This window comes from Kitasatospora sp. NPDC001261 (assembly GCF_042896795.1).
GTDB lineage: Bacteria > Actinomycetota > Actinomycetes > Streptomycetales > Streptomycetaceae > Kitasatospora.
Genome location: NZ_JBIAXP010000005.1, coordinates 173,015 through 230,685 on the forward strand (window position 1 = coordinate 173,015; position 57,671 = coordinate 230,685).

10 protein-coding genes (2 of these 10 running past the window's edge) are annotated in these 57,671 nt (G+C 76.8%); 6 read left to right on the forward strand and 4 right to left on the reverse strand.

Annotation, left to right across the window (positions count from 1 at the left end; genetic code table 11):
* The 4 genes from ACFY4B_RS09045 to ACFY4B_RS09060 all read right to left on the reverse strand — a co-directional run.
* Window positions 1-4,320, reverse strand: partial view of an SDR family NAD(P)-dependent oxidoreductase gene (locus ACFY4B_RS09045; protein WP_387966998.1) — the 5' end (the start) only. It extends 9,621 nt beyond the left edge of the window; 4,320 of the gene's 13,941 nt are visible here — the first part of the coding sequence; its start codon is at window positions 4,318-4,320; the stop codon falls past the left edge of the window.
* 352 nt (window positions 4,321-4,672) lie between these two features.
* On the reverse strand, window positions 4,673-4,948 hold the full coding sequence (locus tag ACFY4B_RS09050; RefSeq protein WP_198959456.1) for a hypothetical protein: 276 nt from the start codon (window positions 4,946-4,948) through the stop codon (window positions 4,673-4,675).
* A gap of 190 nt (window positions 4,949-5,138) precedes the next feature.
* Window positions 5,139-5,678, reverse strand: coding sequence for a hypothetical protein (locus ACFY4B_RS09055; protein ID WP_143204652.1), 540 nt, complete (start codon window positions 5,676-5,678; stop codon window positions 5,139-5,141).
* Between the two features lie 885 nt (window positions 5,679-6,563).
* Complete coding sequence (locus ACFY4B_RS09060; protein ID WP_387966999.1) at window positions 6,564-7,322, reverse strand: thioesterase II family protein; 759 nt, start codon at window positions 7,320-7,322, stop codon at window positions 6,564-6,566.
* A gap of 286 nt (window positions 7,323-7,608) precedes the next feature.
* Between ACFY4B_RS09060 and ACFY4B_RS09065 the strand changes: the two genes are divergently transcribed.
* From ACFY4B_RS09065 to ACFY4B_RS09090, 6 genes are all read left to right on the forward strand, one after another.
* Window positions 7,609-24,642, forward strand: coding sequence for an SDR family NAD(P)-dependent oxidoreductase (locus ACFY4B_RS09065; protein WP_387967000.1), 17,034 nt, complete (start codon window positions 7,609-7,611; stop codon window positions 24,640-24,642).
* A gap of 85 nt (window positions 24,643-24,727) precedes the next feature.
* Entirely contained in the window at window positions 24,728-34,171 is a 9,444-nt protein-coding gene (locus ACFY4B_RS09070) for a type I polyketide synthase (RefSeq protein ID WP_387967001.1), read from the forward strand.
* Window positions 34,172-34,200: 29 nt separating this feature from the next.
* Window positions 34,201-45,717, forward strand: coding sequence for an SDR family NAD(P)-dependent oxidoreductase (locus tag ACFY4B_RS09075; RefSeq protein ID WP_387967002.1), 11,517 nt, complete (start codon window positions 34,201-34,203; stop codon window positions 45,715-45,717).
* Between the two features lie 143 nt (window positions 45,718-45,860).
* Window positions 45,861-51,284 carry a type I polyketide synthase gene (locus ACFY4B_RS09080; RefSeq protein ID WP_387967003.1) on the forward strand — a complete coding sequence of 1,808 codons (5,424 nt, stop codon included), beginning with the start codon at window positions 45,861-45,863 and terminating at the stop codon, window positions 51,282-51,284.
* A gap of 13 nt (window positions 51,285-51,297) precedes the next feature.
* Entirely contained in the window at window positions 51,298-56,595 is a 5,298-nt protein-coding gene (locus ACFY4B_RS09085; RefSeq protein ID WP_387967004.1) for an SDR family NAD(P)-dependent oxidoreductase, read from the forward strand.
* A 46-nt stretch (window positions 56,596-56,641) separates the two neighbouring features.
* A protein-coding gene (locus ACFY4B_RS09090) for an FAD-dependent oxidoreductase (protein ID WP_387967005.1) crosses the window boundary here: on the forward strand, window positions 56,642-57,671 show its 5' portion. It continues 176 nt past the right edge of the window; 1,030 of the gene's 1,206 nt are visible here — the first part of the coding sequence; its start codon is at window positions 56,642-56,644; its stop codon lies beyond the right edge, outside the window.

Here is a 57,671-nt window from a genome sequence, read left to right on the forward strand (position 1 = left end):
GAAGTCGTTCCCGCTGGTGTCCGCGCCGTCGGCGGCGGCCGTGGGCGCCCCGGTGGCGGCCGCGCCGCCGTCGAGGGCCCGGCGGGCGGCGGGGATGCGGTCCAGCAGGGCGCTGCGGCGGGCCGCGGTGAACACCGGCGCGAAGTCGTCCCAGGCCATGTCGGCGAGGGCGAGGTAGGGGCCGGTGGCGCCGGCTCCGTCGGCGAGGACGCGGCCGAGCACGTCCAGCGCGCGGTCCGGGTCCAGGAACCGGGTGCCCTGGCGGCGCAGCACGTCGCCGGTGATGGTGGCGGGCCCGTGCGGGCCGAAGGCGTCCGGCGCGGTCCAGTCGCGGGTGTCCCACACGCCCCAGCCGAGCGAGAGCGCGCCGGCGCCGCGTGCCGCGCGCCGTTCGGCGAGCGCGTCGAGGTGGGCGTTGGCGGCGGCGTAGGCGCCGTGCTCGGCGCTGCCCCAGGCGGCGGCGATCGACGAGAAGAGGACGAACTCGTCGGCGTCGGCGACCAGTTCGTCGAGGTGGTCGGCGCCGGCCGCCTTGCCGGCCAGGGAGGCGGCCAGGCCCTCGGGGTCGGTGTCGTCGAGGCGGGTGAGGTGGAAGGCGTTGGCCGCGTGCAGCACGGTGGACAGCCGCGGGCCGGTGGCGGCGACGCGGTCGAGCAGGGCGGCGAGCGCGGAGCGGTCGGCGAGGTCGCAGGCGAGCACGTCGACGGCGGTGCCGGCCTCGGCGAGGGCGGCGGCGTGGGCCGCGAGCCGCGGGCCCGGCCCGGAGCGGGTGGGCAGCACGAGGCGCGCGGCGCCGCGGCCGGCCAGCCAGGCGGTCAGGTGCGGGCCGATGGAGCCGGTGGCGCCGGTGACGAGCACCGTGCCGCGCGGGGACCAGCCGCCGTCCGGCCCGACCGGGCCGGGGGCGGTGCGGGGCGCGTGGACCAGCCGCCGGGCGAAGGCCCCGGCGCAGCGCAGCGCCACCTGGTCCTCGGCGCCGTCGGCGAGCACGGCGGCCAGCCGGGCGGCGGCCCGCTCGTCCCACTGCTCGGGCAGGTCGACCAGTCCGCCCCAGCGGTCGGGGTGCTCCAGCGCGGCGACCCGGCCGAGCCCCCAGACCTGGGCCTGGACGGGGGCGGGCGGGGCGTCGTCGGCGGCGACCCGGACGGCGCCGCGGGTGAGCGCCCAGAGCGGGGCGTCGACCGCGGCGTCGCCGAGGGCCTGCACCAGGGCCAGGGTCGCGGCGGTGCCGTGCGGGACGGCGGCGGTTGCGGGCGGGGCAGTGGGTGCGCCGGGCAGCGGCCGGGGGTCCAGCGCGAGCAGCGACAGCACGCCGGCCGGCTTCGCGGGCGCCCCGGGGAGGGCGGCGAGCGCGGCCGTGAGCTCGGCGGCGAGCGCCTCGCGCAGCACCGCGTCGGTGCGCAGCACGACGGCCTCGGCGCCGTGCGCGGTCAGGGCCTCGACGTGCCGGGCCGGGTCGCCGTCCTCGCGGGCGACGACCAGCCAGGTCCCGCTCAGGGCGGGGGCGGTGGGGCCGAGCGGCTCCCAGGCCGTGCGGTAGCGCCAGCCGTCCTCGGCGGCGGTGACCGCCGCCTGCGGCGCGGCCTCGACCCGGCGGGGCCAGTAGCGGCCGCGCTGGAAGGCGTAGGTGGGCAGGTCGGCCCGCTCGGCGCGGGGCAGGACGGCGGTCCAGTCCACGGGCGCGCCGTGGGCGTACGCCTCGCCGAGGGAGGCGAGCAGCCGCGCGGCGCCGCCGTCGTCGCGGCGCAGCGTGCCGACGACCACGGGGTCGCGGTCCGCCAGTTCCTCGCCGACGGCCATGGCCAGCACGGGGTGCGGGGACACCTCGACGAAGGTGTCGTAGCCGTCGTCGCCGAGCGTGCGCACGGCGCGGGCGAACTCGACGGTCTCGCGCAGGCTGGCGTACCAGTAGGCGGGGTCGAGCTCCGGCCCGGCGAGCCGGCGGCCGTCCATCGCGGAGACCATCGGGATCCGGGCCGTACGGGGCTCGATCCCCTCCAGGGCGGCGGTGACGTCCTCGCGCAGCTCCTCGACGTGGGCGCTGTGCGAGGCGTAGTCCACCGGCAGGACGCGGGTGCGCACGTCGGGGTGGAGCGCGGCCAGCTCGTGCAGCGCGTCCGGGTCCCCGGCGACCACCGTGGCGGACGGGCCGTTGACGGCCGCGACCGACAGGCGCTCCCCGAACGGCTCCAGCCAGCCGCGGACGGTGTCGGCCGCGCCGTCGACGGCCATCATCCCGCCGCGCCCGGCGAGGGCGGTCAGGGTCCGGCTGCGCAGGGCGACGACCTTGGCGGCGTCCGCCAGGGACAGGCTCCCGGCGACGACGGCGGCGGCGATCTCGCCCTGGGAGTGGCCCACCACCGCGTCGGGGACGACGCCGGCCGCCTCCCAGACCGCGGCCAGCGAGACCATCACGGCCCACAGCGCGGGCTGCACGACGTCAGCGGCCTCGAAGCCGTGAAGGCCCGCCAGCACATCGTCCAACTGCCAGTCCACGTACGGCGCGAGGGCCTCGGCGCACTCGGCCAACCGGGACGCGAACACCGGCGAGGCCCCGGCCAGCTCGCGGCCCATGCCGACCCACTGGCTGCCCTGGCCCGGCAGGACGAAGACCGTCCGGCCGGTGCCCTCGGCGCGGGTCTGCCCGGTCACGACGTCCGCGGCGGGCTCCCCGGCGGCGAGCGCGGCCAGGCCCCCGGCCGACTCCGGGTCCAGCAGCACGGCGCGGTGCTCGAAGGCGGTCCGGGTGGTGGCGAGCGACCAGGCCACCTCGGCGGCCCGCGCCCCGGGGCGGGTGGCGAGGTGGGCGGAGAGCTTGCGGGCCTGCGCGGCCAGCGCCCGCGGGGTGCGCCCGGACAGCACCCAGGCGCTCGACCCGGGCAGGACGGCCGGGGCGGCGGCCCGCACCGGCTCCACGGCCGGGGCCTGCGGCTCGGGCGCGTCCTCCAGCACCAGGTGGGCGTTGGTGCCGCTGATGCCGAACGCCGAGACGGCCGCGCGCCGGGGGGTGTCGTCCGCGGGCCGGGGCCAGTCCACCGGCCGCTGCAGCAGCCGCATCCGGCCGGCCGTCCAGTCGACGTACTCCGAGGGCCGCTCGGAGTGCAGGGTGCGGGGCAGCACGCCGTGCCGCAGCGCCATCACCATCTTGATCACACCGGCGACACCGGCCGCGGCCTGGGTGTGGCCGATGTTGGACTTCACCGAGCCCAGCCACAACGGCCGGTCGTCGGCGCGGCCCGCCGCCTGCCCGTAGGTCTCCAGCAGGGCCTGGGCCTCGATCGGGTCGCCGAGCCGGGTGCCCGTCCCGTGCGCCTCCACGGCGTCCACGTCGGCCGCCGTCAGCTGGGCGTTGTCCAGGGCGGCCCGGATGACGACGCGCTGCGAGCTGCCGTTGGGCGCGGTCAGCCCGTTGGAGGCGCCGTCCTGGTTGACCGCGCTGCCGCTGATCACCGCCAGGACGGGGTGCCCGTTGCGGCGCGCGTCCGACAGCCGCTCCAGGACGACCATGCCGGCGCCCTCGCCCCAGCCCGTGCCGTCGGCGTCCGCCGAGAAGGGCTTGCAGCGGCCGTCGGCGGCCAGGCCCTGCTGGCGGGAGAACTCGCGGAACAGCACCGGCGAGGACATCAGGGTCGCGCCGCCCGCCAGGGCCAGGTCGCACTCCTCGGCGCGCAGCGCCTGCACCGCCAGGTGCAGGGCGACCAGGGAGGAGGAGCAGGCGGTGTCCACCGTCACGGCGGGGCCGACCAGGCCGAGGGTGAAGGAGATCCGGCCGGAGAGCACGCTGTTGGCGGTGCCGGTCAGCAGGTGGCCGGTGGCCTCCGCGAAGTCCAGTCCGGCGTCGCTCCCGTAGGCCGCGGCGGAGGAGTAGACGCCCGCGAACACGCCGGTGCGGGAGCCGTGCAGGGTGGCCGGATCGATGCCGGCGCGCTCGACGGCCTCCCAGGAGGTCTCCAGCAGCAGCCGCTGCTGCGGGTCCATGGCGAGGGCCTCGCGCGGGCTGATCCCGAAGAAGGCGGCGTCGAACTCGGCCGCCTCGTACAGGAAGGCGCCCTCACGGGTGGTGGAGCCCGGCAGGTCGGGCGAGTCGTAGAGCCCCGCGGTGTCCCAGCCCCGGTCGGCGGGGAAGCCGGCGACGGCGTCGGCGCCGTCCGCGACCAGCCGCCACAGCGCCTCGGGGCTGTCGACGCCGCCGGCGTAGCGGCAGCCCATGCCGACGACGGCGATGGGCTCGTGCCTGAGCCGGTCCAGTTCCGTCCGGGTGCTGCGCAGTTTGGCCGTCACGACCTTGAGGTAGTCGCGAAGCTGCTGTTCGTCGGCCATGGCGGCCCTGCTCCCCCCGTAGTGAACTGCGAGTCGACGTGCTGACCGCGCGCGTGCACGACGAGCGCGGCCCTGCCACTGGAGTACGTGTTCTTCACGGTGCTGCCACCGCACCGCTCCCGCCGGGCGGGCGGGCACGCGGAAGACCGCGGCCGACCGCTCCTCGCGGTGGCCGCGCTCCTCCCCCGGTGCCCGGCGGTACTGCGGCGCGGATCCCGCGCGCCTGCCGCGGGATCACTGTCCGGCTCCCGCGCGGTTGCCGCGGGAACGGCGCCCGGCTCCCGCGCGGTTGCTGCTCGGCGCCCGCGCAGGAGTCGGCCTCAGTCCCCGCGGGGCGGGGACGTGCGTGCCGTCAGGAGACGGCCTCGGCCGCCTCGTTGACGGCCTCCTCGCCGCCCTCGGCCGCGGCCGGCTGGGCGGGCACGCTCAGGCCCGGGACGGACAGGTCCGGGACGGCCTTGACGGCCTCGAAGCCGGCCTCGATGGCCTCGGCGAGCGTGGCCGTGACCCCGTCCTCGAATTCGATCCGGGTGACCGGGACGTCGGCGTTCGTCGGGAGGGTGTCGTCGACGAACGCGATGTCGGCGCGGCTCGCCTCCTTCAGGGTGACCTTCTCCTGATCGTTCACTTCTCGGTTCAGGACAAGCGAGAATCGGTGCGTCATGATTGGCCGCTCCTCTGGTGGATGCGAGATTATATTTCAGGCAAGGCGCAGGAATACTGCAGGCCGACTTCGACTTTATCGGCGGTCCGACAAAGGCACAAGATCCGACCGGAATTACGGCGGGGATTAGAAATCGATTAACGCCGACGGGAAATCAGCCGGTCCGGCCGAAACCCCCCGCGAAGCCATTCCCCCCGGCCGGCGCGGCACCCTTCGGGGAAACCCCCGGCGCAATGGCGGCCCGCTTCACCGGGACGGGCTCCTCACCGCGCTCCAGCCGCCGCCGCACATCGAGCGCCGTCGCGGGCGACACCCCGGCCGTCCTGGCCAACTGGCGCAGCGAGGCCTTCGGGTTCTCCCCGAGAAGCTCCGCCACGCGCAGCCGCCCGGCCGCGCCGTTCAACGGGCGGGACTTGCCGTCCCGGCCGATCCGGAATCCGGATTCCGCCACGGATTCCGACAGGCGCCGCAGCTCGGCAACGGTTCGCGCGCCAAGGCCGGTCGACTCCGCGACCGCCCGGTCGGACAGCGAGGGATGGGCCTGGAGGATCCGCAACGCCGCCTCGGCGCGCGCGGCCCGCTCCGCCGGCCGGCCGCCCCCGGAGGCCGTTTCGGATGCTCCGACCGGACCTCCCGGACCCCGGCCGCCATCCGCACCGACCGGAGTCGGAGCGGTGCGCAGGCGCTCCCCCATGCTGAACTCCCCCTTCAGAACACGCCGACCCAAGTCCCCATCGCGCCGGTACGACACCACCCGCGGAATCACCGGCAAATTGATTGCTTCATTCGCGGAACCCGGAAGCGGGATTCAGAGCCCAATCCTTCCGCCCCTACTCCCGCCCACCCCTCCGCGACCGACCGGTGTTCAACTGCGACGCGACATCAGTTGAACACCCGACTGGCCCCCGCTGTCCAAACACCCCCCCGGGGTTCGATCAATATCGAAGCTTTCCGTTGATCATAGGCGCGGCTGTCACGGAAACGCAACACTTTCCTGACCCACCAATTCACGCCATTCCCTGTACCCACATCCATCACAACAGTCACGTCAGTCACATGAGTCACAGAAGCGGAATGCAACATGTCGGATTCCGTTTTCGTACGGTTCGGCCGGATGGTGCCGCCGGGCGCTTCTCCGCAGCTGGGGAGGTGTGGGACGGGCGCCGCGGGCCCGGGGGCCTGGAAACGCGCGCTGCCTCCCGCGCACGACGGGAGGCAGGCGGAAGGCGACGGGGCGGCAGGCGAGGGCAGGCAGGCGGTGACGGGGTGTGACGGGCAGGGCCGCCGGGGAAGGGCGGCCGTAGGCAAAGGCATTACCCGACGGCGGCCGGGCAACGGCCGATCGGCACACGTGGGGAGAGCGCCCGCTCGGCGGCGGGCCCGGTCGGGGGCGCGCAGGCCGAACCGGGCCGCGGGGGAAGGGCGGCCGGAGCTTCCACGGCCACCCCTCCGGCGGGGTGGCCGTGGGCGGGGGCTCTGCTCGACGGCGGCCGTGCGGCGGCCGACCGGTCAGGCCGCGAGCGGAGGCCGGTCGGCGGCGCGGCCCGGCCGGGGCCGGGCGCGCCGCGGCCCGCCGGGTTCAGGAGACCGGCGGCAGCAGGCGGTCGGTGACGATGCGGACGATCTCGCCCTGGTGGTGGGCCAGGTAGAAGTGGCCGCCGGGGAAGACGTGCAGGGCGGAGCCGCCGGTGGTGTGGTCGCGCCAGGACCCGGCCTCGTCGACGGTCGCCTTCTCGTCGCTGTCGCCGACCAGGGCGTCGACCGGGCAGGAGAGCGGCGGCCCCGGCCGGTAGCGGTAGGTCTCGACGGCCTTGTAGTCGGCGCGGACCGCGGGGAGGATCATCCGCAGCAGCTCCGGGTCCTGCAGGGCCCGCGGGTCGGTGCCGTCCAGCTTGCGGAGTTCCGCGACGATGCCGTCGACGCCGCGGAGGTGGACGTCCTCGTCCCGGTGCCGGGAGGGTGCGCGGCGGCCGGAGGCGAACAGGGCGACCGGCGGGGCGCCGAGGTCCTCCAGGCGCCGGGCGACCTCGAAGCCGACGACCGCGCCCATGCTGTGGCCGAACAGGGCGAGCGGCAGGTCGCGGTGGGGCAGCAGCGCCTCGGTGACCCGCTCGGCCAGCGCCTCGACGGTCTCGACGCAGGGTTCGTGGCGCCGGTCCTGCCGCCCCGGGTACTGGACCGCGAGGACCTCGATCCCGGCCGCCGTGGCGGCGGACATCGGGTACCAGTAGCTCGCCGACCCTCCCGCGTGGGGCAGGCAGACCAGGCGGACGCGGGCGTCCGGGGCCGGGTGGAAGCGGCGGATCCAGCTGTCGGCCGCGCCGTCGGTGAGCGTCATGGTGTTCCGGTGGTCCCTTCTGGACGGGGTCCTCGCCCCGCCGGCGGGTCCTCCCCACTCCGAGCCTGGTGCAGGCCGGACGGCCGGACAACCCCTCACCACCACCCCCCTTCTCCCGCGGCGGAGCCGGCCGGGACAAGGGCCCGTAGGGGAACCGTAGGGGTGCGGCCCCCGCGGACGGCTGGACGAGACTGCCACGGGATACCGAATGATGCGTCACCCCTCTCTGTTCTCCGGGAGTCCCCAGCCTCCCGTGCTGTTTCCGCGTGCCCAAGGAGCCGTTGACATGCCGCGTACCGAGCTGATCAGGCCGCTGCCCGAACTGCTGCGCTCCCAGGCCGCGTCGCTGCGCGACAAGCCGGCCTTCCGGGACGGCCGCCGGTCCGTGGGCTACGCCGAGCTGGAGCTCCGGACCGGACGGCTGGCCGGCCACCTGGCGGCCCTGGGCCTGGGCCGCGGCGGGCGGGTGGCGATCCACCTGGACGCCGGTGTCGAGGTGGTGGAGGCCTACCTGGCCGCCGTCCGGGCCGCCGGTGTCGCCGTCCCGGTCAACCCGCACTCCAGCGACGAGGAGCTGGCCCACATCCTGGACGACAGCGGCGCCGCCGTGGTCGTCACCGACACCCGCCACCTGGACCAGGTGCTGCGGCTGCGGGCCGACCGGCCCGGGCTGCTGGTGGTCGTCTCCGGTCCGACGGCGCAGGCGCCGCAGGGGCCGCAGGCGGCGCGGGACCTGCCGTCGTTCGAGGCGCTGGCCACCGTCGAGCCCGCCGTGCCGCCGCGCGACGACCTCGGCCTGGACGAGACCGCCTTCATGCTCTACACCTCGGGCTCCACCGGCGCCCCCAAGGGCGTGCTGTCGACCCAGCGCAGCTGCCTGTGGTCGGTGGCGTCCTGCTACGCGCCGCTGCTCGGGCTCTCCCGCGACGACCTGGTGCTCTGGCCGCTGCCGCTGTTCCACAGCCTGGCGCACATCGTCTGCGTGGTCGGCGTCACCGCGACCGGCGCGACCGCGCACATCATGCCGGGCTTCTCCGCGGACGAGGTGCTGGCCGAGCTGCGCGGCGACGCGTACACCTTCCTCGCCGGGGTGCCCGCCCTCTACCACCACCTGCTGCGGGAGGCCGACGCCGGGCGGCTGGACATGCCGCGGCTGCGGGTCTGCCTGTCGACCGGCGCGGTCACCTCGGCCTCGCTGGCCCGGGACTTCGAGGACGCGTTCGGCGTCCCGCTGCTCAACAGCTACGGCTCCACCGAGACCTGCGGCGCGATCGCGACCGAGGCGCCGGGCGCCGAGCGGGTCTCCGGCTCGTGCGGCCTGCCGGTCCCCGGCCTGGAGGTGCGGGTGGTCGACCCGGAGACCGGGATCGACACCGCCCCCGGGACGGAGGGCGAGGTGTGGGTGCGCGGGCCGAGCCTGATGCAGGGCTACCACAACCGGCCGGAGGCCACCGCCGAGGCGCTGCGGGACGGCTGGTACCGGACCGGCGACCTGGCGGTCCGGGCGGCCGGCGGCCAGCTGACGATCAGCGGGCGGCGAAAGGAGCTGATCATCCGGGGCGGGGAGAACATCCACCCGGGCGAGATCGAGGACGTCGTCCGCACGGTGCCCGGCGTGCTGGACGTCGCCGTGGCGGGCCGGCCGGACGAGGTGCTCGGCGAGGTGCCGGTCGCGTTCGTGGTCGCCGCGCCGGAGGGCGTCGACGCCGAGCTGGTCTTCGCCGCCTGCGCCGAGCAGCTGTCCTGGTTCAAGGTGCCGCAGGAGGTCCGGGCGATCGCCGCCGTGCCGCGCACCGCCTCGGGCAAGGTCACCCGGCACCGGCTGTTCGACCAGCCCGGCACCCTGCTCGGCGCCCGGGGCGTCCGGCAGGAGTCGCTGTACCGGATGGACTGGGTGCCGCTGCCCGCCGGGCCCGTGGAGCCGGTGCGCGCCGCGCTGCTGGGGAGCCCGTCGGACGGAGCCGCCCGGCTGAACGGACTGGACGGCCTGAACGGACCGGACGGACTGGACGGCCCGGACGGACTGGACGGCCTGGGCGGACCGGACGGACTGGACGGACTGGACGGCCTGGGCGGACCGGACGGCCTGGCGGTCGACCGCTACGCCGACCTGGCGGAGCTCACCGCGGCCGGTGCGCCCGAGGTCGTCTACCTGCCCTGGCCCGCCGCCGGCGCGGAGCCGGTCGCGGACGCGGCCCGGCGGACCGCCCGCGAGGCCGCCGAACTGCTGACCCGCTGGCTCGCCGACGACCGGCTGCGGGAGACCCGCCTGGTGGTGCTGACCCGGGGCGCGCTGGCCGTGCACCCGGGCGAGGAGGTCCCGGGGCTGGCGCAGGCTCCGCTCTGGGGGCTGCTGCGCGCCGCGCAGACCGCGCACCCCGGCCGCTTCACCGTGGCCGACCTGGACGGCGAGTCCGCCTCCGCGGCCGCCCTGCCGGCCGGTCTGGCCACCGGCGAGCCGCAGTTCGCCGTCCGCGGCGGGGTGCTGCGGGCGCCCCGCCTGGTGCCGGTCACCGCCGCCGCGTCCGGCCGCCGCCTCGACGGCACCGTGCTGGTCACCGGCGCCGGCGGGACGGCCGCGGCCGCGATCGCCCGGCGGCTGGTCGCCGAGCACGGCGTCCGGCACCTGGTGCTGGCCTCCACCACCCCCGACTCGGCCGCGCTGGCCGTGGAGTTGAGCGAGTCCGGCGCGGAGGTCACCCTGGCCGCCTGCGACGCCGCCGACCGCGCCTCCGTCGCCGAGCTGCTCGCGGGCGTCCCGGCCGAGCACCCGCTCACCGCGGTGGTGCACGCGGCCGGCTCCCCCGGGCCGGCCGCCGGCGGGCAGGCCGACCGCTGGGTGCGCACCGGCGTCGACGGCGCGGTGGCCCTGCACGAGCTCACCGCCGGGCTCGACCTGACGGCCTTCCTGCTGGTCTCCTCCACCGGTGCCCTGCGGGGCGCGGACGACGGCGACCACGGCGGCTGCGCCGCGTTCCTGGACGCGCTGGCCCAGCACCGCCGCGCCACCGGCTGGCACGCCGTGTCGCTGGCCTGGGACACCACCGACCCGGGCGCCGTGTCCGACGCCGAGCTGGGTGCGCTGCTGGACTCCGCGCTGGGCGGCGCCGACACCCCCGTGGTCGCCACCCGGGACACCACCGGCGCCCTCTTCCGCGACCCGGCCGCCGCCGACGGCGCGGCGGACACCGTGTTCGCCGCCCGGCTGCGCGCGCTGCCCCGGGCGGAGGCCCGGCAGACGCTGCTCGGCCTGGTGCGGGCCGAGGCGGCCGGGGTGCTCGGCCGGGGCCTGCCGCGGACGATCGCGCCCGAGCGGGCCTTCAAGGACCTCGGAGTGGACTCCGCCTCGGCCGTCCGGCTGCGCAACCGGCTGCGGACCGCGCTCGGCCTGCGCCTCCCGGCGACCGTGGTCTTCGACCACCCCACCCCGGCCCGGCTGGCCGGCTTCCTGCTCGCCGGACTCCTCGACGAGGCACCGGCCCAGGCCGCCCCCGCCCGTCCGGCGGTGGCGGCGGACGAGGACCCGATCGCGATCGTCGCGATGAGCTGCCGCTACCCGGGCGGGGCGATCACCCCCGAGGCCCTGTGGCAGCTGGTCGCCGAGGGCCGGGACGCCGTCTCGGAGTTCCCGACGGACCGTGGCTGGGACACCGACGCCCTGTTCGGCGGCGCCCCCGGCTCGGTCGGCAGCTCCTCGGTCCGGGAGGGCGGCTTCCTCTACGACAGCGCCGACTTCGACCCGGACTTCTTCGGCATCAGCCCGCGCGAGGCCCTCGCCATGGACCCGCAGCAGCGGCTGCTGCTGGAGACCTCCTGGGAGGCCGTGGAACGGGCCGGGATCGACCCGGAGGCCCTGCGCGGCAGCCGGACCGGCGTGTTCACCGGCGTGATGTTCCACGACTACGCCAGCCGGCTGCCCCGGGTGCCCGAGGAGGTGGAGGGGTACCTCGGCACCGGCACTGCGGGCAGCGTCGCCTCCGGCCGGGTGTCGTACACCTTCGGCTTCGAGGGCCCGGCGATCACCGTGGACACCGCCTGCTCCTCCTCCCTGGTGGCCCTGCACCTGGCGGTCGCGGCCCTGCGGCGCGGGGAGTGCGACCTCGCCCTGGCGGGCGGCGTGGCGCTGATGGCGACGCCCGAGGTGTTCGTCGAGTTCAGCCGCCAGCGCGGCCTCGCCGAGGACGGGCGCTGCAAGTCCTTCGCCGCCTCCGCCGACGGCACCGGCTGGGCCGAGGGTGCGGGTGTGCTGCTGGTCGAGCGGCTGTCGGACGCCCGCCGCAACGGGCACCCGGTGCTGGCCCTGGTCCGCGGCACGGCGGTGAACCAGGACGGCGCGTCCAACGGGCTGACCGCCCCGAGCGGCCCGGCGCAGGAGCGGGTGATCCGCGAGGCGCTGGCCGCCGCGGGCCTGGCCCCGGCCGAGGTCGACGCGGTGGAGGCGCACGGCACCGGCACGAAGCTCGGCGACCCGATCGAGGCCAACGCGCTCCTCGCCACCTACGGCCAGGGCCGTGAACTTCCGCTGCTGCTCGGCTCGTTGAAGTCGAACATCGGGCACGCCCAGGCGGCCGCCGGGGTCGGCGGCATCATCAAGATGGTGCTGGCGATGCGGCACGGGGTGCTGCCGCGCACCCTGCACGTGGACGCGCCGACGCCGCACGTCGACTGGTCGGCGGGCGCGGTGGAGCTGCTGACCGAGGACCGGGAGTGGCCGGAGACCGGCCGTCCGCGCCGGGCCGGCGTCTCCTCCTTCGGCGTCAGCGGCACCAACGCCCACGTCATCCTCGAACAGCCCGTCGTGGAGGAAGGCCCCACCGGCGAGCCCGCCGCGCACGGCGTCCTGCCGCTGCTGCTGTCCGCGAAGTCGGCGGACGCCCTGCGCGCCCAGGCCACGCTGCTCCAGGACTCCGAGGCCGCCCCGCTCGACCTCGCCCACTCGCTGGCGACGACCCGCTCACTGTTCAACCACCGTGCGGTGGTGCTCGGTTCGGACCGCACCGAGCTGACCGAAGGCCTCCGGGCGCTCACCGAGGGCACCGAGAGCGCCACCGTGCTGACCGGTACGGCGGACGCCACCGGCGGGACCGTCTTCGTGTTCCCCGGGCAGGGCTCCCAGTGGGCCGGCATGGCCGTCGAACTCCTCGACACCGAGCCGGTGTTCGCCGCACGGATCGCCGAATGCGCCGACGCCCTGGCCGAGTTCACCGACTGGAAGCTCCTCGACGTCCTGCGCGGCGCCGAGGGCGCACCCGGCTACGACCGGGTGGACGTCGTCCAGCCCGCCCTGTGGGCCGTCATGGTCTCCCTCGCCGCCCTCTGGCAGGCCCACGGCGTCCAGCCCGACGCCGTCATCGGCCACTCCCAGGGCGAGATCGCCGCCGCCACCGTCGCCGGCGCGCTCTCCCTCCAGGACGGCGCCCGGGTCGTGGCCCTGCGCTCCCAGGCCATCACCGCCATCGCCGGAAACGGCGGCATGGTGTCGCTCTCCCAGTCCGCCGAGGACGCGCTCGCCACCATCGCGCCGTGGGCCGACCGCGTCTCCGTCGCGGCCGTCAACGGCCCCTCCTCCGCCGTCGTCGCCGGGGACGCCGACGCCCTGGACGAGCTGCTGCGGCGGTGCGCCGACGACGGCACCCAGGCCCGCCGGATCAACGTCGACTACGCCTCGCACTCGGCCCATGTCGAGGCCCTGCAAGCCGAGTTGCTCGACCTGCTCGCCCCCGTCACCCCGCGCGGCACCGACATCCCGTTCTGGTCCACCGCCGACAGCCGCTGGCTGGACACCACGACGATGGACGCCGCCTACTGGTACCGCAACCTCCGCCAGACCGTCCGACTCGCCGACGCCACCCGGCAGTTGGCCGACCAGGGCCACGACCTCTTCATCGAGGTCAGCCCCCACCCCGTCCTCACCGGCGCCATCCAGGACACCCTCCACCACACCACCGCCCACACCCTCGGCACCCTGCGCCGCGACCACGGCGGCACCCGCCGCTTCCTCACCTCCCTCGCCGAAGCCCACGTCCACGGCGCCCCCGCCGACTTCACCCCGCTCCTCACCGCCGGCCACCGCACCGACCTCCCCACCTACCCCTTCCAGCGCAACCGCTACTGGCTGGAGGCGGCCCCCGGCGCCTCGGACGTGACCGCCGTCGGCCTGGCCGCGGCCGACCACCCGATGCTCGGCGCGGCCGTCCCGCTCGCCGACGGCCACGGCCACCTGCTGACCGGCCTGATCTCGCGCACCACCCACCCGTGGCTGGCCGACCACACCGTCATGGGCACCACCCTGCTGCCCGGGACCGCCATGGTGGACCTGGCCGTCCGGGCCGGTGACGAGGTCGGCTGCGGCCGCCTCGACGAACTCACCCTGGAAGCCCCGCTGGTGCTGCCCGAGCAGGGCGCCGTCCAGGTCCAGGTGGTGGTCGGCGAGGCCGACGCCACCGGCGCCCGGCCGGTCGGCCTGCACTCGCGGCCGCAGGACGCCGCGGCCTCCCGGCCGTGGACCCGGCACGCCGCGGGCACCCTCTCGCCCGCCGCGCCCGCCGCCCCCGCGGACCTCACCCAGTGGCCGCCGGCCGGCGCCGAACCGCTGCCGGTCGAGGACCTGTACGAGCGGCTGCCCGCCGGGTACGGACCGGCGTTCCAGGGGGTCCGCGCGGCCTGGCGGCGCGGCGAGGAGGTGTTCAGCGAGGTCGTGCTGAGCGAGGAGGTCGCCGACCGGTCGGCCCGCTACGGGCTGCACCCCACGCTGCTGGACGCCGCCCTGCACGCCATGGACCTCGGCGCCGTCCGGCACCGCGAGGAGTCCGCCGAGGGCCACCTGGCGTTCGCCTGGAGCGGGGTCTCGCTGCACGCCGCCGGCGCGACCGCCCTGCGGGTCCGGCTCTCCCCGGCCGGTCTGGACTCGGTCGCCCTGGAGGCCTCGGACGAGCACGGCGTGCCGGTGGTCTCGGTGGAGGGCCTGGCCGTCCGGCCGGTCTCCTCCGAGCAGCTGCGCGCGGTCCACGCCGGGCCCGACGGCGACTCGCTGTTCCGCGTCGACTGGACGGACCTGCCCGGGGCCGCCCCGGTCACCGGCCGCTACGCCCTGGTCGGCGAGGACGCCCTCGGCCTGGCCGCCGGGCTCACCGCGGCGGGCAGCACGGTGGACGCGTACCCCGACCTGGCCGCCCTCGCCGCCGACGACGGCGCCGCCCCCGACACCGTCCTGCTGCCCCTCGCACCTTGCGCCGCATCCGAGTTGGTCCCCGCCGTGCGGGCGGCCACCCACGCGCTGCTGGGCCTGCTCCAGCAGTGGCTCGCCGAGGAACGCTTCGCCGAGAGCCGCCTGGTCGTGCTGACCCGGGGCGCGGTGGCCGGGGACGGCCCGGGCGACGGCCTGCCGGACCTGGTGACCGCCCCACTCTGGGGCCTGGTCCGCTCGGCGCAGTCCGAGCACCCGGACCGGATCGTCCTGGTCGACCTGGACGAGCAGGACGCCTCCTACCGCGCCCTGCCCGCCGCCCTGGCCGGCGACGAGCCGCAACTGCTGCTGCACGACGGCTCGGTACGGGCCGCGCGGCTCACCCGGGTCCGGCCCGCCGAGCAGGGCGCCCCGGCGCTCGACCCGAACGGGACGGCCCTGGTCACCGGGGCCACCGGCGGCCTCGGCGTGCTCGCCGCCCGCCACCTGGTCGCCGCCCACGGCGTCCGGCACCTGCTGCTGACCAGCCGCCGCGGCGAGGCCGCCGAGGGCGCCGCCGAACTCCTCGCCGAGCTGCGCGCGACGGGCGCCGAGGTCACCCTGGCCGCCTGCGACGTCGCCGACCGCCGGCAGCTCGCCGAGCTGCTCGCCGGCATCCCCGCCGAGCACCCGCTCACCGCCGTGGTGCACACCGCCGGCATCGTCGACGACGGCGTGATCGAGACGCTCACCGACGGGCAGTTCGACCGGGTGCTCGCGCCCAAGCTCTCCGGCGCGCTCAACCTGGCCGAGCTCACCCGCGACGCGGACCTGGCCGCCTTCGTGCTGTACTCCTCCGCCGCCGCCGTGTTCGGCGCCGGCGGGCAGGCCAACTACGCCGCCGCCAACGCCTTCCTCGACGCCTACGCCCGGCACCTGCGAGCCGAGGGCCGCCCGGCCGTCTCGCTGGCCTGGGGCCTGTGGGCGGAGCGCAACGGCATGGGCGGCCGGCTCACCGGCACCGACCTGCGCCGGATGGCCGGCGTCGGCACCGCGGCGCTCTCCGCCGAGGAGGGCCTCGCCCTGCTGGACGCCGCCCGCGCGGCCGGCGAAGCGGCGCTGATGCCGATCCGGCTCGACCTGGCCGCCGTGCGCGCCCAGTCCGACGCCGTCCACCCGCTGCTGCGCGGCCTGGTCCGCACCCGCTCGGGCCGTCGGCGGCCGACCGACCGGGCCGGCGGCTCGGCCCTCGCCCAGCGACTGGCCGGGCTGACCGGGCCCGAGTGCGACCGGGAGCTGCTGGACCTCGTCCGCGCCACCGCCGGCACCGTGCTCGGGTACCCGGCCGGCACGGCGGTGGACCCCGAACGAACCTTCAAGGAACTGGGCTTCGACTCGCTCACCGCGGTCGAGCTCCGCAACCGCCTGCACGGCTCGACGGGCCTGCGCCTGCCCGCCACGCTGATCTTCAACTACCCGACCCCGAAGGCCCTGGCCGGCCACCTGCGCGAGCAGGTGCTCGGCGACCGGCTCCCCGCCGCCGCACCGGCCGCTGCCACCACCGCGGCGGCCCGGGACGACGACCCGATCGCGATCGTTGGCATGGGCTGCCGCTTCCCGGGCGGGGTGCGCACCCCGGAGGACCTGTGGGAGCTGGTCCTCGCCGGGCGCGACGCGGTCGGCGCCCTGCCGACCGACCGCGGCTGGGACCTCGACGGGCTCTACGACCCCGACCCCGACCGGGTCGGCACCTCGTACACCCGCGAGGGCGGATTCCTGTACGACGTCGCCGAGTTCGACGCGGCGTTCTTCGGGATCAGTCCGCGCGAGGCGCACGCCATGGACCCCCAGCAGCGGCTGCTACTGGAGACCTCCTGGGAGGCCTTCGAGCGGGCCGGCGTCGACCCGGTGTCCGTCCGGGGCGGGCAGGTCGGCGTGTTCGTCGGCACCCACGGCCAGGACTACGGCACCCTGCTGGCCGCCGCCCCGCCCGGCAACGAGGGCTACCTGGTCACCGGCAACGCGGCCAGCGTGGTCTCCGGCCGGATCTCCTACGCGCTCGGCCTGGAAGGGCCGGCCGTGACCATCGACACCGCCTGCTCCTCCTCCCTGGTGGCGCTCCACCTCGCCGTCCAGGCGCTGCGCGCCGGCGAGTGCTCGATGGCGCTCGCGGCCGGTGCCGCGGTGATGGCCACCCCCGAGGGGCTGGTGGCGTTCAGCCGCCAGCGCGGCCTCGCCGAGGACGGGCGCTGCAAGGCCTTCGCGGCGGCCGCCGACGGCTTCGGCATGGCCGAGGGCGTGGGCGTGCTGCTGGTCGAGCGACTGTCGGACGCCCGCCGCAACGGGCACCCGGTGCTGGCGGTCGTCCGGGCCACCGCGATCAACCAGGACGGCGCCTCCAACGGGCTCACCGCCCCCAACGGCCCCGCCCAGGAACGCGTCATCCGCCAGGCCCTGGCCACCGCCGGTCTCACCGCCGCCGACGTGGACGCCGTGGAGGCGCACGGCACCGGCACCCGGCTCGGCGACCCGATCGAGGCCAACGCCCTGCTCGCCACCTACGGCCAGGACCGCGAACTGCCGCTCCAGCTCGGCTCGGTGAAGTCCAACCTCGGCCACACCCAGAGCGCGGCGGGCGCGGCGGGCATCATCAAGATGGTGCTGGCGATGCGCCACGGGGTGCTGCCCCGGACCCTGCACGTGGACGCGCCCACCCCGCACGTCGACTGGACGGCGGGCGCGGTGGAGCTGCTCACCGAGGAGCGGGAGTGGCCGGAGACCGGCCGCCCGCGCCGGGCCGGCGTCTCCTCCTTCGGCGTCAGCGGCACCAACGCCCACGTCATCCTCGAACAGCCCTCCCCGGAGGCCCCGGCGGGCGAACCGACGGCGCACGGCGTGCTGCCGCTGCTGCTGTCCACGAAGTCGGCGGACGCCCTGCGTGCCCAGGCCGCGCTGCTCCAGGACTCCGAGGCCGCCCCGATCGACCTCGCCCACTCGCTGGCGACGACCCGCTCGCTGTTCAACCACCGTGCGGTGGTGCTGGGTTCGGACCGCACCGAGCTGACCGAAGGCCTCCGGGCACTCGCCGAGGGCACCGAGAGCGCCGCCGTGGTCGAGGGCACCGTCTCCACCACCGGACGCACGGTGTTCGTGTTCCCCGGGCAGGGCTCCCAGTGGGTCGGGATGGCCGTCGAACTCCTCGACACCGAGCCGGTGTTCGCCGAGCGGATCACCGAATGCGCCGACGCCCTCGCCGAGTTCACCGACTGGAACCTGATCGACGTCCTGCGCGGCGCCGAGGGCGCCCCCGGCTACGACCGGGTGGACGTCGTCCAGCCCGCCCTCTGGGCCGTCATGGTCTCCCTCGCCGCCCTCTGGCAGGCGTACGGAATCCACCCCGACGCCGTCATCGGCCATTCCCAGGGCGAGATCGCCGCCGCCACCGTCGCCGGCGCGCTCTCCCTCCAGGACGGCGCCCGGGTCGTCGCCCTGCGCTCCCAGGCCATCACCGCCATCGCCGGAAACGGCGGCATGGTCTCCGTCGCCCTCCCGGCCGAGGACATCGACCTCACCCCCTGGCAGAACCGGATCTCCGTCGCCGCCGTCAACGGCCCCTCCTCGGCGGTCGTCGCCGGGGACGCCGACGCCCTCGACGAACTCGTCGAGCGCTTCACGGCGGACGGCATCCGTGCCCGCCGGGTCACCGTGGACTACGCCTCGCACTCGGCCCATGTCGAGGCCCTGCAGACCGAGTTGCTCGACCTGCTCGCCCCCGTCACCCCGCGCGGCGCCGACATCCCGTTCTGGTCCACCGTCGACAGCCGCTGGCTGGACACCACGACGATGGACGCCGCCTACTGGTACCGCAACCTCCGCCAGACCGTCCGACTCTCCGACGCCACCCGCCAGTTGGCCGAACAGGGCCACGACCTCTTCATCGAGGTCAGCCCCCACCCCGTCCTCACCGGCGCCATCCAGGACACCCTCCACCACACCACCGCCCACACCCTCGGCACCCTGCGCCGCGACCACGGCGGCACCCGCCGCTTCCTCACCTCCCTCGCCGAAGCCCACGTCCACGGCGCCCCCGCCGACTTCACCCCGCTCCTCACCGCCGGCCACCGCACCGACCTCCCCACCTACCCCTTCCAGCGCAACCGCTACTGGCTGGACACCGTGGCCGGTGCGGCCGCCGTCACCACGGCGGGCCTCACCGCCCCCGAGCACCCCCTGCTCGGCGCGGCCGTGCCGCTCGCGGACGGCCACGGCCACCTGCTGACCGGGCTGCTCTCCCGGCACAGCACGCCGTGGCTGGCCGACCACACCGTGATGGGCGCGACCCTGCTGCCCGGAACGGCGTTCCTGGAGCTGGCCGTCCGGGCCGGCGACGAGGTCGGCTGCGGCCGCCTCGACGAACTCACCCTGGAAGCCCCGCTGGTCCTGCCCGAGCGCGGCGGGGTCCGGCTCCAGGTCCTGGTCGGCGCGGAGCAGGACGGCCTCCGTCCGCTGCGGATCGACTCCCGCCCGGCCGACGCCGCCGAGGACGAGCCGTGGACCCGGCACGCCTCGGGCACGCTCTCCGCGGCCACCGACGCGGCCCTCGACGCCGCCACCGACGAACCCACTGCGGACCTCACCGCCTGGCCGCCGGCCGGCGCGACCCCGCTGGACGTCACCGACGCCTACCAGCGGCTCGCCGACGCCGGGGTGGACTACGGCCCGGCCTTCCAGGGCCTGCGGGCCGCCTGGCAGCACGGCGACCAGGTCTACGCCGAGGTCGCCCTGCCCGCCACCGAGCAGGCCGCGGCCGCCCGCTACGGGCTGCACCCGGCGCTGCTGGACGCCGCCCTGCACGCGATGGGCCTGGTGCCGGACGCCGAACAGGGCAGGCTCGCCTTCTCCTGGGGCGGGATCCGGCTGCACGCGAGCGGCGCGACCGCGCTGCGCGTCCGGCTGGCCCGGACGGCTCCGGAGACCCTGTCGCTGACCGTCGCGGACCTCGGCGGCGCGCCCGTCGCCTCGGTGGACTCGCTGCTGCTGCGGCCCGTCTCCGCCGAGCGGCTGCGCACCGCCGACCGGGCCGTGCGCGAGTCGCTGCTGCGGGTCGAGTGGCTGCCGGTACCGGCCGGCGGCCCGGCCGCCCGCTCCTGGACGCTCCTCGGCACCGACCGCACCGACCGCACCGACCGCACCGACAGCGCCGACGGCACGGACGGCGCCAGCAGCACGGACGGCGCCAGCAGCACGGACTGCCTGGCCGCCCTGGCCGAGCTGGGCTCGGCGGTGGACGCCGGCGCGGCCGTGCCCGACGTGGTCGCGGTGGAACTCGCCCCGTACCAGGGGTCCGAGGCGACGGACGAGCTGGCCGCCGCGGTCGGCGCGACGACCGTACGGGTGCTGCGACTCGTCCAGGAGTGGCTGGTGGACCCGCGGTTCGCCGAGGCCCGGCTGGCCGTGCTGACCCGCGGCGCGGTCGCCACCGGGGAGGGTGCGCCCGATCCGGTCCTGGCCGCCGTGTGGGGCCTGGTCCGCTCCGCGCAGTCGGAGAACCCGGACCGGCTGGTCCTGGTCGACCACGACGGAGGTGAACTGCCGCTGGCCGCACTGCCGGTGGACACCGAGCCGCAGCTGGCCGTCCGGCGGGGCGCCCTGCTCGCCCCGCGCCTGGCCAAGGCGCCGACCGCCACCGGGAAGGCGGGTGCTGGTGCGCAGGTCCCGCTGGACGTCTCCGGGACCGTCCTGGTCACCGGCGCGATCGGCGGCCTGGGCGAGCTGACCGCCCGCCACCTGGTCGCCGCCCACGGCGCCCGGCACCTGCTGCTGACCAGCCGGCGCGGCCCGGCGGCCGAGGGCGCCGCCGAACTCCTCGCCGAGCTGCGCGCGACGGGCGCCGAGGTCACCCTGGCCGCCTGCGACGTCGCCGACCGCCGGCAGCTCGCCGAGCTGCTCGCCGCCGTCCCCGCCGAGCGCCCGCTCACCGCCGTGGTGCACACCGCGGGCGTGGTGGACGACGGAACCGTCCTCTCCCTCTCCCCCGAGCAGTTCGACCGGGTGCTCGCACCCAAGGTCACCGGCGCGCTCAACCTGCACGAACTCGCGGGCGACGTCGGCGGGTTCGTCCTCTTCTCGGCCGCGGCCGGTGTGCTCGGCAACCCCGGGCAGGCCAACTACGCCGCCGCCAACTGCTTCCTGGACGCGCTGGCGCAGCGCCGCCGCGCCCAGGGCCGGCCCGCCGTCTCGATGGCCTGGGGCCTGTGGCAGGAGCGGTCCGGCATGGCCGGGCGCCTCGTCGACGCCGACCTGGAGCGGATCGTGCGCGGCGGCGCGGTGCCGATGAGCGCCGAGACCGGACTGGCCCTGTTCGACGCGGCCGTGGCCTCGGGCGAGGCGGTGCTGGTGCCGATCCAGCTGGACCGGGCCCACCTGCGCGGCCGGGCGGCCACCGTCCCCGCGCTGCTGCGCGGCCTGGCCTCCGGTGGCCCGGGCCGCCGCACGGCCGGTGCCCCGGACGCCGCTCCGGCGGGCGGTCTGGCCGGGCGCCTGGCCGGGCTCTCCGGCGAGGACCGCCGGCGGACCGTGCTGGACCTGGTCCGCGGCCACGTCGCCGCGGTGCTCGGGCACGACTCGGGCGACGCCGTGGAGGAGGAGAAGGCGCTCAAGGAGCTGGGCTTCGACTCGCTGACCGCGGTGGAGCTGCGCAACCGGCTCAACTCCGCGACCGGGCTGCGCCTTCCGGCGACCCTGGTGTTCAACCACCCGACGCCGCGCGCGCTCGCCGCGCACCTGGTCGAGGAGCTGCTCGGCGCGGACGCGGACGACTCCGCCCCGGCCCCGGCCCCGGCCGCGGTGGCGGTCACGGCCGACCCCGACGAGCCGATCGCGATCGTCGCGATGAGCTGCCGCTTCCCCGGGGGGATCGCCACCCCGGAGGCGCTGTGGGAGGTGCTCGCCGAGGGCGGTTCGGTGCTCTCGGAGTTCCCGGCCGACCGCGGCTGGGACCTGGAGGGCATCTACCACCCCGAGCCGGGCACCCCGGGCCGCACCTACACCCGGACCGGCGGCTTCCTGACCGACGTGGCCGGGTTCGACCCGGCGTTCTTCGGGATCAACCGCCGTGAGGCGCTGGCGATGGACCCGCAGCAGCGGCTGCTGCTGGAGACCTCCTGGGAGGCCTTCGAGCGGGCCGGGATCGACCCGCTCGGCCTGCGCGGCAGCCGGACCGGCGTGTACGCGGGCATGGTCTACCACGACTACGCGACATGGGTTCAGGACGTGCCCGAGGAGGTCGACGGCTACCTCGGCAACGGCAGCGCGGCCAGCGTGGCCACCGGCCGGGTGGCGTACGCGCTGGGCCTGGAGGGCCCGGCCGTCACCGTGGACACCGCCTGCTCCTCCTCGCTGGTGGCGCTGCACTTCGCGGCGGCCGCCCTGCGGCGCGGCGAGTGCGACCTGGCGCTGGCCGGCGGCGTGACCGTGATGTCCACGCCGAAGCTGCTGATCGAGTTCGCCCGCCAGCGCGGCCTCGCCGAGGACGGCCGCTGCAAGGCCTTCGCGGCCGGCGCCGACGGCACCGGGTTCTCCGAGGGCATCGGCATGCTGCTGGTCGAGCGGCTGTCGGACGCCCGCCGCAACGGGCACCCCGTGCTGGCGGTGCTGCGCGGCAGCGCCGTCAACCAGGACGGCGCCTCCAACGGGCTCACCGCCCCGAACGGCACCGCGCAGGAGCGGGTGATCCGCCAGGCGCTGGCCGCCGCCGGTCTCGCCGCGGGCGAGGTCGACGTGGTGGAGGCGCACGGCACGGGCACCAAGCTGGGCGACCCGATCGAGGCCCAGGCGCTGCTGGCCACCTACGGCCAGGACCGCGAACTGCCGTTGCTGCTCGGCTCGGTGAAGTCCAACCTCGGCCACACCCAGGCCGCGGCGGGCGTCGCCGGGGTGATCAAGACGGTGCTCGCGATGCGCAACGGCGTCCTGCCGGGCACCCTGCACGTCGACGAGCCCTCGCCGCACGTGGACTGGACGGCCGGAGCGGTCGAGCTGGCCACCGCGACGCGGGACTGGCCGGAGACCGGCCGCCCGCGCCGGGCCGGCGTCTCCTCCTTCGGCATCAGCGGCACCAACGCCCACCTCGTCCTGGAGCAGGGCGACCCGGCGCCGACGGCCCCCGAGCGGACCCACGAGGGCCCGGCCGTACGGCCGTTGGTGCTCTCCGGCCGGTCCGAGGAGGCGCTGCGCGGCCAGGCCGGGCGACTGCTGGAGCTGGTCGAGGAGCGGCCGGAGCTGCACCCGGCCGACCTCGGGCTCTCCCTGGCCACCACGCGCTCGCAGTTCCCGCACCGGGGTGCCGTGGTCGCCGCGGACCGGGACGGCCTGCTGGCCGGGCTGCGGGCCCTGGCCGCCGGGACGCCGCAGGCGCCCGGGGTGCTGAGGGCGGTGGCGACCTCCGGCCGGACGGCCTTCCTGTTCACCGGCCAGGGCGCCCAACGGACGGGCATGGGGCACGAGTTGTACGCGGCGTACCCCGCGTTCGCGGCGGCGTTCGACGAGGTCTGTGCCGAGCTGGACCGGCACCTGGAGCGGCCACTGCGCGAGGTGATCGCCGAGGGCGGCGAACTCCTGGACCGTACGGGCTGGACCCAGCCCGCCCTGTTCGCCGTCGAGGTGGCGCTCTACCGCCTGGTCGAATCCTGGGGCGTGCGCCCGCACTTCCTGGCCGGCCACTCGATCGGCGAGGTCGCGGCCTTCCACGCGGCCGGGGTGCTGTCCCTCCCGGACGCCGCCCGCCTCATCACCGCCCGTGCCCGTCTGATGGACCACCTCCCCATCGGCGGCGCCATGGTGGCGCTCCGGGCCGGCGAGGAGGAGGTCCTGCCCCTGCTCACCGAGCGGGTCTCGATCGCCGCCGTCAACGGCCCCCGCTCCCTGGTCATCGCCGGTGACGCCACCGAAGTCCGGGCCGTCGCCGCACGGTTCGACAAGGCCCGCGAACTGCGCGTCAGCCACGCCTTCCACTCCCCGCTCATGGAACCGATGCTCGACGAGTTCCGCGACGTCCTCGCCCAACTCACCTACCACGCACCCGCCATCCCGATCGTCTCCACCCTCACCGGCGAACCCGCCACCACCGAGCAACTCACCGACCCCGACTACTGGATCCGCCACGCCCGCCACACCGTCCGCTTCCACGACGCCGTGGAGACGCTGCTGGCGGAGGGCGTCACCACCTTCCTGGAGCTCGGCCCCGACGGTGTGCTCACCGCCATGGGCCAGGAGTTCCTGGACGGCACGGCGGCCGGCGGCCGGGCGGCCCTGGTCGCCGCGCAACGCCGGGACCGCTCCGAGGAGTTCGCCCTGGCGTCCGCGCTGGCCGCGCTGCACCTGCGCGGCGTGCCGGTGGACTGGACGGCGTTCCACGCGGACGGCCGGCGGGTCGACCTGCCGACCTACGCCTTCCAGCGCGGGCGGTACTGGCTGGACGTCGTCCAGCCGAAGGCCGGCGCCGGGGCGGCCGACCCGCTGGACGCCTCCTTCTGGGCGGCCGTCGAGCAGCAGGACGAGGCTTCGCTGGCCGCCGTCCTACGCCTGGAGGGCGACAGCGGGGACCTCCCGTCCGAACTGCGGGCCGCGCTGCCGCTGCTCGCCGCCTGGCGGCGCGCCGCCAGGGCGGACGCCCCCGCGCCGCGGCCGGCCGACGCGCAGGACGCCGACGCGCCGGGCGCCGGTGAGCGGCCGGACCGGTCCGCCGGGCTGCGGGAGCGGCTCGCCGGACTCACCGAGCCGGAGCGCGACGAGCTGCTGCTGGAGCTGGTCGAGGAGTGCGTCGCCGGCGTGCTCGGCGAGGCCCCGGACAGCGGCCTCGACCCCGAGTGCGGCTTCCTGGAGCAGGGCTTCGACTCCCTGACCGCGGTCGAGCTGCGCAAGCTGCTCACCGACGCCACCGGTCTGCGCCTGAGCAGCACGCTGATCTTCGACTACCCGACCCCCGCCGCCCTCGCCAAGCAGCTGCGCACGGCGCTGGACCCCGAGCTGCCGGGCGTCGGCCCGGCCGCGGGCGACGGCGCCGGGGCGACCGGCACCGCCGAGGCGGTCGGCGACGAGCTGATCGACGACATGGATCTGGCCGAGCTGCTCCGCCTGGCCCGCGACAACTCCTAGGCGGCCCCGGTGATCCGCGCCGAGTACCCGGCGCGGATCACCGCCCCCCTAGCCCCGACCTGAGCTTGATGTACGGAGATTTGTGATGAACGCAGCACCCCAGGAAGTCGTCGCGGCACTCCGGGATTCCCTCAAGGAGATCCAGCGGCTGCGCCGGGAGAACCGGCAGCTGGTGGACGCCGGCCGCGAGCCGATCGCGATCGTCGGCATGGCCTGCCGCTACCCGGGCGAGGTGACCTCGCCCGAGGAGCTCTGGCAGCTGGTCGACGGGGGTGTGGACGCGATCTCCGGCTTCCCGGTCAACCGGGGCTGGGACGTCGAGGCGCTGTACGACCCCGACCCGCAGACGCCGGGCACCAGCTACGTCCGCGAGGGCGGCTTCCTGCACCGGGCCGACGAGTTCGACCCGGCGTTCTTCGGGATCAGCCCGCGCGAGGCGCTGGCCATGGACCCGCAGCAGCGGCTGCTGCTGGAGACCTCCTGGGAGGCCTTCGAGCGGGCCGGGATCGCGCCGACCTCGGTGCGCGGCAGCCGGGTCGGGGTGTTCGCCGGTATCGCCACCGCCGACTACGCGGCCCGCTTCCAGTCCGTTCCCGAGGAAGTGGAGGGCTACCTGGGCAACGGCAGCGCCGGCAGCGTGGCCTCCGGCCGGGTGGCGTACGCGCTGGGCCTGGAGGGCCCGGCCGTCACCGTGGACACCGCCTGCTCCTCCTCGCTGGTGGCGCTGCACCTGGCGAGCCAGGCCCTGCGTTCGGGCGAGTGCTCGCTGGCCCTGGCCGGCGGCGTCACGGTGCTCTCGACCCCGGCCGGGTTCGTGGAGTTCAGCCGCCAGCGCGGGCTGGCGCCGGACGGCCGCTGCAAGTCCTTCGCCGCCGCCGCGGACGGCACGGCCTGGGGCGAGGGCGTCGGCATGCTGCTGCTGGAGCGGCTCTCCGACGCCCGGCGCAACGGGCACCCGGTGCTGGCGCTGGTCCGCGGCTCGGGCATCAACCAGGACGGTGCGAGCAGCGGGCTGACCGCGCCGAACGGTCCCGCCCAGCAGCGGGTGATCCGGCAGGCGCTGGAGAGCGCCGGGCTGGCGGCCGACGAGGTGGACGTGGTGGAGGCGCACGGCACCGGCACCACCCTCGGCGACCCGATCGAGGCCCAGGCGCTGCTGGCCGCCTACGGCCAGGACCGCGAACGGCCGCTGCTGCTGGGCTCGTTGAAGTCCAACATCGGCCACACCCAGGCCGCCGCCGGGGTCGGCGGCATCATCAAGATGGTCGAGGCGATGCGCCGGGGCACCGTCCCGCGCACCCTGCACGTGGACGAGCCGACGCCCGAGGTGGACTGGACGGCCGGGTCGGTCGAGCTGGTCACCGAGGCCCGGGACTGGCCGGACACCGGCCGCCCGCGCCGGGCCGGGGTCTCCTCCTTCGGCGTCAGCGGCACCAACGCCCACGTCATCGTCGAGCAGGCGCCGGAGGCCCCGGCCGACCCGGAGGCCGAGGCGCCGGCCGGGACGGCGCCCGCGCCCGCCCCGCACCTGCTGTCGGCGAAGACCGTCCCCGCGCTGCGGGAGCAGGCCGCCCGGCTGCGCGCCCTGCTGGACGCGGACCCCGGGCTGGACCTCACCGACCTGGCCTACTCGCTGGCCACCGGCCGTGCGCAGTTCGCCCACCGGGCCGCCGTGGTCGCCGCGGACCGCGCCGAACTCGCCGCCGGACTGGCCGCGGTGGCCGAGGGCGACGGGATCACCGCGACGACGACCGGCAAGACCGCGTTCCTGTTCACCGGCCAGGGCGCCCAACGCACCGCGATGGGAAGCGAGTTGTACGCGGCGTTCCCGGTGTTCGCGGCGGCGTTCGACGAGGTCTGCGCCGCGCTGGACCGGCACCTGGAGCGCCCGCTGCGCGAGGTGATCGCCGAGGGCGGCGAGCTCCTGGACCGTACGGGCTGGACCCAGCCCGCCCTGTTCGCCGTCGAGGTCGCCCTCTACCGCCTGGTCGAATCCTGGGGCGTCCGGCCGCACTTCCTGGCCGGGCACTCGATCGGCGAGGTCGCGGCCTTCCACGTGGCCGGGGTGCTCTCCCTCCCGGACGCCGCCCGCCTCATCACCGCCCGCGCCCGTCTGATGGAGCACCTCCCCACCGGCGGCACCATGGTGGCGCTCCGGGCCGGCGAGGACGAGGTCCTGCCCCTGCTCACCGAGCGGGTCTCGATCGCCGCCGTCAACGGCCCCCGCTCCCTGGTCATCGCCGGTGACGCCACCGAAGTCCGGGCCGTCGCCGCACAGTTCGACAAGGCCCGCGAACTGCGCGTCAGCCACGCCTTCCACTCCCCGCTCATGGAACCGATGCTCGACGAGTTCCGCGACGTCCTCACCGAGCTGACCTACCACGCCCCCGCCATCCCGATCGTCTCCACCCTCACCGGCGAACCCGCCACCACCGACCAGCTCACCGACCCCGACTACTGGATCCGCCACGCCCGCCACACCGTCCGCTTCCACGACGCCGTGGAGACGCTCCGGGCGAAGGGCGTCACCACCTTCCTGGAGCTCGGCCCCGACGCCGTGCTCACCGCCATGGGCCGGGACCATGGCGACGACGCCGACGAGGCCTTCGTGCCGGTGCTGCGGCGCGACCGGGCCGAGGTGCGGACCGCCGTGTCCACCATGGCGGCGCTGCACGGGCGCGGGGTGCGGGCCGACTGGGCGGCGTTCTTCGCCGGTTCCGGCGCGCGCCGGGTCGACCTGCCCACCTACGCCTTCCAGCGCCGCCGCTTCTGGCTGGACGCCGCGCCCGTCGCGGGCGCCGCCGACCCGGCGGACGCCTCCTTCTGGGCCGCCGTCGAGCAGCAGGACCTGGCCGCCCTCGGTTCGAGCCTCCGGCTGGCCGAGGAGGAGCAGCGCTCGCTGGGCGACCTGCTGCCCGCGCTCTCCTCCTGGCGGCGCGAGCGCCAGGACCGTTCGCTGCTGGACTCCTGGCGCTACCGGGTCGAGTGGCAGCGGCTCGCCGACCCGGCCGCCCCGCCCGGGCTCTCCGGCGACTGGCTGGCCGTCCTGCCGGCCGGCTGGACGGAGGAGGGCACCGGCGGCGCGCTGTCCGCGCTGCGGGCCCGCGGCGCGCGGGTGCTGACCGTCGCGGCGGCCGAGGGCGAGGACCGTGCCGGGCTGGCCGCCCGGTTGCTGGCCGCCGCCAAGGAGCGGCAGCCGGACGGCGTGCTCTCCCTGCTGGCCCTGGACGAGCGGGAGGCGCGGCCCGGGGTGCCGGCCGCGCTGCCCGACACCGTGCTGCTGCTGAACGCCCTGGACGAGGCCGGGCTGGACGCGCCGCTGTGGTGCGCGACCCGGGGCGCGGTGGCGGCCGGGACGGGCGACCGGGTCGGCCCCGCGCAGGCGCAGCTGTGGGGCCTGGGCCGGGTGGCGGCGCTGGAGTGCCCGGTGCGCTGGGGCGGCCTGGTCGATCTGCCGGAGACGGTGGACGGCAAGGCGGCCGACCGGCTGGCCGCGGTGCTGGCGGGCGGGTCCGGCGAGGACCAGGCCGCCGTCCGGGCGGACGGGCTGTACGCGCGCCGCCTGGTCCGGGCGGCCGGTGGCGCGGCGGGCCGCGAGTGGCGGCCGCGCGGCACCGTGCTGGTGACCGGCGGTACCGGCGCGCTGGGGGCCCGGATCGGGCGCTGGCTGGCCGCGAACGGCGCGGAGCACGTGGTGCTGACCGGCCGTCGGGGCGGTGCGGCCGCCGGGGCCGCCGCGCTGGAGGCCGAGCTGTCGGCGCTGGGCGCCCGGGTCACGGTGGCGGCCTGCGACGTCGCGGACCGCGCGGCGCTGGCCGGGCTGCTGGACGGGCTCGGCCCGCTGAGCGCCGTGGTGCACGCGGCCGGCTCGGGGGCGATGGGGCCGCTGCGCGAGCTCGACGCGGACGCGCTGGCCGCGTCCGGCGCCGCCAAGGTGACCGGAGCGGCGCACCTGGACGAGCTGCTGGACGGGCAGGAGCTGGACGCCTTCGTGCTGATGTCCTCCGTCGCCGGGGTCTGGGGCGGCGGCGGCCAGGCCGCGTACGGCGCGGCGAACGCGTTCCTGGACGCGCTGGCCGAGCAGCGCCGGGCGCGCGGCCTGACGGCCACCTCGGTGGCCTGGGGCCCGTGGGCCGGGGAGGGCATGTCGGCCGGTCAGGAGGGGCCGCTGCGGCGGATGGGCCTCGGCGCGCTGGCGCCGGACCTCGCGGTCGCGGCCCTGCGGCAGGCGCTGGACCTGGACGACACGGCCGTGACCGTCACCGAGGTCGACTGGTCGCGCTTCCACCCCGGTTTCACCGCCGTCCGGCCGAGCCCGCTGCTGGGCGCGCTGGCCGAGGTGCGGGAGCTGGAGCGCGCCGAGGAGCGGCCCGCGCCCGCCGACGACACCGCCTCGGCGCTGCGCTCCGCCCTCGCGGGCCTGCCGGTCGCCGAGCGCTCCCGTTCCCTGGTGGAGCTGGTGAGCGGCCTGGCGGCGGAGGTCCTGGGCCACCCCACGGCCGACGGGATCGAGGTGGTCCGCCCGTTCCAGGAGCAGGGCTTCGACTCGCTGACGGCGGTGGAGCTGCGCGACCGGCTCGCCCGGTCGACCGGGGTGCGGCTGCCGAGCACCCTGCTGTTCGACCACCCGACCCCGGAAGCGGTGGCCGCCCGGCTGCTCGGCGAACTGCTCGGCGAGGACGGCTCGGCGGCCGCCCCCACCGCCGGCCCGGTGGACGCCGGGGAGCCGATCGCGATCATCGGGATGAGCTGCCGCTACCCCGGCGGGGTCGGCTCGCCCGAGGAGCTGTGGCAGCTGGTCGCCCAGGGCCGGGACGCCGTCGGCGGCTTCCCGCAGGACCGCGGCTGGGACACCGCCGCGCTGTTCAGCGACGACCCCGAGCAGCCCGGCACCTGCTACGCCTCCGAGGGCGGCTTCCTGTACGACGCGGCCGGGTTCGACGCGGCGTTCTTCGGGATCAACCCGCGCGAGGCGCTGGCGACGGACCCGCAGCAGCGGCTGCTGCTGGAGACCTCCTGGGAGGCCTTCGAGCACGCGGGCGTGGACCCGGTGTCGGCGCGGGGCAGCCGGACGGGCGTCTTCACCGGCATCTCGTACCACGACTACGCGGCCCGCTTCAGCACCGTCCCGGAGGAGGTGGAGGGCTACCTGGGCAACGGCAGTTCGGCCAGCGTCGCCTCCGGCCGGATCGCCTACACCCTCGGCCTGGAGGGCCCGGCGGTGTCCGTGGACACGGCCTGCTCCTCCTCGCTGGTGGCGCTGCACCTGGCGGGCCAGGCGCTGCGCTCCGGCGAGTGCTCGCTGGCCCTGGCCGGCGGCGTCGCGGTGATGTCGACGCCGGGTTCGTTCATCGAGTTCAGCCGCCAGCGCGGGCTGGCGCCGGACGGGCGCTGCAAGGCGTTCGCCGAGGCGGCGGACGGCACCGGCTGGGGCGAGGGCGTCGGCATGCTGCTGCTGGAGCGGCTCTCCGACGCCCGGCGCAACGGCCACCCGGTGCTGGCGGTGCTGCGCGGCAGCGCCGTCAACCAGGACGGCGCCTCCAACGGGCTGACAGCCCCCAACGGCCCCTCCCAGGAGCGGGTGATCCGCCAGGCCCTCGACCGGGCCGGGCTGGCCGCCACCGAGGTCGACGTGGTGGAGGCGCACGGCACGGGCACGAAGCTGGGCGACCCGATCGAGGCGCAGGCACTGCTGGCCACCTACGGCCAGGACCGTGAACGGCCGCTGCTGCTGGGCTCGTTGAAGTCCAACATCGGCCACACCCAGGCCGCGGCCGGGGTCGGCGGCGTGATCAAGATGGTCGAGGCGATGCGCCGGGGCACCGTCCCGCGCACCCTGCACGTGGACGCGCCGTCCTCGCAGGTGGACTGGACGGCGGGCGCGGTGGAGCTGCTCACCGAGGCCCGGGACTGGCCGGAGACCGGCCGCCCGCGCCGGGCCGGCGTCTCCTCCTTCGGCGTCAGCGGCACCAACGCCCACGTCATCCTCGAACACGCCCCCGAGGAGCAGCCCGCCGAGGAGTCGGCTGAGGAGGCTCCCGCACCGGGCGCGCTCCCCTTCCTCCTCTCCGCCAAGACCGACCAGGCCCTGCGCGACCAGGCCCGCCGCCTGCGCGACCACCTGGACACCGAGGCCGCCTCGGCCGACCTCGGCCTCTCCCTCGCCGTCTCCCGCACACAGTTCGCCCACCGCGCGGCCCTGGTGGCCGCCGACCCGGACGGCCTGCGGGCCGGACTGGAGGCGCTCGCGGCCGGCGAAGCGGCGCCCGAGCTGGTGCGCGGCACGGCCTCCCCCGGCCGCACGGCCTTCCTCTTCACCGGCCAGGGCGCCCAACGCGTGGGCATGGGCAGCGAGTTGTACGCGGCGTACCCGGTGTTCGCGGCGGCGTTCGACGAGGTCTGCGCCGCGCTGGACCGCCACCTGGAGCGCCCGCTGCGCGAGGTGATCGCCGAGGGCGGCGAACTCCTGGACCGTACGGGCTGGACCCAGCCGGCGCTGTTCGCCGTCGAGGTCGCCCTCTACCGCCTGGTCGAGTCCTGGGGCGTGCGGCCCGACTTCCTGGCCGGGCACTCCGTCGGCGAGCTGGCCGCCGCGCACGCGGCCGGGGTGCTGTCGCTGGCCGACGCCGCCACGCTGGTCGCCGCCCGAGGCCGGCTGATGGAGCGACTGCCCGCCGGCGGCGCGATGGTGGCCGTGGCGGCCGCCGAGGCCGAGGTGCTGCCGCTGCTCGGCGGCGAGGTGGCCGTGGCCGCCGTCAACGGCCCGCGCGCCACCGTGCTGGCGGGCCCGGAGGAGGCCGTCCTGCGGATCGCCGGGCAGCTCGCCGACGCCGGGCACCGCACCCGGCGGCTGCGGGTCAGCCACGCCTTCCACTCCCCGCTGATGGACCCGATGCTGGCGGAGTTCCGCGAGGTCGCGGCGGCGCTGACGTACCACGAGCCGCGGATCCCGGTGGTCTCCGGCACCGGCCGCCCGGTGGCCGCCGAGGAGCTGTGCACGGCGGAGTACTGGGTCGGCCAGATCCGTGCCGCCGTCCGCTTCGACGACGTGTTCCGGCGGCTGGCCGCCGACGGGGTGAGCCGGTACCTGGAGCTGGGCCCGGACGGCGTGCTGACCGCGATGGGCCAGGACTGCCTGGCCGTGGCGGCGCCCGAGGGCGGCTTCGCCCTGCTGCCCGCGCTGCGCCGGGACCGGCCGGAGGCCGCGGCCCTGGTCCGGGCGGTCGGCGCGCTGCACACGCTCGGCGCGGAGGTGGACTGGCCGGCCTTCTTCGCCGCGGCCGGAGCCGCCGCGTCCCGCCGTGTGGAGCTGCCCACCTACGCCTTCCAGCGCGAGCGGTTCTGGCTGGACGGCCCCGCCCCGGCGGCCGACCCGGTGGACACCGCCTTCTGGGCGGCCGTCGAGCAGCAGGACCTGGCCGCGCTCGGCGCGAGCCTCCGGCTGGCCGAGGAGGAGCAGCGCTCGCTGGGCGAGGTGCTGCCCGCGCTGTCCTCCTGGCGCCACCGCAAGCGGGACGGCTCCCGGCTCGACTCCTGGCGCTACCGGGCGGGCTGGCAGCGGCTCCCGGAGCCGCGGGCCGACCGCCCGATGGGCACCTGGCTGGCCGTGCTGCCCGCCGGGGGCGCCCCGGCGGCCGTCGAGGGCGCCCTGGCGGCACTGGAACGGCACGGCGCGGACCTGCTGCGGGTGACGGTCGGCCCGGACGGCCTCGACCGGAGCACCCTGGCGGGCCCGCTCCGGCAGGCCCTGGACGGCACGGCCCCGACCGGGGTGCTCTCGCTGCTGGCCCTCGCGGACGGCGCCGACGAGCACACCGTCACCTCCGGCGCCGTGGCGCTGCTCCAGGCCCTCGGCGACCTCGCCCCGGACGCCCCGCTCTGGTGCGCGACCCGGGCCGGCGTGACGGTCGGCGGGCAGGTCGCGAGCCCGGCGCAGGCCGCGCTGTGGGGCCTGGGACGGGCCGCCGCGCTGGAGCACCCCGACCGCTGGGGCGGCCTGGTGGACCTGCCGGAGGAGTTCGACGGCCCGGCCGGGGACCGGCTGGCCGCGCTGCTGACGGGCGCGTCCGGCGAGGACCAGGTCGCGGTGCGGCCCGACGGCCTGTACGGGCGGCGGCTGCTGCCCGCGCCGTCGGCCCGGCGCGGCGACGCGCCCGGGTGGGACCCGGAGGGCACGGTGCTGATCACCGGCGGCACCGGCGCGCTCGGCGCCCGGCTGGCCCGCCACCTGGTCGCCGAGCACGGCGTCCGCCACCTGCTGCTCACCAGCCGCAGCGGGCCCGGCGCCCCGGGCGCGGCCGACCTGACCGCCGAACTCCGCGCCCTCGACGCCACCGTGACCGTCACGGCCTGCGACGCCGCCGACCGCGACCGGCTCGCCGCGCTCCTCGCGGACATCCCGGCCGAGCACCCGCTCACCGCGGTGGTGCACGCCGCCGGGGTGCTCGACGACGGCGTGATCGACGCGCTGACCCCGGAGCGGCTGGCGACCGTCCTGCGGGCCAAGGCCGCCTCGGCCCGCCACCTGCACGAGCTGACCCTGGACCTGGAGCCGGCGGCCTTCGTGCTGTTCTCCTCCTTCAGCGGCACGCTCGGCGCCCCCGGGCAGGCCAACTACGCCGCCGCCAACGCCTACCTGGACGCCCTGGCCGAGCGGCGCGCGGCCCTCGGCCTGCCCGCCACCGCGGTGGCCTGGGGGCCGTGGGACGAGGGCGGCATGGCCGCCGGGGGCGAGGTGCTGGAGCGCGCCCGGCGCACCGGGGTGACCCCGCTGGCGCCGGAGTCGGGGCTGGCCGCCCTGGACACCGCGCTGGCCCAGGGCGACACCGCGGTCGCCGTGGTGGACGTGGACTGGTCCCGGTTCGCGCCGGGGTTCGTCGCGGCCAGGCCCAGCCGGCTGCTCGCCGAGCTCCCGGCCGTCCGGGCGCTGGCCCCGGACCGGGACGGCCCGGCCGCCGCGGCCGAGGACGGGAACGCGCTGGCGGCCAGGCTGGCCGGCGTCTCCGCGGCGGAGCGCGAACGCGTCCTGCTGGAGCTGGTCCGCCGGCTCACCGCGGAGGTGCTCGGGCACCGCGGGCCGGAGGCGGTGGAGCCCCGGAAGGGGTTCCTGGAGCTGGGGTTCGACTCGCTGACGGCGGTCGAGCTGCGCAACCGCCTCGGCGGCGCCACCGGCCTCCCGCTGCCCGCCACGCTGCTCTTCGACCACCCGGACCCGGTGGCGCTGGCCGCCCTGCTGGCGGGCCGGCTGGCCCCGGTGGAGGACACCGCCGGGGAACCGGACGTGTTCGCCGGGCTGGACGCGCTGGAGGCGGCGCTCACGGACGCCGGGCTGGACGACGAGGACGGCCGCCGGGTCACCGTCAGGCTGGAGACCCTGCTGGCCAAGTGGCGCGAGTTCAGGGGTGCAGGGGTGGCGGTCAGGGGTGTCCCGGCCCCGGGTGCGGCTGCCACTGTCGAGGCGGACCTCGAACTGCAAGCCGCATCGGTGGATGAGGTGCTCTCCCTGATAGATGCGGAATTCGGCCTCTGAGCGGACAACCGCTGCCTGGAAGGTGTGCAATGCCGACGGATGACAAGGTCGTCGATTACCTCAAGAAGGTGACCGCAGACCTGCGGCGGACGCGTCAGCGGGTCCGCGAGCTGGAGGCCGCGGAGCACGAGCCGATCGCGATCGTCGCGATGAGCTGCCGCTTCCCCGGCGACGTCGGGACACCCGAGGAGCTGTGGCGGCTGCTCGCCGACGGCCGTGACGCGGTCGGCGGGTTCCCCGCCGACCGCGGCTGGGACACCGACCGGCTGCTCGGCGGCAACGCCGACGGCACCGGCGCCTCGTACGTCCGCGAGGGCGCTTTCCTGTACGGGGCCTCGCGGTTCGACGCGGGGTTCTTCGGGATCAGCCCGCGCGAGGCGCTGGTCATGGACCCGCAGCAGCGGCTGCTGCTGGAGACCTCCTGGGAGGCCTTCGAGCGGGCCGGCATCGACCCGCGGTCGCTGCGCGGCAGCCGGACCGGCGTCTTCGCCGGCACCAACGGGCAGGACTACGCGGCGCTGGTGACCAGGGCGCCGGAGGCGGCCGAGGGGTACCTGGCGACCGGCATCGGCGCCAGCGTGGTCTCCGGCCGCATCTCCTACACCTTCGGTCTCGAGGGCCCGGCGGTCACCGTGGACACCGCCTGCTCCGCCTCGCTGGTCTCCCTCCACCTCGCCGTCCAGGCGCTCCGCCAGGGCGAGTGCTCGCTCGCCCTGGCGGGCGGGGTCACGGTGATGTCGACCCCGCTGTCCTTCGTGGAGTTCTCCAAGCAGCGCGGGCTCGCCTCGGACGGGCGCTGCAAGGCGTTCGCCGAGGCCGCGGACGGCACCGGCTGGGGCGAGGGCGCCGGCATGCTGCTGCTGGAGCGGCTCTCCGACGCCCGCCGCAACGGGCACCCGGTGCTCGCGGTGGTCCGCGGCAGCGCCGTCAACCAGGACGGCGCGTCCAGCGGTCTGACCGCCCCCAACGGCCCCTCCCAGCAGCGGGTCGTCCGCCAGGCCCTGGAGAACGCCCGGCTCTCCACCACCGACGTGGACGCCGTCGAGGCGCACGGCACCGGCACCCGGCTCGGCGACCCGATCGAGGCCCAGGCGCTGCTCGCCACCTACGGGCAGGACCGCGAACGGCCGCTGCTGCTCGGCTCGGTGAAGTCCAACATCGGCCACACCCAGGCCGCCGCCGGCGTGGCCGGCGTGATGAAGATGGTGCTGGCCATGCGGCACGGTCTGCTGCCGCGGACCCTGCACGTGGACGCGCCGTCCTCGCAGGTGGACTGGTCGGCGGGCGCGGTGGAGCTGCTCACCGAGGCCCGGGAGTGGCCGGAGACCGGCCGCCCGCGCCGGGCCGGTGTCTCCTCCTTCGGCGTCAGCGGCACCAACGCCCACGTCATCCTCGAACAGGCCCCCGAGGAGCAGCCCCCGCCGGCCGCACCGACCGGGCACGGCGCCCTGCCGTTCCTCCTCTCCGCCAAGACCGACCAGGCGCTGCGCGACCAGGCCCGCCGCCTGCGCGACCACCTGGACACCGAGGCAGCCTCGGCCGACCTCGGCCTCTCCCTCGCCGTCTCCCGCACACAGTTCGCCCACCGCGCGGCCGTGGTCGCCGCGGACGGCGCCGAACTGGCCGCCGCCCTGGAGGCGTTCGCGTCCGGCGAGGAGCCCGCCCGACTGGTCTCCGGCACGGCCGACGTGACCGGCAAGACCGTCTTCGTCTTCCCCGGCCAGGGCTCGCAGTGGGCCGGGATGGCCGTCGAACTCCTCGACACCGAGCCGGTGTTCGCCGCGCGGATCACCGAATGCGCCGACGCCCTCGCCGAGTTCACCGACTGGAAGCTGATCGACGTCCTGCGCGGCGCCGAGGGCGCCCCCGGATACGACCGGGTGGACGTCGTCCAGCCCGCCCTCTGGGCCGTCATGGTCTCCCTCGCCACCCTCTGGCAGGCGTACGGCGTCCAGCCCGACGCCGTCATCGGCCACTCCCAGGGCGAGATCGCCGCCGCCACCGTCGCCGGCGCGCTCTCCCTCCGGGACGGCGCCCGGGTCGTCGCCCTGCGCTCCCAGGCCATCACCGCCATCGCCGGAAACGGCGGCATGGTCTCCGTCGCCCAGCCCGCCGGGGAGATCGACCTCACCCCCTGGCAGGACCGGATCTCCGTCGCCGCCGTCAACGGCCCCTCGTCCACGGTCGTGGCCGGGGACGCCGACGCCCTGGACGAGCTCCAGGCCGCCCTCGACGCCCGGGGCGTCCACGCCCGCCGCGTCCCCGTCGACTACGCCTCGCACTCCGCCCACGTCGAGCGGATCCAGGACGAGCTGCTCACCCTGCTCGCCCCCGTCGCCCCCCGGACCTCCGAGGTGCCGTTCTACTCGACCGTGGACGACGCCTGGCTGGACACCGTCCGGCTGGACGCCGCGTACTGGTACCGCAACCTGCGCCGGACCGTCCGGCTGGAGGAGGCCGTCCGCGCCCTCGCCGCCGACGGCCACGCCTTCTTCGTCGAGGTCAGCCCGCACCCGGTGCTCGCCTCCGCCGTGCAGGACACCCTGGACGCCGCCGAGGCCACCGCCGTCGCGGCCGGCACCCTGCGCCGCGACCACGGCGGCCCCGCCCGGTTCCGTTCGGCGCTCGCCGCCCTGCACGTCCGGGGGCGTGCGGTCGACTGGCCGGCCGTCTTCCCCGGCGCGCGGCGGACCGACCTGCCCACCTACCCCTTCCAGCACGAGCGGTACTGGCTGGAGGCCACCGCCTCCAACGGGGACGCCGTCGACCTCGGCCTCGGCTCCGCCGACCACCCGCTGCTCGGCGCCTCGCTCACCCTCGCCGACGACGACGGCCTGCTGCTCACCGGCCGGCTCTCGCTGCGCACCCACCCCTGGCTCGCCGACCACGCCGTGCTCGGCTCGGTCCTGCTGCCGGGCACCGCCTTCCTCGACCTGCTCGTCCACGCGGGCGACCAGGCCGGCTGCGACCGGGTCGACGAACTCGCCCTGGAGAGCCCGCTGGTGCTCCCGGAGACCGGCGGGATCGCCCTCCAGGTGCGGGTCGGCCCGGCCGACGAGAGCGGCCGGCGCGAGGTCACCGTCCACTCCCTCCGGGAGGACACGCCGCTGGACGCGCCCTGGGTCCGGCACGCCAGCGGCTGGCTCGCCCAGGCCGCCGCACCGGCCGCCGCCGAGGACCTGACGGCCTGGCCCCCGGCCGGCGCCACCGCCGTCGACCTGGACGGCTACTACGAGCGGCTGGCCGCGGGCGGTCTCGGCTACGGCCCGGCCTTCCGCGGTCTGCGGGCCGCCTGGCTGGACGGCGACGACATCTACGCCGAGGTCCGGCTGCCCGAGGAGCAGCGCTCCCGGGCCGAGCGCTTCGGGCTGCACCCGGCGCTGCTGGACGCCGCCCTGCACGCGCTGGGCTGCGCCGTGGACGACGGCGAGGGCCTGAACCTGCTGCCGTTCGCCTGGAGCGGGGTGACCCTGCACGCCTCCGGCGCGGCCGAGCTGCGCGTGCGGCTCAGCCGCACCGGCCGGGACAGCCTCTCGCTGCTGGTCGCCGACCGGTCCGGCGCCCCGGTGGCCACCGCCGACTCCTTCGTGCTGCGCCCGATCGGCACCGTCGGCACGGCCGCCCGGCCCGCCACCCCCGACTCGCTGTTCCGGATCGACTGGACCGCCGTCCCGCTGCCCGAGGACACCGTCGAGCCGTACCGGACCGACGGCCTGGACGCGCTGCCCGCCGAGGTGCCGGCCACCGTCCTGGTGCCGGTCGACGCGCCGGCCGACGGCGGCACCGCCGAGCAGGCCCGCGCCGTCACCCACCGGGTGCTGGAGCTGCTCCAGACCTGGCTGGCCGAGGACCGCTTCGCGGGGTCCCGGCTGGTCCTGGCCACCAGCGGCGCGGTCGCCGCCCACCCCGGCGAGGCCGTCACCGCCCTGGCCTGCGCCCCGCTCTGGGGCCTGGTCCGCTCCGCGCAGTCCGAGAACCCGGACCGGATCGTCCTGGTCGACCTGGACGGCACCGCCGCCTCGGCCGCCGCGCTGCCCGCCGCCCTCGCCACCGGAGAGCCCCAACTCGCCCTGCGCGAGGGGACGGTGCTGGCCGCCCGGCTGGCCCGCGCGGCCACCTCCGGCGCGCTCACCCCGCCCGCCGGCGAGCCCTGGCGGCTGGACACCACCGGCCGCGGCACCCTGGACAACCTCGTCCTGACCGCCTGTCCGGACACCCTGGAGCCGCTCGCCCCCGGCCACGTCCGGGTCGCCCTGCGGGCCGGCGGCCTCAACTTCCGCGACGTGCTCAACGCGCTCGGCATGTACCCCGGCCAGGCCGGCCTGCTCGGCAACGAGGGCGCCGGCGTCGTCCTGGAGGTCGCCGGGGACGTCACCGCACTCGCCCCCGGCGACCGGGTGATGGGCATGTTCGCCGGCTCCTTCGGCACCACCGCCGTCACCGACCACCGGCTGCTGGTCCGGATCCCCCGGGGCTGGGACTTCACCGAGGCCGCGTCCACCCCGATCGTCTTCCTCACCGCCTACTACGCGCTGAAGGACCTGGCCGGGCTGCGCCCCGGCGAGTCCGTCCTGGTGCACGCCGCCGCCGGCGGCGTGGGCATGGCCGCCGTCCAGCTCGCCCGCCACCTGGGCGCCGAGGTGTACGGCACCGCCAGCCAGGGCAAGTGGGACGCGCTGCGGCCGCTCGGCCTGGACGACGCCCACCTGGCCGGCTCCCGCACGCTGGACTTCGGCCGCGAGTTCCTGGCGGCCACCGGCGGCCGCGGCGTGGACGTCGTGCTCAACGCGCTGGCCGGCGAGTTCGTCGACACCTCGCTCGGCCTGCTGCCCCGCGGCGGCCGGTTCGTCGAGATGGGCAAGACCGACATCCGGGACGCCGAGGAGGTCGCCGCCCGGCACCCCGGCGTCGCCTACCGCGCCTTCGAGCTGTTCGAGGCCGGCCCGGAGCGGATCGCCGCGATGCTCGCCGAGCTGGTCGACCTGTTCGAGGCCGGCGTGCTGCGGCCGCTGCCGATCACCACCTGGGACGTCCGCCGCTCGGTCGACGCCTTCCGGTACGTCAGCCAGGCCCGGCACACCGGCAAGGTCGTGCTGACCGTGCCGCCCGCCCCCGACCCGGACGGCACCCTGCTGATCACCGGCGGCACCGGCACCCTCGGCTCCCTGCTCGCCCGCCACCTGGTCACCGAGCACGGCGTCCGCCACCTGCTGCTCACCAGCCGGACCGGCGCCGACGCCCCCGGCGCGGCCGGACTCACCGCCGAACTCCGCGCCCTCGGCGCCACCGTGACCGTCGCCGCCTGCGACGCCGCCGACCGCGACCGGCTCGCCGCCGTCCTCGCGGACATCCCCGCCGCGCACCCGCTCACCGGCGTGGTGCACACCGCCGGGGTGCTCGACGACGGCGTGATCGGCTCGCTCACCCCGGAGCGGATCGACGCGGTGCTGCGGCCCAAGGTCGACGGCGCGCTCAACCTGCACGAGCTGACGCTCGACCGGGACCTGGCCTGCTTCGTCCTGTTCTCCTCCGCCGCCGGTGTGCTCGGCGGCGCGGGCCAGGGCGGCTACGCCGCCGCCAACACCTTCCTGGACGCCCTCGCCCAGCACCGCCGGGCCCGCGGCCTGGCCGGCTCCGCGCTCGCCTGGGGCCTGTGGGAGCAGCGCAGCAGCATGACCGGGCACCTGGACGCCCGGGACGTCGAGCGGATGAGCGAGGGCGGCATGACCCCGCTCGGCTCGGAGCTCGGCATGGCCCTGTACGACGCGGCCGCCCTGCTGGACGAGCCGCTGCTGCTGCCCGCCGACCTCGACCTGTCCGCCCGGCGCGGCCGGGGCCCCGTCCCGGCGCTGCTGCGCGGCCTGCTCCGGGCCCCGGCCCGGCGCAAGGCCGAGGCGGTGTCCGGGCCGAGCGGCTCGGCGCTGACCCGCAGGCTGGCCGCCCTCCCCGAGGCGGACCGTACGGAGCTGCTGCTGGACCTGGTCCGCGGCCACGCGGCCTCGGTGCTCGGGCACGGCTCGGCGGAGGCCATCGACGCGGACCGCGCGTTCAAGGACCTCGGCTTCGACTCGCTGACGGCGGTGGAACTGCGCAACCGGCTCGGCACCGCGACCGGGCTGCGCCTGCCCGCCACCCTGGTCTTCGACCACCCGAGCCCGACCGCGCTCGGCCGCCACCTGCGCGCCCGGCTGCTCGACGAGCAGGCACCGGCGACCGCGGGACCGGCCGCGGCCACCGGCGCGACGGCCCGGGACGGCGACCAGGACACCATCGCGATCGTCGCGATGGGCTGCCGCTACCCCGGCGGGGTCGGCTCGCCCGAGGACCTGTGGCGGCTGCTGCGGGCCGGCGGCGACGCCCTGACCGGCTTCCCCGCCGACCGCGGCTGGGAGCCCGGCGGCCAGGGCGGGTTCCTGCACGACGCGGCCGAGTTCGACGCGGCCTTCTTCGGGATCAGCCCGCGCGAGGCGCTCGCCATGGACCCGCAGCAGCGGCTGCTGCTGGAGACCTCCTGGGAGGCCTTCGAGCGGGCGGGCATCGACCCGGCCTCGGTGCACGGCACCCGGGTCGGCGTGTTCACCGGCACCAGCGGCCAGGACTACGCCTCGCGGCTGCGCCGCGTCCCCGGCGAGGTCGAGGGCTACCTGGGCAACGGCAGCGCGGCCAGCGTGATCTCCGGCCGGGTGGCGTACACCTTCGGGCTCGAAGGCCCGGCGATCACCGTGGACACCGCCTGCTCCTCCTCGCTGGTGGCGCTGCACCTGGCGGCGGCCGCGCTGCGCCGCGGCGAGTGCGACCTGGCGCTGGCCGGCGGTGTGGCCGTGATGTCGACGCCCGGCCTGTTCGCCGAGTTCGACCGCCAGGGCGGCATGTCGGCGGACGGCCGCTGCAAGGCCTTCGCCGCCTCCGCCGACGGTACGGGCTTCGCCGAGGGCGTGGGCGTGCTGCTGGTCGAGCGCCTGTCGGACGCCCGCCGCAACGGGCACCCGGTGCTGGCGGTCGTCCGGGCCACCGCGATCAACCAGGACGGCGCCTCCAACGGGCTCACCGCGCCCAACGGCCCGGCCCAGGAGCGGGTGATCCGCGAGGCGCTGGCCGCCGCCGGCCTGGCTCCGGCCGAGGTCGACGCCGTGGAGGCGCACGGCACCGGCACCCGGCTCGGCGACCCGATCGAGGCCAACGCCCTGCTCGCCACCTACGGCCAGGACCGCGAACTGCCGCTCCAGCTGGGCTCGTTGAAGTCCAACATCGGCCACTCCCAGGCCGCGGCCGGGGTCGGCGGCATCATCAAGATGGTGCTGGCGATGCGCCACGGGGTGCTGCCCCGGACCCTGCACGTGGACGAGCCCACCCCGCACGTCGACTGGACGGCCGGATCGGTCGAGCTGCTCACCGAGGAGCGGGAGTGGCCGGAGACCGGCCGCCCGCGCCGGGCCGGCGTCTCCTCCTTCGGGATCAGCGGCACCAACGCCCACGTCATCGTCGAGCAGGCCCCCGAGGAGCAGCCCCCGCCGGCCGCGCCGACCGGGCACGACGCCCTGCCGTTCCTCCTCTCGGCCCGCTCCGAGCAGGCGCTTTCCGCCCAGGCCGAGCGGCTGGCCGCCTTCCTGGCCGAGCGCCCGGAGGCCGTCCTGCCGGACCTCGCCCACTCGCTGACCGCCGCCCGGGCGGCGCTGCCGCACCGCGGCGCGGTGGTCGCCCGGGACCGCGAGGGCCTGCTGGACGGCCTGGCGGCCCTGGCCGCCGGCCGCGGGCCGCGCGGCACCGCCGCGACCGGGAGGACGGCCTTCCTCTTCACCGGCCAGGGCGCCCAACGCCCCGGCATGGGCCGGGAGTTGTACGACACCTACCCGGAGTTCGCGGACGCCTTCGACGCCGTCTGCGCCGAGCTGGACCGGCACCTGGAGCGGCCGCTGCGCGAGGTGGTGTTCCAGCAGGGCGAGCTGCTCGACCGGACCGGCTGGACCCAGCCCGCCCTGTTCGCCGTCGAGGTCGCCCTCTACCGCCTGGTCGAATCCTTCGGCGCGCGGCCGGACTTCGTCACCGGCCACTCGGTCGGCGAACTGGCCGCGGCCCACGTCGCCGGGGTGCTGTCGCTGGCCGACGCGGCCGCGCTGGTCGCCGCCCGCGGCCGACTGATGGAGCAACTGCCCGCCGGCGGTGCGATGGTGGCGGTCCGCGCCACCGAGGAGGAGGTCCGGCCGCTGCTCACCGGGCAGGTCTCGCTGGCCGCGGTCAACGGCCCCGAGGCCGTGGTGATCGCCGGACCGGAGGAGCCGGTGCTGGCCGTCGCCGCCGCGCTCGCCGAGCGCGGGCGCAGCACCCGGCGGCTGCGGGTCAGCCACGCCTTCCACTCCCCGCTGATGGACCCGATGCTGGCGGAGTTCCGCGCCGTCGCCGAGTCGCTGACCTACCACCAGCCGCGGATCCCGCTGCCGGCCGAGGCCACCGACCCCGAGTACTGGGTGCGGCACGTCCGCGAGGCCGTCCGCTTCCACGACACGCTGCTCGCGCTCGCCGAGCGGGGCGTCACCACCTTCCTGGAGCTGGGCCCGGACGCGGTGCTCACCGCGGCCGGCCGGGAGAGCCTGCCCGGCTCCGGGTTCGCGCTGATCGCCGCCCAGCGCCGGGACCGGCCCGAGGAGCAGTCCCTGGTCGAGGCGCTGGCCGCGCTGCGGCTGCGCGGCGCCGCGGTCGACTGGTCGCGGCTGCTGCCCGGCGCCCGCCGGACCGAGCTGCCCACCTACGCCTTCCAGCGCGAGCGGTACTGGCTGGAGGACGACGGGGGCCCGGTCGGCCTGGCCGGGGCCGGACTCGGCTCGCCGGAGCACCCGATGCTCGGCGCGATGGCCGAACTGGCCGACGGCACGGGCTTCCTGTTCACCGGTTCGCTCTCCGAGCGGACCCACCCGTGGATCGCCGAGCACGGGGTGATGGGCCGCACCGTCGTCCCCGGCGTCGCCTACGCCGAGCTGGCCCTGCACGCCGCCGAGCAGGTGGGCTGCGACCGGGTCGAGGAGATCACCCACCTCGCGCCGCTGGTCCTGCCACGCACCGGCAGCGTGCTGCTCCAGCTGCGGGTCGGCCCGGCCGACGCCGCGGGCCGGCGCCCGCTGGCCGTGCACTCGCGGCCGGAGGACGCCCCCGAGGGCGAGTGGACCCACCACGCCGACGCCGTGCTCGGCACCGGCGCCGGCGCCCCGGACTTCGACCTCCGGGCCTGGCCGCCGGCCGGCGCGGAGCAGGTCGACCTGACCGGCTTCTACCGGCGGGCCACCGAGACCGGCTTCGCCTACGGGCCGCTGTTCGCCGGCCTGACGGCGCTCTGGCGGCGCGGGGACGAGGTCTTCGCCGAGGTCGCGCTGCCCGAGGAGGGCCGTACGGCGGCCGCCCGGTTCGGCATCCACCCCGGCATGTTCGACGCGGTGCTCCAGGCGATGGCCGCCTCCACCCTGCTGGAGCGGATCTCCACCGACGAGGCCCCGCACGGCCGGCTGCCCTTCGCCTGGACGGGCGTCGAGCTGTACGCCTCCGGCGCCGCCGCCGTCCGGGCCCGGCTCACCCCGGCCCGCACCGGCGGGGTGGCCTTCGCCATCGCCGACGCCACCGGTGCGCCGGTCGCCTCGGTGGAGTCCCTGGTGATGCGTCCGGTCTCGCCGGAGGCGATCACCGGGGCCGGTACGGGCGGCCGGGACGCGCTCTACCGGGTCGAGCCGGCCGAGCTGCGGCTCCCGGCGGCCCCGGCCACGGCCGACTGGGCCGTGCTCGGCGAGCCGGCCTTCGGCCTGCCGGGCCGGCCGGACCTGGCCGCCTTCGACGCGGCCGCCCCGCACACCGTCCTGGTGCCCTGGACGGCCGGGGGCGAGGGCCCGCTCACCGAGCGGGTGCACGCCGCCACCGGCCGGGCGCTGACCCTCCTCCAGGAGTGGCTCGCCGACCAGCGGTTCGCCGACTCCCGGCTGGTGTTCGTCACCCGGCACGCGGCCGGGGCCGACCTCCGGGACCTCGTACACGCCCCGCTCTGGGGCCTGGTCCGCTCGGCCCAGGCCGAGCACCCCGGCCGGTTCGTCCTGGTCGACCTGGACGGGGACGAGGCCTCCGCCGCCGTCCTGCCCGCCGCGCTGGCCACCGACGAGCCCCAGCTGGTCGTCCGCCGGGGCACGGTCTCCGCGCCCCGGCTGGCCCGGGCCGGCGCCGGCGCCGACGCCGACGCGACCGGCGACGCCACCGCCCCGGCCCTGCGCCCGGACGGCACGGTCCTGGTCACCGGAGCCACCGGTGCGCTCGGCCGGCTGGTCGCCCGCCACCTGGTCACCGCGCACGGCGTCCGCCGCCTGCTGCTCACCAGCCGCAGCGGCCCCCGGGCCGAGGGCGCGGACGAGCTCACCGCCGCACTCACCGCGCTCGGCGCCGAGGTCACCCTCGCCGCCTGCGACGCGGCCGACCGGACGGCCCTGGCGGCGCTGCTCGCCGCGCACGACGTCACCGCCGTGGTGCACACCGCCGGGGTGCTCGACGACGGCGTGCTCGACGCGCTCACCCCCGAGCGGGTCGCCACCGTCCTGCGCCCCAAGGTGGACGGCGCGGTCAACCTGCACGAGCTGACGGCCGGCCGGGACCTGGACGCCTTCGTCCTGTTCTCCTCCGTCGCCGGGGTGCTCGGCGCCGCCGGCCAGGCCGGCTACGCCGCCGCCAACACCTTCCTGGACGCGCTCGCCCGCAGCCGCCGCGCCGACGGCCTGCCGGGCACCGCGATCGCCTGGGGCCCGTGGCAGCTCGACGACCCGGCGCACGCCGGCATGGCGGGCGGGCTCGGCAGGGCCGACCTCGGCCGGCTGGCCCGCGGCGGGATGGCGCCGCTCCAGGCGGAGCAGGGCCTGGAGCTGTTCGACGCCGCCCGGACCGGCGCCGACCCGCTGGCCGTCGCGGTCCGGCTGAACCCGGCCGCCTTCCGGGGCGGGGAGGTGCCGCCGATGCTGCGCGGCCTGGTCCGCGCCACCGGCCGGCGGGCCGCCGAGACCGGCGCCGGCCAGGACCCGGCCCGCCGGATCGCCGGCCTCACCGGGGAGCACCGGACCCGGGCCCTGCTCGACCTGGTGCGCACCCAGGTGGCCGACGTGCTCGGACACGCCTCGGCGGAGTCCGTGCAGGCCACCCGGGCGTTCAAGGAGATCGGCTTCGACTCGCTGACCGCCGTGGAGCTGCGCAGCCGGCTGCACGAGGCGACCGGGCTGCGGCTGCCGGCCACCCTGGTGTTCGACTACCCGACCCCGGCCGCACTGGCCGGCTTCCTCGACGGGCGGCTGCCCCGGGAGGGAGCACCGCGGGAGGAGCCCGTCCTCGCCGAGCTGGACCGGCTGGAGGCCGCCCTGGAGCGGCGGCTGGCGGACGGCCACGCGCTCGACGGCCTGTCGCCGCGCCTGCGGGCCCTGCTCGACCGCCTGGACGGCCCGGCCGCCTCCGCGGCCGGCCTGGCCGGGGACGACAGCGACCTCGACGCCGCCTCCGACGACGAGCTCTTCGCCCTCGTCGACTCCCTGGACTGATCCAGGAACCCCCCGCGCCGCCGGGCCGGCCCCCTTCCGGGGCACGGCCCGGCGGCCCCCCGGACACGCCCGGACGCGGCCGCGCCCGCCCCGGAGCCGGACGCCCCGGCAGCCACCACTCCGCCGCAGGAAAGTGATCTGAGATGGCCAACGAAGACCAGCTTCGCGAGTACCTCAAGCGGGCGGTGGCCGATACCCGTAAGGCCCACCGGCGGCTCAAGGAGCTCGAGGACGAGCGCCACGAGCCGATCGCGATCATCGGCATGGCCTGCCGCTTCCCCGGCGGCGTGCGCAGCCCCGAGGGGCTGTGGCGGCTCCTGGTCGACGAGGCCGACGCGATCTCCGAGTTCCCGACCGACCGCGGCTGGGACCTCGACTCGGTGTACGACCCCGACCCGGGCGCCGCCGGCACCAGCTACACCCGCCACGGCGGCTTCCTGGACGGCGCGGCCGGCTTCGACGCGGGCTTCTTCGGCATCAGCCCCAACGAGGCGCTGGCGATGGACCCGCAGCAGCGGCTGCTGCTGGAGACCTCCTGGGAGGCCGTGGAACGCGCGGGCATCGACCCGCAGTCGCTGGCCGGCGGCCGGACCGGCGTCTTCGTCGGCACCACCTCGCAGCTGTACGGCACCGGTTCGGACATCCCGGAGGGCGTGGACCTGTACCTGGGCACCGGCACCACCTCCAGCGTCACCTCCGGCCGGATCGCCTACCACTTCGGCCTGGAGGGCCCGGCGGTCTCGGTCGACACCGCCTGCTCCTCCTCGCTGGTCGCGCTGCACTGGGCCGCCCGCTCGCTGCGCCAGGGCGAGTGCACCACCGCGCTGGCCGGCGGCGTGACGGTGATGTCCAACCCCGGCATGTTCGTGCTGTTCAGCCAGCAGAAGGGGCTGGCCCCGGACGGCCGCTGCAAGGCCTTCGCGGGCGCCGCCGACGGCACCGCGTGGAGCGAGGGCGTCGGCATGCTGATGCTGGAGCGGCTCTCCGACGCGCGCCGCAACGGGCACCGGGTGCTCGGCGTGATCCGCGGCAGCGCCGTCAACCAGGACGGTGCCTCCAACGGCCTGACCGCCCCCAACGGCCCCTCCCAGCAGCGGGTGATCCGGCACGCGCTGGCCGACGCCCGGCTGGCGGCGGCCGAGGTCGACGTGGTGGAGGCGCACGGCACCGGCACCACCCTCGGCGACCCGATCGAGGCCCAGGCGCTACTCGCCACCTACGGCCAGGACCGCGAACTCCCGCTGCTGCTCGGCTCGGTGAAGTCCAACATCGGCCACACCCAGTGCGCCGCGGGCGTGGCCGGGGTGATCAAGACGGTGCTGGCCATGCAGCACGGCGTGCTGCCCCGCACCCTGCACGTGGACCAGCCGACCCCGCACGTGGACTGGACGGCCGGATCGGTCGACCTGCTCACCGAGGCGCGCGCCTGGCCGGAGACCGGCCGCCCGCGCCGGGCCGGCGTCTCCTCCTTCGGCGTCAGCGGCACCAACGCCCACGTCGTACTGGAGCAGGCCCCGCCGGTCGAGGCCCCGCCGGTCGAGGCCCCGTCGGACGAGGCCCCGTCGGACGAGGCTCCTGAGCCGTCGAGCGCGCCGACCGGCCCGGTTCCGCTGGCGTTCTCCGCCAAGAGCCCGGCCGCACTCCGGGACCAGGGCGCGCGGCTGCGCGAGCTGCTCGCCGCCGACCCAGCGCTCGTCCCCGCCGACCTCGCCTCCTCGCTGGCCTCGTCCCGCTCCGACTTCGTCCACCGCGCGGCGGTGGTCGGCGCCACCACCGCCGAACTCCACGGCGCCCTCGGGGACTTCGCCTCCGGTACGGCGGACGTCACCGGGCGCACGGTGTTCGTGTTTCCCGGGCAGGGCTCCCAGTGGGCCGGCATGGCCGTCGAACTCCTCGACAGCGAGCCGGTGTTCGCCGCACGGATCACCGAATGCGCCGACGCGCTGGCCGAGTTCACCGACTGGAACCTCATCGACGTCCTCCGCGGCGCCGACGGCGCACCCGGCTACGACCGGGTCGACGTCGTCCAACCCGCCCTGTGGGCCGTCATGGTCTCCCTCGCCGCCCTCTGGCAGGCCCACGGCGTCCAGCCCGACGCCGTCATCGGCCACTCCCAGGGCGAGATCGCCGCCGCCACCGTCGCCGGCGCCCTCACCCTCCAGGACGGCGCCCGCACCGTCGCCCTCCGCTCCCAGGCCATCACCGCCATCGCCGGAAACGGCGGCATGGTCTCCATCGCCCAGCCCGCCGGGGAGATCGACCTCACCCCCTGGCAGGACCGGATCTCGATCGCCGCCGTCAACGGCCCCAGCTCCACCGTCGTCGCCGGAGACGCCGACGCCCTCGACGAACTCGTCGAACGCCTCACCACCGACGGCATCCGCGCCCGCCGCGTCCCCGTCGACTACGCCTCCCACTCCGCCCACGTCGAGCGGATCCAGGACGACCTGCTCACCGCCCTGGCCGACCTGCGCCCCCGGCCCCCGAAGGTCCCGTTCTGGTCCACCCTGGACAGCCGCTGGACCGACACCGCCGCCTTCGACGCCGCGTACTGGTACCGCAACCTCCGCCACCCGGTGCAGCTGGAGGCCGCCGTCCGCGCCCTGCTCGCCGAGGGCTTCACCACCTTCGTCGAGATCAGCCCCCACCCCGTCCTCACCCCCGGACTCCAGGAGACCCTGGACGAGGCGACCGCCCCCACCGTCGCCTGCGGCACGCTCCGCCGCGACCAGGGCGGGCTCGCCCGCTTCCTGGCCTCCGCCGCCGAACTCTGGGTGCGCGGCGTGGCGGTGGACCTCTCCGGCCGCTCGGCCGGCGCCCGCCCGGTCGACCTGCCCACCTACCCCTTCCAGCACGAGCGCTACTGGCTGGAGCCCTCCTCCGGCACCGGGGACGTCACCGCCGCCGGTCTCGGCGCCACCGACCACCCGCTGCTCGGCGCGGCCCTGCCGCTGGCCGAGGGCGACGGGGTGGTGCTCACCGGCCTGCTGTCGCTGCGCAGTCACCCGTGGCTGGCCGACCACGCCGTCTCCGGCACCGTCCTGCTGCCCGGTACGGCCTTCGTGGAGCTGGCCGTCCGCGCCGGTGACGAGGTCGGCTGCGGCCTGGTCGAGGACCTGGCCATCGAGGTCCCGCTGATCCTCCCCGAGCGCGGCGCCGTCGTCCTGCAGGCCGTGGTCGGCGCGGCCGACGAGTCCGGCCTGCGGCCGGTGGCCGTCTACGGCCGCCCCCAGGACGCCCCGCACGGCGAGCCGTGGACCCGGCACGCGGGCGGTCTGCTCGCCGCCGACGACGCCCAGGCCCCCGCCGAGAGCGGGCCCTGGCCGCCGGCCGGTGCCGCCCCCGTCGACCTGGACGGCTTCTACGACCGCCTGGAACAGGCCGGTTACGGCTACGGCCCGGTGTTCCGGGGCCTGACCCGGGCCTGGCGGCTCGGCGAGCAGGTGCACACCGAGGTCCGGCTGCCGAAGCAGGCGCACGCCGACGCGGACCGCTTCGGCCTGCACCCCGCGCTGATGGACGCCGCCCTGCACGGCACGGGGCTGGCCCGCCGGGAGGGCGCGGCCGAGGGCAACGGCCTGCCGTTCGCCTGGAGCGGCGTCCGCCTGCACGGCACCGGCGCCACGGCGCTGCGGGTGACGGTCTCCCCCACCGGGCCGGACTCGGTGTCGCTGGCCCTGTTCGACGAGACCGGCGCCCCCGTCGCCTCGGTGGCCTCGCTGGCCGTCCGGACGATCTCCGCCGGTCAGCTGCGGGCCGCCCGGCGCGGGCAGCGGGACGCGCTCTTCCGGGTCGAGTGGACCCGGGTCGCGCCGGGCGACGGCGGGCGGGCCGAGCGCTGGGCGGTGCTCGGCGACGACCGGGCCGTCCCTGGGCTCCGGCTGGACGGCCTGGCCGGACTCGACCGCCTGGACTCCCTGGCCGGGGCCGCCTGCGGGCCGGAGGTCATGCTCCTGCCCGCCCCGCCGGCCGACGGCGGGTCCCCGGCGGACGCCCACCGGGTGACCGGTGAAGTCCTCGGCCTGCTCCAGGAGTTCCTCGCCGACGAGCGGTTCGCCGGGACGCGGCTGGCCGTGCTGACCGGGGGCGCGGTCGCCGCCGCCCCCGGCGACCCGGTGCCCGGCCTGGTCCACGCCCCGCTCTGGGGCCTGCTCCGCTCCGCGCAGGCGGAGCACCCCGACCGGTTCGTCCTGGTCGACCTCGACGGCACCGCCGACGCGGCCGCCACCCTGCCCGCCGCGCTGGCCTGCGGCGAGCCGCAACTGGCCGTCCGGGAGGGCGAGTTGTTCGCCCCCCGGCTGGTCCGGGCCACCCCGACCGCCGACCTCCGTCCGCTCGACCCGGCCGGGACGGTGCTGGTCACCGGCGGCACCGGCACCCTCGGCGCCCTGCTCGCCCGCCACCTCGTCACCGACCACGGCGCCCGCCACCTGCTGCTCACCAGCCGCAGCGGACCCGACGCCCCCGGCGCAGACGACCTCACCACCGAACTCACCGAACTCGGCGCCACCGTCACCGTCACCGCCTGCGACACCGCCGACCGCCACCAACTCTCAGCCCTGCTCGCCGACATCCCCACCGACCACCCCCTCACCGCCGTCATCCACACCGCCGGCGTCCTCGACGACGCCGTGGTCGAGACCCTGACGCCCGAGGCCCTCGCCCGGGTGCTGCGGCCCAAGCTCGATGCCGCCGCGCACCTGGACGAGCTGACCGCGGAGCTGGACCTGGCCGCCTTCGTCCTGTTCTCCTCCGCCGCCGCCACCTTCAGCAGCCCCGGCCAGGGCAACTACGCCGCCGCCAACGCCTACCTGGACTCGCTCGCGGCCCGCCGCCGGGCGGCCGGGCGGCCCGCGCAGTCGCTGGCCTGGGGCCTGTGGGCGCAGCCCAGCGGCATGACCGGCCACCTGGGCGAGGCCGAGCTGGAGCGGATGAGCCGGGGCGGCACGGTGCCGCTGTCCGAGCGGGACGGGCTCGCCCTGTTCGACGAGGCGCTGGCCGTTCCCGCCCCGCTGGTGGTGCCGGCCGCGCTCGACCTCGCGGTGCTGCGCGGGCGGACCCCGGTGCCGCACCTGCTGCGCGCGCTGGTCCGGCCGGCCGCGCGGCGCGCCGCCCGGTCCCGTACCGGGGAGGACGGCGGCCGGCTGGCCGAACGGCTGGCCGCGCTCTCCGGGGCCGACCGCCGCCGTGCCGCGCTCGACCTGGTCCGGGCGCAGATCGCCGGGGTGCTCGGGCACTCCTCGGCCGAGCAGGTCGATCCCGAACTCCCGTTCAGCAAGCTCGGGTTCGACTCGGTGACGGCCGTGGAGCTGCGCAACCGGCTCTACCAGGCCTCCGGTCTGCGGCTGCCCGCGACGGCGGTCTTCGACTACCCGACGGCCGGCGCGCTGGCCGAGCGGATGCGGGCGCTGCTGCTGCCCGAGGCGGAGGCCGACGGCGGCACCGACGGCGGCACCGCCGAGGAGCAGGCCGCAGAGGAGGCCCGGGCGGCCGAGATCGACGGCATGGACATCACGGACCTGGTCGAACTGGCGCTGGGCACCTCGGTGGACCCCGCAGGCGTCTGAGGAAGAGGACAGCATGACTACCCCGCCGGAGCGGATCGTCGAGGCGCTGCGCGCCTCGATCAAGGACAACGAGCGGCTCAGGAAGCAGAACGAGCGGCTGTCGGCGATCGCCGACGAGCCGATCGCCGTCACCGGCATGGCCTGCCGGCTGCCCGGCGGGGTGCGCACGCCCGAGGACTTCTGGCGGCTGCTCACCGAGGGCGGCGACGGCATCGGGCCGTTCCCCGCCGACCGCGGCTGGGACCTCGGCGAGCAGAGCGCCACCGCCCAGGGCGGGTTCCTCTACGACGCCGCCGAGTTCGACCCCGGCTTCTTCGGTATCGGCCCGCGCGAGGCCCTCGCCATGGACCCGCAGCAGCGGCTGCTGCTGGAGACCTCCTGGGAGGCCGTCGAGCGGTCCGGCATCGACCCGCTCACCCTGCGCGGCAGCCGGACCGGCGTGTTCGCCGGCGTGATGTACCACGACTACGCCGCCCGACTGGACGAGGTGCCCGACGAGGTCGCCGCCTACCTGGGCAACGGCAGCGCGGGCAGCGTCGCCACCGGCCGGGTCTCGTACGCGCTGGGCCTGGAGGGCCCGGCCGTCACCGTGGACACCGCCTGCTCCTCCTCGCTGGTGACGATCCACCTGGCGGTCCAGGAGCTGCGCCGCCGGGGCTGCGACCTGGCCCTGGCGGGCGGCGTCGCGGTGATGTCCACGCCCGGACTGTTCGTGGAGTTCACCCGGCAGAAGGGCCTGGCGGCGGACGGCCGGTGCAAGGCCTTCGCGGACGCGGCGGACGGCACCGGGTTCTCCGAGGGCGTCGGCATGCTGATGCTGGAGCGGCTCTCCGACGCCCGCCGCAACGGGCACCCGGTGCTGGCGGTGCTGCGCGGCAGCGCCGTCAACCAGGACGGCGCCTCCAACGGGCTGACCGCGCCCAACGGCCCGGCGCAGGAGCGGGTGATCCGCCAGGCCCTGCTCTCCGCCGGTCTCACCGCCGCCGACGTGGACGCCGTCGAGGCGCACGGCACCGGCACCCGGCTCGGCGACCCGATCGAGGCCCAGGCGCTGCTCGCCGCCTACGGCCAGGACCGCGAACGGCCGCTGCTGCTGGGGTCGGTGAAGTCCAACATCGGCCACACCCAGAGCGCGGCCGGGGTGGCCGGGGTGATCAAGACGGTGCTGGCGCTGCGGCACGGCGTGCTGCCCCGCACCCTGCACGTGGACCGGCCGTCCTCGCACGTGGACTGGTCGGCGGGCGCGGTGGAGCTGCTCACCGAGGAGCGGGAGTGGCCGCAGACCGGCCGCCCGCGCCGGGCCGGCGTCTCCTCCTTCGGGATCAGCGGCACCAACGCCCACGTCATCGTCGAGCAGGCCCCGGAGGAGCAGCCCACCGAGCAGCCCACCGAGCAGCCCGCCGAGGAGCAGGCCCCGTCGGCCGGCACCGGCGCCCCGTGGCTGCTGGCCGGCCGCACCGAGGCCGCCGTACGGGCCCAGGCCGGGCGCCTCGCCGAGCACCTGGACGCCCACCCCGCGCTCGCGGCCGTCGACGTCGCCCACTCGCTGGCCACCGGCCGCTCCGCGTTCCCCCACCGCGCGGTGGTGGTCGGCGCCGACCGGGCCGCGCTCGCCGCCTACGCCGCCGGGCAGGACCCGGCCGCCGTGGTGGCCGGTACGGCGGACGTGACCGGCCGGACGGTGTTCGTGTTCCCCGGGCAGGGTTCGCAGTGGGTCGGCATGGCCGTCGAACTCCTCGACAGCGAGCCGGTGTTCGCCGCCCGGATCACCGAATGCGCCGACGCGCTGGCCGAGTTCACCGACTGGAAGCTGATCGACGTCCTGCGCGGCGCCGAGGGCGCCCCCGGCTACGACCGGGTGGACGTCGTCCAGCCCGCCCTGTGGGCCGTCATGGTCTCCCTCGCCACCCTCTGGCAGGCCCACGGCGTCCAGCCCGACGCCGTCATCGGCCACTCCCAGGGCGAGATCGCCGCCGCCACCGTCGCCGGCGCCCTCACCCTCCAGGACGGCGCCCGCACCGTCGCCCTGCGCTCCCAGGCCATCACCGCCATCGCCGGAAACGGCGGCATGGTCTCCGTCGCCCAACCCGCCGAGGACATCGACCTCACCCCCTGGCACGACCGCATCTCCGTCGCCGCCGTCAACGGCCCCACCTCCACCGTCGTCGCCGGAGACGCCGACGCCCTCGACGAACTCGTCGAACACCTCACCACCGACGGCATCCGCGCCCGCCGCATCCCCGTCGACTACGCCTCCCACTCCGCCCACGTCGAGCGGATCCAGGACGACCTGCTCACCCTGCTCGCCCCCGTCACCCCGCGCGGCGCCGACATCCCCTTCCACTCCACCGTCGACAGCCGGTGGCTGGACACCACGACGATGGACGCCGCCTACTGGTACCGCAACCTCCGCCGGACCGTCCGGCTGGAGGAGGCCGTCCGCACCCTCGCCGCCGACGGCTTCACCACCTTCGTCGAGATCAGCCCCCACCCCGTCCTCACCCCCGGACTCCAAGAGACCCTGGACGAGACGGCCGCGCCCACCGTCATCTGCGGCACGCTCCGCCGCGACCACGGCGGCCCGACCGCCTTCCTGGCCTCCGCCGCCCGGCTGCACGTCCGGGGCGTCCCGGTCGACTTCTCCCCCGCCCTCGCCGGGGCCCGCCGGGTCGACCTGCCCACCTACCCCTTCCAGCGCGGCCGCTACTGGCTGGAGGGGCCCCGCGAGGACGCCTCGGCCGGCGCCCTGTTCCGGACGGTCTGGCGGCCCGTCGGGGGCGCCCGCACCGGCCGCCCGGACGGCCCGATCGCCGTCCTCAACGCCGGGCCCGGCTCCGCCGCCGGGCTGGTCCCGTACGCCGACCTGGCCGCCCTCGCCGCCGCCGAGACGGTCCCCGCCACCGTCCTCTACCACCTGCCCGCCGCGGCGGGCCCGGACGCCGGGCTGCCGACGGCCGTCCGCGCCGCCGTCAACGGGACCCTCGACCTGCTCCGCGCCTGGCTCGCCGAACCCCGGCTGGCCGCCTCCCGCCTCGTCCTGGCCACCCGCCGCGCCGCCGGCCCCGGCCTGGACGACCTCGCCCTGGCCCCGGTGTGGGGGCTGGTCCGCTCCGCCCAGGCGGAGTACCCGGGCCAGTTCGCCCTGCTCGACCTGGACGACTCCGCCGCCTCCGCCGCGGCGGTCCCCGCCGCCCTGGCCACCGACGAGCCCCAGCTGGTGATCCGCGACGGCGTTCCGCACGCGGCCCGCCTGCTGCCCGTCCCCCACGAGCCGGCCCGCCCGATCGACCCGGCCGGAACGGTGCTGGTCACCGGCGGCACCGGCACCCTCGGCGCCCTGCTCGCCCGCCACCTCGTCACCGAACACGGCGCCCGCCACCTGCTGCTCACCAGCCGCAGCGGACCCGACGCCCCCGGCGCCGCCGAGCTCACCACCGAACTCACCGCCCTCGGCGCCACCGTCACCGTCACCGCCTGCGACACCGCCGACCGCGACCAACTCGCCGCACTGCTCGCCGACATCCCCACCGACCACCCCCTCACCGCCGTCATCCACACCGCCGGCGTCCTCGACGACGGCATCCTGGACTCGCTCACCCCCGACCGGGTGGACACCGTGCTCCGCCCGAAGGTCGACGCCGCCGCCCACCTGCACGACCTGACGGCTGGCCACGACCTGGCCGCCTTCGTGCTGTTCTCCTCCGCCGCCGCCACCCTCGGCAGCGCGGGCCAGACCAGCTACGGCGCGGCCAACGCCTTCCTCGACGCGCTCGCCGAGCGCCGGTGCTCCCGGGGCCTGCCCGCGCAGTCGCTCGCCTGGGGCCTGTGGGCGCAGCCCAGCGGCATGACCGGCGGGCTGGACGAGGCCGAGCTGTCCCGAATGGTCCGCGGCGGGGTGGCCCCGCTCTCCTCCGCCGAGGGCCTGGCCCTGTTCGACGCCGCGCTGGCGGCCGGGGACGCCACCCTGGTGACCGCCCGCCTGGACCTGCCCGCCATCCGCCGCCGGGCCGCTCCCGGGCCGCTGCCCGCACTGCTGCGCGACCTCACGGCCGGTACGCCGGCCCGGCGCCAGGAGCCGGCCGGGGAGTTCCCCGAGGACACCGCGGGCCCGTCCGCCGCCGAGCGGCTGGCCGGGCGGCTGGCGGACGCCGGGGAGGTGGAGCGGGAGCGGATCCTGCTCGACCTGGTGCGCGGCGCGGTGGCCGGGGTGCTCGGCCACGCGGGGCCCGAACAGGTCGACCCGGGGCGGCGGTTCCTCGAGCTCGGCTTCGACTCGCTGACGGCGCTGGCGCTGCGCAACCAGCTGGGCGCGGCCACCGGGCTCCGGCTGGCCACCAGCCTGATCTACGACCAGCCCTCCCCGGCGCTGCTCGCCGCCCACCTGCGCGAGCGCCTCGCCGAGCGGGCCGACGCCGACGCCGACGCCGACGGCCGGACCGCCGGAGCGGGCACCACCACAGGCGCCGAGCCCGACGGCCCGCTGGCGACGCTCTACTGGCAGGCCTGCGAGCAGGGTTCCTCGATGGCCGCGCTGGACCTGCTCAAGGCCGCCGCCGGCTGCCGGCCCTCGTTCCGGACCGCCGAGGAGGCCCCGGCCGCCGAGCCGGTCCGGCTGGCGCAGAGCCCGGACGGCCCGGTGCTGGTCTGCCTGCCGTCCTTCGGCCCGGTCTCCGGCCCGCACGAGTACGCCCGGTTCGCCGCCGCCTGCCGCGGCCGCCGCGAGGTCCTGGTGCTGCCCCAGCCGGGCTTCCTGGCCGGTGAGCTGCCGCCCGCCGACCTGGACGCGCTGGCCGGCCTGCACGCCGGGTCGGTGCTCCGGCACACCGGCGGCCGGCCGTTCGTCCTGGTCGGCCGCTCGGCCGGCGGCTGGATCGCGCACGCGGTCGCCGCCCGGCTGGAGCGGCTCGGGACGGGCCCGGCCGGGCTGGCCCTGGTCGACAGCTACGACCCGGACTACGACCAACTGCCGCTGCTGGAGCCGTCGATGTCCGCCGCGATGAAGGACCGCGAGTCGGCCTTCGCGCTCGCCGACGACACCCGGCTGGCCGCGATGGGCGCGTACCACCGGCTCTTCGCGGGCTGGCGCCCGGAGCGGATCGCCGTACCGACCCTGCTGGTGCGGGCGGCCGACCCGTGGACCGAGGAGATCCGGGAGTCGGCCGGCTGGCAGGCCGTCTGGTCGCTCCCGCACACCGCCCTGGACACCCCCGGCGACCACTTCTCGGTCCTGGAGGACCACTCCGACACCACCGCGCGCACCGTGCTGGCGTGGCTGGCCGACGCCGTCGAGCCCGCCCTCAGACCCCTCTGACGGCCGGCCGCTGATCCACCGTTCGAACCTCCTCAGGAGACAGCTCATGAAGATCGTCATCATCGGTGCAGGGCTCGGCGGCGTCGCCTCCGCCCTGGCGCTCACCCGCTCCGGCCACCAGGTCGAGCTCTACGAGCAGGCGGACGAGCTCCGCAAGGGCGGCTACGGGGTGATCCTGTGGCCGAACGCCACGGGCATCCTGACCCAGCTGGGCATCGACCACACCGACCTCGGCCACCGCCTCGACCGGGTGGACATCACCTCGGAGACCGGCCAGCCGCTGGTCAAGGTCGACCTCGACCGGATCGCGCGCGACTTCGGCTCGCCGAACAAGGTGATCCGCCGCAGCGAGCTGGTCGAGGTGCTGGCCGCCGCGCTGCCGCCGGGCGTGCTGCGGTTCGGCGCCCGCGCCACCGTCATCGACGAGCCCGCGCCGGGGACGGACGGGCCGGTCGCGATCACCTTCGAGGACGGCCGGCGGATCGAGGCCGACGTGCTGATCGGCGCGGACGGCCACCGCTCCTTCGTCCGCGAGCACCTCTTCGGCTTCTCGCCGGCCGAGCACACCGGCTGGGCGACCTGGCACGGCACCACCCCGCTGCCGGTGGAGCTGACCAACAGCAACCGGGTGCAGACCATGGCCGGCGAGCACGGCCTGTGCGTGATGCACCCGCTCGGCGAGTCCATGCTCTACTGGGCCTTCGAGACGCCGTGGGCGGACGGCGACGCGGTCCCGCCCGGCGCGCCCGGCTCCCCCGACGGCACCGGCCCGCTCGGCGCCGACGGCCGGCCGCAGTCCGCGGTGGCCAACCTGCGGGCCCGGTTCGCCGGCTTCTCCTCCCCGCTGCCGGAACTGCTGGAGTCGATCAGCGACGAGGACGTCCAGGTCTTCCCGCACATCCTGCACCAGGTCCCCAAGGTGTGGGGGCGCGGCCCGGTGACGCTGCTCGGCGACTCGGTGCACGCCGTCCCGCCGCGCACCGGCATGGGCGCCAACCAGGCGCTGGAGGACGCCTGGGTGATCGGTCGGGCGCTCTCCGGCCAGGGCTCCCCCGCCGAACTGCTGCGCCGCTACG

Excerpts from the sequence above, each read along its gene's own strand:
- ACFY4B_RS09055 (WP_143204652.1), bottom strand. The coding sequence starts at position 5,678 with ATGGGGGAGCGCCTGCGCACCGCTCCGACTCCGGTCGGTGCGGATGGC.
- ACFY4B_RS09060 (WP_387966999.1), bottom strand. The coding sequence starts at position 7,322 with ATGACGCTCACCGACGGCGCGGCCGACAGCTGGATCCGCCGCTTCCAC.
- ACFY4B_RS09065 (WP_387967000.1), top strand. The coding sequence starts at position 7,609 with ATGCCGCGTACCGAGCTGATCAGGCCGCTGCCCGAACTGCTGCGCTCC.
- ACFY4B_RS09070 (WP_387967001.1), top strand. The coding sequence starts at position 24,728 with ATGAACGCAGCACCCCAGGAAGTCGTCGCGGCACTCCGGGATTCCCTC.
- ACFY4B_RS09075 (WP_387967002.1), top strand. The coding sequence starts at position 34,201 with ATGCCGACGGATGACAAGGTCGTCGATTACCTCAAGAAGGTGACCGCA.
- ACFY4B_RS09080 (WP_387967003.1), top strand. The coding sequence starts at position 45,861 with ATGGCCAACGAAGACCAGCTTCGCGAGTACCTCAAGCGGGCGGTGGCC.
- ACFY4B_RS09085 (WP_387967004.1), top strand. The coding sequence starts at position 51,298 with ATGACTACCCCGCCGGAGCGGATCGTCGAGGCGCTGCGCGCCTCGATC.